Source organism: Limnothrix sp. CMB-01 (assembly GCF_055193175.1).
This window is the reverse complement of sequence record NZ_CM143720.1, coordinates 3,056,717-3,114,387: the sequence shown is the minus strand read 5'-3', so window position 1 is coordinate 3,114,387 and position 57,671 is coordinate 3,056,717. Positions and strand designations below refer to the sequence as shown.

Genomic DNA, 57,671 nt, shown 5'->3' with positions numbered 1-57,671 from the left:
TTGAGTTGAGATCGTCCCTTCCATGTTCGCCGACAGCCGTTGAGGGTTGCCAGCGTCGAGCCAACCTGAGGCTAAGGGCTAAAGGTTCTGTCCAATGTCACAGAACCCGGTACGGTCGTTCACCTGACTTAGAAAAGGACCATTAGAATCTCATGAGCGTTAAAGCAAGTGGTGGAAGCTCGGTTGCCCGTCCGCAGCTCTACAGCACTGTTCCCGTATCTAAAATTTCCCAAGCAGAACAACAAGATCGCTACCTAGCCCCAGCGGAACTCAGCGAACTTAAAACTTTCTTTAGCTCCGGTGCTCAACGACTGGCCATTGCTCAAGTCCTGACGGTTAACGCCGAAATCATCGTCTCGCGAGCAGCCAACAAGATCTTTACCGGTGGTTCGCCCCTGGCTTTCTTGGAAAAGCCGCCAACGGATGAACCGGTAATGGCCACCACCACCAACCCCGTAGCCAAGACGGTGCAGGAAGGCATGACCTTCGGCACCGTTACCTACGTGGAAGCCAAGAGCAGCGGCGGTGGCCTGTTCAGTGGTCTGCGCGACTTTTTCTTGACCCCCTCCGCGCCCATTCCCGCTGGCTTCCGGCCCATTAGCGTTGCCCGCTATGGCCCCCGGAACATGCAAAAGTCCTTGCGGGACATGAGCTGGTTTCTGCGCTATGTGACCTACGCGATCGTGGCCGGTGACCCGACGATCATCGCCGTCAACACCCGTGGTCTGCGCGAAATCATCGAAAACGCCTGTTCCACGGCCGCCACGATCGTGGCGATCGAGGGCATGAAGCAAGCGGCCCTCACCTACTTCCGCGATGATGCCAACGCCACGGAAATCGTCAAGCAATACTTTGATGTATTGCTAACGGAGTTCAAGGCCCCCACACCGTCCAACAAGGTGCGTCAGCGACCTTCGGCAGATCAACAGGGTCTGGCCCTGCCGCAAATCTACGCCAACGCCGCTGAAAAGCGCGTGAAGTACGCGATGAAGCCCGGCCTGTCGGCCACCGAAAAGAACGATGCGGTGAAAGCGGCCTATCGCCAAGTGTTTGAGCGCGACATCACCCGCGCTTACTCCTTGGGAATTTCTGACCTGGAATCCAAGGTCAAAAACGGCGAAATTTCCATGAAGGAATTCATCCGCCGTTTGGCTAAGTCGCCCCTGTACCGCAAGCAGTTCTTTGAGCCGTTCATCAACAGCCGTGCTCTAGAACTCGCTTTCCGTCACATTCTGGGTCGTGGCCCTTCGTCCCGCGAAGAAGTGCAAAAGTACTTCTCGATCGTCTCGAGTAGCGGCTTGGCGGCCCTGGTCGATGCCCTGGTCGATTCGCAAGAATACGCGGATTACTTTGGCGAAGAAACCGTGCCTTACCTGCGTGGTCTGGGTCAAGAAGCCCAAGAGTGCCGCAACTGGGGCCCGCAGATCGACCTGTTCAACTACAGCGCCCCCTTCCGCAAGGTTCCCCAATTCATCACCACCTTTGGGGACTATGTGCAACCCCTGCGCGATCAGCATCCCTACGGGGTTGGTAATGATCCGCTGGAAATTCAGTTTGGGGCAATCTTCCCGAAAGAAACCCGCAATCCCAAGAACCGGCCTGCGCCCTTTGGCAAGGATACCCGCCGGATTCTAATCAAGCGTGGTGCCGGGATTGAGAACCAACTGAGCAACCCGGGTGCAGTGGGCAAGGCTCCTGGCTCGATGGGGCCCAAGGTGTTCAAGCTGGATCAGTTGCCCGGGATTGGCAAGTCAGTGAAGACCGCCAGCATTCGCTTCTCGGAAAGCACCACCCAAGCCGTCATCCGCGCTGCCTACCTGCAAGTGTTTGGCCGCGATGTGTATGAAGGCCAGCGCCTGACGGTGGCGGAAATCAAGCTGGAAAACGGCAACATCACGGTCAAGGAATTCATTCGTCAGTTGGCCAAGTCGGATTTGTTCCGCAAGACCTACTGGAGTTCGTTGTACGTGATGAAGGCGGTGGAGTATATTCACCGTCGCCTGTTGGGTCGCCCCACCTACGGTCGCAATGAAACCAACAAGTACTTCGACATTTGTGCCAAGCAAGGGTTCTATGCCTTGATTGATGCAATTCTCGATACGGCGGAATATGCGGAAGCCTTTGGGGAAGACACGGTTCCCTACGAGCGCTATCTGACGGCGGGTGGCCAAGCCCTGCGCACGACTCGTCCGGGTAACTTGGGCTTCAAGGGCGTGCTGACCAAGCCGGAACCGGAAGCACCGCGCTTTGTGGAGCTGGGACAACCGCTCTCGATCCGCACGGAAGGGGATGCGAGCAACCGCGCTGGCCAAGGGGTGAGCCGTCGTCGCGAGCAAACCAAGACCTTCAAGCTGACGACCACGACCGACAAGGTGGCCCTGAAAACGGCGATCGCGGCGGCCTATCGTCAGGTCTTTGAGCGTGACTTGGATCCTTACATCGTGCGGGCTGAGTTCACGGCACTGGAAAGCAAGCTGGGCAATGGCGAAATCACGATGAAGGAATTCATCGAGTCATTGGGCGGCTCTCGCTTGTACACCAAGGAATTCTATGCCCCCTATCCGAACACGAAGGTGATCGAATTGGGTCTGAAGCATTTCTTGGGTCGGGCACCGCTGAACCAGGTGGAAATCCGCAAGTACAACCAAATTCTGGCGACGGAAGGTCTGAAGGGTTTTGTGTCGGCCATGCTGAACACGCCGGAATATGCGGAGTGCTTCGGTGAGGATACGGTTCCCTATCGCCGGTTCCCGACGCTGCCAGCGGCCAACTTCCCGAACACCAACCGGTTGTATGACCAACTGACCAAACAGAACAGCGATGTGGTGGTTCCGAGCTTTGTGCCGGCAACGCCCCTGAGCCGTGCCTAAAGCGCGGATTCTGTGGGTCTTTTCTGACAGGTGATTCTGTTGAATTTGAGGTTGTGAATGCTCCTACATTCGATCGCTCGCTGAGGCTGGGCGATCGGGTGTAGGCTTCTCAATTTCAAGCCTGATTGGATGGTTGCCGATCGACTCAGATCAATTAAACATACCTTTTAAGCCAGTTTTTCAAGACTGCTGAAAACAAGGGGCCTTCGCTCCTTGTTTTTGCGTTTTTGGCGCTGTTGATGATCGCTATGGTAATGACCGTTCATAGGACTGATAAGCGTAGCTCGCCTAGAGTCCGTTCTTTGTGATACCGATTACCATCCTATTCAAGATAAAATTACTACCGACTTCATAACTTAAACAACCCGTCATTCAAAAGATTTGAAGCCAGGGTGCATCAATGGCTATTTCATTTAGCGGTTCCTATAGTCAGAACTTCGACGCTCTCAATTCGAGTGGTTCTAACAGTGATCTAGCTTGGACTAATAACACTACGCTGCCCGGCTGGTATTTGTTTCGCCAGCCCGCTCCTGGCCAAGCTTTAACAATTTATCGATCGAGTCAAGGCAGCGACAACACAGGCAATTTCTATAGCTTTGGCATCAATAAAGAGAGCGATCGAGCCTTAGGCGGCATCGGCTCAGGCGGGGATTATTTCGATAATCCTGATAGTGGAAACATTGCCGGATGGATCGCGTTTGCGGCCAAAAACGCCACTGGCACGACGATTAATCATCTCACAATTTCCTTTGCGGGTGAACAGTGGCGAAATGGGGGAAACGCCACTGCGCAAACCATGGTGTTGGAATATGGCTTTGGTAGCAGTTTCACAACCGTTCCAACCTGGACAGCGCCGGGCAGTGGATTCAATTGGACTTCGCCTGTCGCAACTACGACGGTTGGCATAGTTGACGGGAATGTTGCGGGGCGGGTTGCGGGCGTTGGAGGCGCACTGTCCGGCTTGAGCTGGGCCCACAATGACACCCTCTGGCTTCGTTGGGTAGAGCGAAATGATACGGGGCATGATCATGGTTTAGCGATCGATGACTTCTCCCTCACCGGCACACCCAACCCCACCGTCAATCTCTCGGTCAGCCACAACAAAGGAACCGAAACCGATCGAACCGTCATCACCGTTACGGCCACCGCTTCCCGGGCCGTTGTCAGTGACCAAACCATTGAATTCCAAGTCAGCGGGGCAAACATCACCCCGGAAGACTATCAGCTCAGCCAACCCCAAATCAGCATCACCAACGGCAACACAACCGGCTCCATCACCTTCACAGTGATGGATGACGCGATGGTGGAAGGAACCGAAACCGCCACCATTACCCTGAAAGCAACGACCAGTGGCTTGACCCCCGGCAGCAGCCTGGTACAAACGATCGAGATCGAAGATAACGACGGGGCCATCAGCTCCCCCAGTCCCCTGAGTCCGGTCGGTGGCTTGGCTCCGGCTCCTGTTGCTCCAGTTTTTGTGGCTCCGGCCCCGATCGCCCCCAGCCCAGAACTTCTCCCCAGCAGCCCGATCGCCCCACCGCCGCCCCTGCCGCCTCGACTGATCGTGACTCTCGATCGGGGCGGGCCCATCATTCTCGACGACACCACCGCCCCCATACAACTCACCCAACCCTCAGCAACCACAGACAGCGCAGCCCGGCCCCAACAGGTGATCAGCATCACCAATATTGGCTCAGAACCCCTGAAGCTCTTGGATTTACAACTCCCCAAGGGCTTTTCCATTTTGGAAACCCTGCCGCCCGTTGTTCTGCCCAGCACCACCCTCCCAGTAACTTTGGCGCTCACGGAGCAACCAGGAACCTATGACGGGCGCGTTGTTCTGCTCACCAACGGCGAACCAGCAATCTATGATTTCCCGGTTGCTGGACAGGTTCCCCCCAGCCTCAGTTCTTTCCCGATCGGGGACAGCGGTTATGGGTGTCAACCGCCCTTGCTGATGCCCGATCGCACCCAAACCGGTTCCGATCGCGCAGATATCCTGTGGGGTAATGCCGAAAGCAACCAACTCTTGGGGCTAGGTGACTCTGACTGGCTATGGGGTGGCGCAGAAACCGATTGGCTGGCCGGCGGTGATGGAAACGATACGCTCTTTGGCAACCAACAGGCGGATACCCTCTGCGGCGGAATTGGTAACGATCTGCTCTTTGGCGGTCGGGGAGCGGATCTCCTGTTTGGCAGTGATGGCGATGACCTGCTCAGTGGCGATCGGGGCGAAGACACCCTAATCGGCGGCGCGGGGAGCGATCGCTTTGTGATTGGTGAAGGCACTGAGACGATTCTCGATTTTGAAGTCGGCATCGATCGGCTCGTTTTGCCCTTGGGTGTGGGTTTCGACTCTTTGAACCTGACGGTGAGCAATGGCTTTTTGAACCTCAGCAATGGCACAACACTGCTCGCCAAGATCGCCAACCTCGCGCCCAACCAACTGACCGCAGCAGATCTCGCTCCGGCTTAGGTTCGTTTTGAATCATCACAAGCGGACAATTTGAAATCATCTTCTCCGTAGAATTCCTGAAACCTACGGAGAAGACCTCTGATTGTTGAACAACCGAAACCAGGTGAAGATCAAATCCCAATCCTAGACAGGCACTTCGTCTGAGCTGGCTTTGTACAATCTTGCTTATCATCCATCCCCCAACAATCAAACTTTAATTGAATGATTTCATTTAAGTACCCTTTTGAGATCAACCCAATATCTACTTTATAAAACTAAATCTATTTATCTAGAAATCAAGCTTTTTTTCGACCAAATTGAGCTTTTCTTTAAACTTAACATCTAACCAATTAGAACTTGATCTTGTTTTTTGCCTGAAAATCGACTTTCTTCGAACTTTTTCAAGTTTTTTGATCCGTAAATCGATGCAAGTTGATTGTATATAAAAGAACTTTCTTAGACAACCCATCAAGCTTGAGATCTAGTCTTGACTCTTCCTAGGAGTTAATTTATACAAGACTGGGAAGGAATTATCTCTCTCGCTTGCTGGATATCTCGGCACTCTTGGTCAGAATTGTCACTAATACGATCTGTTCTGATGAAACTTGGGGTGATCTACGTTGACTGATGCCAAAGATTTAGTGATCTGCCTGGCTGATCACAACATCACCCAGTTTTTGCCAAACGTAGTCCAAATCATTTTCCAGCACTAAACAACTACAGACCATTTCTCTGGCATGTCACCAAATATTGTCAACGGCCCTAGCAATTCTCCTGATGCAATTGGGCCAACAAGTAACAGCGACGACTTTACCAATAAATCTTTCCAAGTTAGTGCAACTCTATCGCCGGGAAGCACCATCAACCCAGGAGCAGTTTCCTTCACTAACACGGTTAAGAATACAGGTACTTCTGCAGCCTATATTTCTTTACGACCTTCTGCACCAGCCAACTTGACTGACTTGCCCAGCAGTACGATCGTAACCATTTCCTATGGCTCTGCATCTGCTATCTACACATACAATGGCACAGTTTTTAACTATACAAGCGGCAGCGGCATTGTAAACGGTAACCCAGTAGGTTCATTTAACCCCGTTCAAATTGGGCCATTAGCCGTCAACGCAACTGCTGACTATACAGTCAGTATTGATCTGCCCGCCGATACACCTCTTTCAACGGATACCAACATTGAGCGGGGTTTTCCTGTGCCCATCACGGCATTCATTGATGCCAATGGTAACGGCGAAGCAGACGATTCGGTAAAAACGATACGATTAACCGTCTCTATACTGGATTTCTTCAGCAGCTAAAACAATCGCGGATCTTGCAGGGAACTGGGCCAACTGTTCAAGGAACTGATGGAACTCTCTCGACATCCCCCAAGCAACCTGCACCAGGCAATATCATTGAGTACGTTGTGCAGTACAAAAACATTTCTGACAGCCAAGTCGGAAGCGGGAATGTGATTTTGACTGCCAGTAATGTAGTCATTACTGAAGATGGGATTCAAAATAATTGGGCAAAAGATAACGATGGCGATGCTGTAATTGATACTAAGCATGTGCTTGGTTCGGTACAGACAACAAGCGGAACAATTCAATATTTTAGTGGCAGTCTTGCTAATAATCTTTTGGGTGGTGAACAAAGTGGCAATACGGCCACTGGCGATGTCACTAAGTATGCAAACACTTTAACTGGAACGGTCTCGCCAGGAAGTTCGGGAACATTTACGTTCCAGCGGCAAGTTAATCAGACAACAGTTGGTCAGGGGATTAATAACATTGCCAGTGCAACTTATGAAGATGTAAACAATCCCAGTGTACCGATCAAGAACACTTCTAACCAAGTAAGTGCAACCATTAGTTCTGTTGTACCTACAGTCAATCTCTCCGTCAGCCCCGCCTCTGGTTCTGAAGCCGCCGCCACCGCCATCACCGTCACCGCCACCGCCAGTGCGGCGGTCAGTGGCGCACAGACCGTCACCCTCGGCGTGACCGGTACAGGCATCACCACCGGGGACTACAACCTCAGCAACACCACAATCACCATCCCCAACGGGGCAACCACTGGCTCCGTCACCTTCACCGTCTTCGATGATGCCTTGGTCGAGGGCACTGAAACCGCCACCCTCACCATTTCTGGCCCCAGCAGCGGCATTCAGCTTGGTTCTACCACCACCGCGAACGTCACCATCACCGACAACGACGCGCCACCCGCAACTCCCACTCCTGCGCCGGGGCCCGCTCCTACCCCCGCTCCTGCGCCCGCGCCCAGCAGCCCGATCGTGGCGGCTCCCCCGGCTCCGGCTTACTTCTCCATCAACCTCGGCAACAACGGCCCCACCCTGCTCAACGCCACGGATGTTCCCATCCGCTTCGGGGCCAACCAAGATAGCAGCAGCACTCTCCAAACCCTGACGATCACCAGCCTCAGCCCCAATTCCCTCAAAATTCTGGGTCTCGAACTGCCCAACGGCTTCAGCTTGGTTGACCCCCTGCCGGAAGTGGTGCTGCCGGGTCAGGCGGTTCCCATCACCCTCAAGCTCAGTGGCAAAGCAGGCGACTACTCAGGACAGTTTGTTCTCAAAACCAACGGCGACCCCCAATCCTATCGCCTCCCGCTCGTTGGCAAACTGCTCGTCGATTCCACGCCGCTTTCGGATCGGACACTGCCCGTTTGTCCTTGCGATACGTTGACGGATCCCACCATTCCCCAGTCCATCTCTCCCAAAACTGGCTCTGAGGGCAATGATTCCTTGGCCGGAACTCCCAACAGTGACCATCTCTTGGGGCTGGCGGGCAATGACTTGATCAGCGGCCGACAGGGCACGGATTATCTCTTTGGTGGCGAAGGGGATGATTTCCTGTTTGGCGGTCGGGACTCCGATTGGCTCAATGGCGAGGCGGGTAATGATTTCCTTTCGGGCGACCTGGGCGCAGATACAGTGTTGGGCGGTGCGGGTAATGACGTGCTCTTTGGCGATCGCAGTACGCCCGGGGAAACGGCAGAGTCAGGCGCGGATCTGCTCTGTGGCGGTGACGGGAACGACACGCTCTTTGGCAACCAACAGGCGGATACCCTCTGCGGTGGAACTGGTAACGATCTGCTCTTTGGCGGTCGGGGAGCGGATCTCCTGTTTGGCAGCGATGGCGATGATCTGCTCAGCGGCGATCGGGGCGAAGACACCCTGATCGGCGGCGCGGGGAGCGATCGCTTTGTGATTGGTGAAGGCACTGAGACGATTCTCGATTTTGAAGATGGAATCGATCGGCTCGTTTTGCCTACCGGACTCAGTTTTGAATCCCTCAGCCTGACCGTGAGCGATGGCTTTTTGAACCTCAGCAATGGCACAACACTGCTCGCCAAGATCGCCAACCTCGCACCCAACCAACTGACCGCAGGAGACTTCACTCCGGCTTTGGTCTAGGTTTGCTTGGTGATTGGGCGTTCCGTGGTTGGCTGATTTCTATAGACTTGCCCGATCGAGAATGGTTGCCAAGGCCTGAGGATCGATTTCCAAGTCATCTCGATAGGCTTGGGCCTGGGCCATCCAATCCCCGATCGGCAAAGGTGGCAACGTTTCGCGCCCCAACAGGGCCCAATAGTTCAAATGGCTACAGTTGGCCACTAACCAAAAGAAATTCGCCACATAACGCGGTGGAAATAGCTCAATCACCGTTGTGCCCGGTTCGGCGTAGGCCAAATTGGTCAAACCTGCGCCATGGGGAGCCACAATGGCACGGGCCCGCTGGAACAGGGCGGCTTGGTGACCCAGACTGAGACCATCAAGATCCACCGCCTGAAACCCCCGCTGGGTCAACAGAGGTAAAATTTCTGCTTCGTTTAAAAACCGGCGATGCTGCACATTGTTACGCCTGGTGATGTAGAGCCGATCGGGACAGTGGGCCGGGTCGATCGCCGTGGCCAGCGGTAAAAATTCCCGTCGCAAAAAGTCGCGGGTCTGGGGAGTGAAGGTGTTGTCGGAAATGGGAGTACAGCGGCCCAAGGGCGGCAAGGCCAAGAGCCGATCGGCTTGCAGGTGGGGATGACGATCGCTCGAAACGACACGATCGGGGTTAATGCCCAAGCGCTCCAGAGTGGCGAATTGAAAGGGATAGTCGAGGCGATCAAACACCCACCAATCGATCGCCGATCGCTCAAACCCCGCCTCCGCCAACCAAGCCAACCGGGGCAAACAGTCCACCATCCAATGCCAATAGTTAGGCCGAAACCGCACAGACAAAAAGGCCGCCGTGCCCGACAGTTTCCGAACAGGCGGTGGCTGGCTCACCGCCTGCAAAGGCGCAATCCCCGAGGATAGTTCCTGAATGACTTGATGGTCGGCCGTGGTGATGCAGATCCCCAACTGGGAAATTTGGGCCCGCCCTTGGGGAATAGCCAACACTCCGGGGCGAGGCCAGGGCGGCAGTTGGGGGGCCGTGTCTGGAGCCAAGTGCGGATGCACAGGCCCCAACATCCGGGCAGCTTTGAGGGGTGGGTAGGGGTCGATCGGCTCCAGCCAGCGGGTTTGCTCTGCGGGTAAATCGGCGGCGGAACACAAATGCAAGGGATAGTCCAACCGCGCAAATTCCTGGACGATCGCGGGGGGCAGTTGCCAGCGCTCACAGTCGGCCGCTTCCCGATCGCGCCCCAATTCCCGCAGCAGCCGCGCCACCCGAAAACAGCAGGTGGCCCCGTTGCCATTGGCTTGGAGCGATCGCAAGTAGGCCCGAATCGCCATCGGGCGATCGCCCAGCCCTTCCGCCACTTGGGCCCCTTGCAGCCACAACCGCCAGTTAGCAGGAGCCAACTCCGCCGCCCGCCACAGGGCCGTGGCTGCCGCCGGCCACCGTTGCAGTTGGGCCAGCACTTGGGCGAACTGCACGTATAAATCCGAGTCCTGGGGCCGATCGCAAATGGCCGATCGGAGCCGTTGCCGCATCAGTTCAGGGGCGATCGGCTCCGGGTTTTCGGCCACCGGGTTTTCGGCATCAGGCAACTCTGCCACCACTAGCAATCAATCCACCACTAGCCATGCATCAATCACTAGCAACCGATCCACCCCTGGCAACCCCTAATCGTCATCCTTCAACACCGCTTCTTGTTCCGCCAACTGCATCAACACCACCTGAGAAGCCTGGGGATCTGCTTTTCCAAGGGGTTGCCGTTGGGTATAGATTCCATCCGCTTGCAGTTCCCAAGCGTTGCGTGTGTCAGCCAGCATCACACCCAAAATGGCTTGCAATTCTTGCACCAAATCGGGATCCTCGATCGGGGTGACGGCCTCCACCCGCCGCGTCAAGTTGCGGGGCATCCAATCGGCACTGCCAATATACAGCTCATCTTGGCCGCCATTGTGGAAATAGAAAATGCGGGAATGTTCCAAAAAGCGGCCCACAATGCTGACCACGCGGATGTGGTCGCTCAGGCCCGGCAAACCCGGCCGCAAACAACAAATTCCCCGCACAATCAAATCCACCTGCACCCCCGCTTGGGAGGCCTCATACAGCGCCCGAATTACCACCGGATCAACCAGGGCATTCATTTTGACCACAACCCGCCCCTGGTGACCTTGGCGGGCCCAATCGCGCTCCCGTTGAATCAAGGCCACCATTCGATCACGCATGTTCACCGGGGCCACCAACAGCTTGCGATAGGCGCGTTGGCGAGAATAACCCGTTAGGTAATTGAACAAATCGGTCAAGTCAGCTCCCAGCTCCGGCCGGCAACTGAGCAGCCCCACATCGGTGTAGAGCTTGGCGGTTTTGGGGTTGTAGTTTCCGGTTCCAATGTGGACATAGCGGCGCAGGCCCTCCGGCTCCTTGCGCACCACCAGCACAATTTTGGTGTGGGTTTTCAGTCCCACCAAGCCATAAACCACATGCACCCCGGCGCTTTCCAGCTTGCGGGCCCAGTTGATGTTGTTTTCTTCATCAAACCGCGCCTTGAGTTCCACCAACACCACCACCTGTTTGCCGTTTTCCGCCGCATCAATCAGGGCATGGACGATCGGGGAGTCGCCAGAGGTGCGATACAGGGTCATCTTGATCGTCAGCACGTTCGGATCGCGGGCTGCTTCCGTGATGAACCGCTGCACTGTGGCCGAAAAGGAGTGATAGGGATGGTGTAGCAGCAAGTCTTGGCGGCGAATTTCTGTGAAAAAGTCGCTGACTTCCTCTTCCTCTGGGGATTGCACATTTTCCGAAGGTTCCGGCAGGCGCTGCACCCGCTTAGGAATCACTGGGTTCCAGGACGGATCTTTCAAGTGAGGCAGGGGCAAGCCCAAAAAGGCCATGAAGTCCCGTAGCCCCAACAGACCGGTGACGGGATAGACGCTCTCGGCGGTAATTTCCAACTCTTCGAGCAGTCGATCGCTAATTTCCGTGGGCATGGTGTCCAGCACCTCTAGCCGCACCACGGAACCACCCAAGCGCCGCTTTCGCAATTCCTGTTCGATCGCCAGCAGCAGATCATCGGCCTCATCTTCCGCCACGGCGATGTCCGCGTTGCGGGTGACCCGAAAGGGCTGATATTCCAGGATATTCATGCCCGGAAACAGGCTTTCCAGGTTGTGAGCAATCACCTGCTCGATCGCCACGCAAACCCAAACCGGCTTACCGGGATTGGCCCCCACCCAGTCAGCACTGAGGGTGGCCGGATCCAGGCTATCGGCCGCCAGGGGCAAAAACCGGGGCAAGCTTTCGGGAACCTTCACCCGCCCAAAGTGATCTTCCTGGGTTTCCGGATCCTGCACCACCACCGCCAGATTCAGGCTGAGGTTGGAAATATGAGGAAAGGGATGACCCGGATCCACCGCCAGGGGCGTGAGCACCGGGAAAATTTCCGCCTCAAAGAGCTGATGGAGATAGGCCCGCTGCTCTTGGTTCAGGTCAACGTAATCCAGCAGGTAAATGCCCTGTTCGGCCAACAGGGGGCGCAACACCTTGGCGTAGTGTTGATGTTGCTCGGCCACGATCGGGCGCAGGTGCTCGGCAATTTCAACCAGTTGCTGTTGGGGCGATCGCCCGTCGGGGGGCCGCTTGGCCACGCCCGCTTCCACCTGCTTTTTGAGGGCGGCCACGCGCACCATGAAAAATTCATCCAAGTTGGAGCTGAAGATCGCAGAGAACTTCAACCGCTCCAACAGGGGGTTGCGATCGTCCATAGACTCGTGCAGCACTCGCCGGTTGAACTGAATCCAACTCAGTTCCCGGTTGAAGTAGTACTGCGGATCATGCAGATCGATCGATTGCGATTCCGGTCGATCGGGATTTTCCGTGGTAGCTCGTTGCGCCCTAGTCATTACTCGTTGCCGCCTGGCCCATGAGGTCGAAACATTTCCTGTTCGCGACCGACCCACCATTCACCCAAATTCATCAAGTCTTGGTGAATGTCCGCTAGGGCTTGGGAATATTCCGCTGGCGAAAGGCGATCGCGCTGCTCTTCCAATTTGGCAAGGCGAAGCTGTACCAGCAACCAGGGTTTGTGGGAACTGTCGGTACCTTCGATGTAGCGGGCAATGGCTTGGCTAATCATGGGGATTGGGGGCGGACGCGCTCTCGACCGTAGCAAAAATGGCAGTTGCCTCAGCTTAACCTATCTTTAAAATTTGGTTAAAGCGCAATTTCCCAAAGCCGGAGCAAGGCGCTCCAGCCCCCAGCCTGCTGGCGTTCGGTGGAGTTTGATGGGGTTTGATGGAGCTGAGAGACCCAATTTAACAGACCCAATTTAACAAATTAAATTGGGCCCCCGTTTGGCTCTCTTTTAGCTTTCTATTTAGGTTTAAGGCGCGGTTTGAGGCGAGCTGGCCAACATTAGCAATCGCTCAGCCACGGGGCGATCGACCGGCGTAACGGAAAGGCGGTTTCCCCGTCGCAAAATCAGCAACTCATCAGCCGTGAATTGCGATCGCAACAATTCCAGAGGTAAGAACCGATCGAAGGTTTGCAAATAGGCCACTTCCACCGTGAACCAACGGGGGCGATCGGGACTGGCCTTCGGGTCAAAATACGGGCTGTTGGGGTCAAACTGGGTTGGATCCACCACCTTGGCCACGGCCACCTGCGCCAGACCCGCAATTCCCGGCGGCTCCGTGTTGGAGTGATAAAAAAACGCCCAATCTCCCGGCTGCATCGCTTGCAGAAAGTTACGCGCTTGATAGTTCCGCACGCCATCCCAAATGGTCTGTCGATCGCGCTCTAGGTGGGCGATCGAGTAAGTTATGGGTTCAGATTTAATCAGCCAGCAAGCGGCCGGCACAGGGGGCAAAGCCATAGGAAAACGAGCACAAGCAAAGCTCTGTGATTAAAACACAACTTAAAATCCCTAGCGACATCAACCTAAACATGCCCTAGAGCCGATCGAGCCATTCGGGATGCTCCTGCACCGCCTTCACCGCCGCCTTAATATCTTGGGTGCGATCCTTCGCCACAATCAGGGTCACATTCCCATCGCGCACCACCACCACATCCTCTAGGCCAATGGTGACCACCAACTCTTCGGGATCGCTGCTGTAGACGATCGCCCCGGTTGTCTCCAAAGCCAAATGTTGAGCCAAATCCACATTAGCCCGATCGCCCTTTAACAGCCGCTCGATCGCATTCCAATCGCCCAGGTCATCCCAAGCAAAGGCCGCCGGAACAATGCAGGCGCGATCGGTCTTTTCCATCAGCGCATAGTCCACACTCAGCTTGGGAACCTTGCCATAGGCCGCCACCCCTTCCGCCCGCAGCGGTTCAATAATTTCCGGGGCGTGCCGTTCTAATTCCGCAATCACCGTCTTGGCCTGAAACACAAACATGCCGCTATTCCAGCTATAGCGACCACTGGCGAGGAACTGTTCAGCCCGGGCGCGATCGGGCTTTTCCGTGAACCGACTGACGCGATAGCCCGGCAGGCCCGCAAAGTCCCCCAAGGCCTCGCCCTGTTCGATGTAGCCATAGCCCGTGGCCGGCTGGGTTGGCGTAATGCCCAAGGTGACGATCGCCCCCTCCGTGCGGGCCAAGGTCGCTGCCGCTGCCAGGGTTTGGGCAAACGCTTCCCCGTCCCCAATCCAGTGATCCGCCGGGAAAAAGCCCAACACCGCCTCATCACCATATTGCTTGGCCGCCTCCAGGGTTGCCCAAGCCAGGGCCGGGGCCGTGTCGCGCCCTTCCGGTTCGATCGCAAAATTTGCCGCCGGTAATTCTGGCAACTGTTCGCGGGCCGTGGCTTCCAGGTGCTGACCCGTCACAACCCAAACATGCTCCGCCGCCCCCGCCAACGGAATCAGGCGATCGATCGTGGCTTGCAACAAACTGCGGCCGCTGCCATCCAAGCAGAGAAACTGCTTGGGAAACTGACGGCGACTGAGGGGCCAAAACCGCTCACCCTTGCCACCGGCCAAGACGATCGGGATTAACTGGGGAGTTGAGGAAGCAACCATTTGTTCAAAGACCATCAGACTTAACTGGAAAACCAATGCGGAGACGGCGGGCCCCCAACCGGACACAAATTCAGGTGCAGACTCGCGATGAAAGCTCTAGACGCAAACTCTAGGGGCAAAACTTTAGGGGCAAAGCTCAACACAAACTTAACGATGGATGCGACCAATTCCCAGAATTGATAGAAATTTCGCAAGTTCCGCAAATTGCGCCAATTCAACAAATTCCGCACATTCCGTACGTTTCACGGATACCTGCAAACTGGATTTCCCCAATTCTGGCTTGGCCCAAGGCGATCGGCACGGTTTTTACCGTTTCCACAGTTGCAACCGACAAGTGATCGACGCGCTCTCCACTCGCAACGGGGCCACAAAACTGAGCCGCCAAAGGGCCCAATTCTGCACAAGGGCGCGATCGACCCCTTTGCTCCATCAGTTGGGAGTAGGCGACAATGATTGGGGAATCGGGCCCAACGCTTCCTCTCCCTGCCAGCTCTCCTCAACCAACCCCGCCGCTCCATTTTTTCCCTACTCCTGGCGGGCGATCGCCCTCAAGGTCTCCCGCCGCCAATCGCATTGTTCATCAACTTTTTGCTTTAATTTTGGTTGGTTTGCTTACCCTAGCCTTCTAGACAGGTCTTCGGGAGCGGCTCCTGATGGCTCTGATCAGGTCAGATATGGCTATTGGAGCAGTTAAATCAGTTAGATCTGTTGCATCCGTTCCATTCAGCATCTGCTCACTCGGGCATCTGCTCGCTCGGGTGTTCGATCGAGTTCCTTTGGCAAGGATCATGACGAGGAAATAGACCAGTTAGTCTGGGTGCAACCGAATTCGCAGAATTTCAACGCTTGATCTCACGGTCTGGCCCCGCCGACTGAGTACCTGAGTACCCAAGACTGCATACCCAAGATTGACGATCGCCACCTGGGCATCACCACCTGGGCATCGGGGATACTGATAGGATTCACCGGATTTGTTGCATTCTTGGTTTGATTTGACGATTTCTAATTTTTGCGATCAGCCCAGCAGAAGAGCGCAGACGCTATGAGCGACCCGAATCTTGGCCGAGTGCTAGCCGACCGATATCGACTCGATGAGTTGATCGGGCGCGGTGCTATGGGTCGCGTTTACCGAGCCAAGCACATCCTGCTGGATGCGCCCGTGGCCGTGAAGTTTTTGTCTCAAACCTTGCTGAACCAGAAAATGCGCGATCGCTTCAAACGGGAAGCCCGCTCCTGTTTTCTGTTAGGGCAAAAAAGCAAGCACATTGTCCAGGTGTTGGACTACGGGGTCAGCGAAGATGAGGTTCCGTTCTATGTGATGGAATATCTCGAAGGTCGAGACCTGGGGGCGATCTTCAAGCGGGAAACCATGCCCCTGCCGCGTTTTCTCAATCTGGCCCATCAAATTTGCCTGGGACTTCAGGCGGCTCACCAGGGCATTTTGCTTGAGGATCGCCTCTGCCCGATCGTCCACCGAGACATCAAGCCCAGCAACCTGCTGGTGGTGCAAGATCCGGACATGGGTGAGTCGGTCAAGATTTTGGATTTTGGGATCGCCAAGCTCATGCAGGGGGATGCGGCCCAAACCAGCCACTTCATGGGAACCCTGGCCTACTCTTCACCGGAGCAGATGGAAGGCAAGGAGTTGGACGGCCGGGCTGATATCTATAGCCTGGGCGTGGTGATGTTTGAAATGCTCTCGGGGAAGATGCCCCTGCGGGCGGAAACCCATTCCTTTGGCAGTTGGTATAAGGTACACCGGGACAGCCCGCCCATGACCTTTGCGGAGGCGCGGCCGGGGCTGAAAGTGCCCAAGCCGCTGGAGTCACTGATTTTGCAATGCTTGGCGAAAAAGCCAGACGATCGCCCCGCGTCCGTGAGCGATATTTTGCAAGCCTTGGAGCCGATGGAACACCGCTACAGTCCCGGCCGGCTGATTAGTCGTCGCATTGAAAGCACACTCCAGCGGGCGACCTTGCCCGGAGCTTCCCTCGGCGGTGAGGGCGGGTCTGAATCGCGGGGTCGATCGAGCAATGCGGATCCTGATGTGCTCTGTCGGTTGCAGTCTTGGCCCAAGGGCAAACCGGTGGCGGAAATTGTGTTTCCTCACCTGCTGCCCACCAGTGGCGACCCGTTGGCAACGGTTTGGATTATGTTGCCGCGCCAAATGATTCGCGCCATCCAATCCAGCGAAGAGGGCAGCAGTTGCTACAGTCGGTTTATGGGCATGATGTCTCCCCATCCGATGGTGCTGTGGCTGACGGTGCTCTATATGTCGATCGGGGATGGCACGCGGCGGGCCAAATGGCTACCGTCCTATTTGGATTTGAAACAGCCCCGCAATTTGGAGTTGGCTCGGCAGTTGGCCAAGCAGAGCTGTTATCGGTTGCTGTTTTTTGCCCTTGAGGATCCCCACAGTTGCCAATACGTGGCCAAGATTCACCTAACGGCGGCCAATTGCCAAATGCTGCGTCAGTGGGCTGACCAAAGCTCACAGATGCCCGCAGCGGATCCGCAGGTGGGCAAGGCCTATCTGCGTAAGGAGTTGGATCGCGCCAAGCCCCAAATTTTGCAGCAAATTGAGCAGCGATTGCGTCGGACTTGAAGAGCCAATCCACCCAAGACCGCCGCGATCGGCTAGGGAGTTTGCAGACTGGCGATCGCCCGTTCCCAAGCACCAGTCACTTGCTGGATAGATTGGGGCAGTCGATCGCGCATCAGATCGGCATATTGCACCGAAACTCCCCGATCGGTCAGGGTCACCGTTTGGTAGTCTGCGGCTCCCGGTGTGGGCAAGTAGCTGAGACCCGAGAGATTGGACAACATGCTGTTATCCAGAGCCTGTTCCAATTCCGTTCGCTGATTGGCAGACAGTTGGCCCACCAACTCCGGCGCTTGATTGTTGATGCGCCGCACCAATCGCCCATCTTCCATCAAAGTCCAACGTTCCTGGCGACTGGCAATCCCGCCAGTGATGTGCATCTGGAATCGCTCCCCATTGCCGAGGGTGGGGAGGTCGCTGGTCATGGGAGCAATGGCGGTTGTGCCGTTGCTGGCGGCTTGGTTGTAGCGCACGAGGTTGGCCGCGCGATCGAGGTGAAACACAAAGGCCCGATCGCCCTGATTCAAAATGGCTTGCCAACCATCGATCGCAATCATGGTGCAGGCCGTGAGCGGCGCGTCATAAACCCCCATGCAGCCATCCCAGGTTCTGCGTTTCAGGGCTGTGACCGTGAGCGATCGAGACGGCAACTTCAGCGATCGTTCCGCCTGTCGCAGCAACCGCTGTTCCACTTCTGGCGTGAGCGATCGGGAACCCACCGCTTGGCGAATGATCTGACCCGCTTGATCGGCGCGATAAAACCAACTGGGCGGCCCCCAGGATTGACGCTCGCTCACTTCAACGGCCCAGCCCGGGACTTGCATTTGGGCACAGAGTTCCGCTGGCCCACCCAAACCCAAGCAACTGTCTGACCAAGTAGCGCGGGTGGCTTCGCGAATGGTCAAGTTTGCAGGCGCTTGACCCAAATCCCGGGCCGCCACTGCCAAGATGCGCGATCGCACCGATGGGGGTAACTGATTGCTGGTGTTGAGCACGGGGGTCGATCGGGGATTGGCCTGGGCGATCGACGGCTGCCCCAGTTCCCCAACAACCCCCATTAACAGACCCAATCCCAAGGGCAGAACCAAACCCAAACGCCAACGCAAAGCAACAGGAGACATAGACAAACTCGATCGGTCATTAGCTGTGAGAAATCAAAAAGCAGCGGTCTTGAAGCCTTCAATTGCTGTCTTCAATCACCGTTTTCGATTACTACTCATTCAGCATCGGCCAGACCTTGCTCAGGAAAAGTCACCATGAGCCGGTCTGTCGGATGTCACCTGCTAGGCGAGTTTTTCCCCAATAGTGCTTCCCATGGATCGTCGCGCCAATCCAGTAATTGCAATTGATTGAAACTTGAATTGCTGTTTGCTGATTGGCTTTCCCGATCGGGCCAGTTAAGCAACCTCAACAGGCCCTGCCCCTGGAAAACCCAGCCAGCCTTGAGGGCAAACAGCACAACCCAGAGGCCCAAAAGTTCTAATATCCAGTTAAATCAATCTGGTAAATTTGGCAAATTTGAAAATACAGCCTTTGTCTAGAACGATTGGTACGCCATATCACAGATATCATGAAGTAATTATGAGGTGGGCAATGCCCACCCTACTAGTGCTTGAAAATAGTGCCTGTGAGATGACGATTTATGATAAACGACTTAGGATAAGAATCGTGATTGATGCAAGAGAGCTAATAGATAAAGCAAAATCGTAAAACGAGAAATTGATGCAAGACATCTAATAGATAAAACACAATCGCAAAACAAGCAATTGATACAAGCGATCTAATAGATGAAGCAAAATCGTAAAACAAGAAATAGAAATAAAATAAAAAACAAGGAGCATTAACCCCTTGTTTTCGTAATCTTCAGTGCGCTTTCAGTGAAAAAGCTTTGGGGGAGCAAATTTCAGGCAGTCTTTATTCCTCGTCCCAAAGGGCCTGGGTATAGCCAAGCTTCGTCAAAGCCGCTTGCTGACCAGCACTCAAATCTTCCCAATATTCATCATCACTGGCTGGGGGATCCGTATCTTCTTCCCAGCTCGACTCATCCCATCCCAACTCACCCCAGAGGGACTGCTCTTCGCTGCTGAGATCAGACCAGCTCAAGTCTGCCCAAGTGCCACTGGGGTCGCCGTCAACGTCGCGAATTCCAGACATATTTTTTCTCAGTGGAGAATAATTTGATCAAGGGTAATCACAAGGCATCAACAATTTGCGAGCAACCAGTTTGCAAATTGTGACTGATCGTAGGTTGACTTTACATCAACCAAGATGAAGGTTCCATCAAGCTGTTGTCACTCCATCAAAACTCAGAGTAGCTCGTTGTTTTCATTCAGAAGAATAGCCCAGAGATTTTGCTTCATGAATGACCCAATTCGCAGGATCCATTTTTTGAAGAGTAAGCAACAATTCGATGGTTAACTTAGATCATCCGCTTAATTGATCAAGAAATTAACCCAGCCGAATTTGGTATAACACCACGATTCGGCAGCGTCAAGAATAGATTAAGCAGAGTCTTTTAAAGATTTATTGAATTCTAGAACAAATCGAAATTTAACCACCATACAGCCCTAGGGGGGTCACAATTTAGCTCATGATCAGTGCGTTAAGTTCATTGATTGCGAAGTTCATTGATTACATTGCTGCATTTGTTGCATGAGCTGAGCACAGAAATCTTGGTGTGGCAATTCAGGTTAAACATGATTGGCGATGGTCGATCGAACCGTTCACCGGTTTGAGGCGCTGAGCAACAGGCACGCAGGAGGAAGACAACAGCCCCAGGCAAAACGACGCAAACCCAGCCGCAGGCCCCAACCTGGGGTTGCTCCCGTCGTTGATCGGCCCACCAGGCGGCAACCGGACGGGGCCACGGGGCGATCGGGGCAATCCGTTGGATCCAGGAAATTGTTAAGGAATTTCTAAAGTCAGCAATGGGTGAGGGGCGTTTACGGTCAGCAGTCGATCGCTCAAAAAGCTCTGGGGGTTAGGCTTCTGGTTTCAAAGCGGCAAAATTCCTCTACCATTGCCCTAAAACTTGCGGTTAAAACTAACCGGTAGGTCGATCGCCGACGTGGGTGATTTGGAATGTTTGAGACCCTGACCTTTATCTTAATTTGGCTGTTTATCGGCTGGCTGCTCTGGTACTTCCTGTTTCAGGTCAAGTTCATCCCGGTGGCCTACTACACCGGTTTTGGCATTGTCACGATCGCGGCACTGCTGACGATCGCGTTTATGAACCCCGGTGGCCGCACCTCAGAATCGGTGGGCAGCCTTCTGTCCCTGCTTCTGACTCCTCTGGGTCTGTCGCTGCTGTTGCTCTCGCGCTGGGTGCTGCGCGAAGGGCCGGGCAAGTTCACGGCCAATGGGGTGGCGGCTTGGGCCTTTTCGGTGTTGCTGCTGTTTAGCACCCCGGCAATCGGGTTTTTGCTGGCGGGGCAACTGGAGCGCGAAGCCGTGTCCATGCAGGGCTATGGCGATCGGGGATCCGTTGAGGCGATCGTGCTGCTGGGGAATGGCACAACCCGTGTGGCGGGGATTGGCCAACAGCGCATTGAGCTGACCGAAAGCGGCGATCGAATCACATTGGCGGCACAACTGTATCGCGCTGGCCGGGCTAATCGAATTATTGTGAGCGCGGGGTTCCGGCCGGAGCTGAACGCTTACTGGCGACCGGTGAGCAGCGACTGTCGGAACCCAGACGGCACGGCCACACGCTGCCGGGCGGCGGAATCGTCTGACATCAGCGTGTTGTTACAGGAAATGGGCGTGCCAGCCAGCGCGATCGTGATTCCCCGCAGCGAAATTGCCCAAAAACGGGAAGTGGTGAACGTGCGCAACAGCGCCCTGGATGTGCGCGATGAGTTTGGTTCCAACCCCCAGGGGGCCCGCATTGCCTTGGTCACCTCCGCGATCGAAATGCGGCGATCGACCCTGTCGTTCGAGTCCGTTGGTTTCCGGGTTGTGCCGCAACCGGCAGACTTTTACACCCTGCCCTACGATGCCCCGGACATCACCCCCATCCCCTGGCGCTATTTCTCCATTCCGGATCTGGTTCCCAACTCCGAAGGCCTCACCATCAGCACCAAGGTGGTGACGGAATACCTGCAAAGCGTGTTCTACTTCCTGCGGGGTTGGATTTCACCGTTTAGGCTCTAATTTCCGGCTCTCATTTCAAGCTCCAATTTCAGGCTTTTAAACAAGCCGCAGGAAACAGAATCTCAAGGGCTTGATCGGCGATCGGGCTACCGTTTGGCGACCTAAACCAACCCATTGCTCATCAATCCCCACGCTGGGCCAGCCGGTGTGGGGATTGATCGTCTGGAAATTGATCGTTGGAATTGATCGTGGGAATTGATCGCACGGCAATTGATCGCATGAGCAACTCGCAAGGCTCAGCTCAATCGGGACGCTTAGCCCGCAGCACGCTTAGCCCGCAGCACTTGCACCGAGCCACCCGCATAAAACGCTTGAGACACATCACAAAACCCGATCGACTCCAGTAAGCCCGGCACATCTGTTTGCACAAATTCCCAAGCCGTTTCCGTCTCAAACAGCCAGAAGAACGCGGCCACCCCCGGCCAAAACAGCGGGTTGGAGGGGGCATGGAAATCGGAAAACAGAAACCAGCCCCCCGGAACCAGCACCCGATGGACTTCCTGAAAAATTTGGCGGAGCTGTTCAGCCTCCATTTCATGCATGGCGGCGCTGCTGTGAACCACCTCAAAGCTACCGTCCGGAAAGGGCATGGCTTCCGCAAAAGCTTCCACATAGGTAGCTTGGGGCACGGCTGATCGGGCCCGGGCCAGGGCCTTGGGCGAAGCATCCAACCCGGTCACACAGTTCGATCGCTCCACCAACAGCGCCGTTGTTTGCCCCCAACCGCAACAGAGATCCAGCACCCGGGTTTCCGGTTGCCAATCGAAGTTTTGTAACGCTAGTTGACGAAAGCGCCCCTCACCGCCCACCGCCAGGGCCGCCACCCGCGAAATGTTGTCGTATAGCCACTGGTAGCGATAACTCAAATCCCGTAGAATCGTAGCCACAAAGCATCCTTAAAACATTATTGACAATAGCAATCGTCCGTCAGACGGCCCTTCATCAAATTAGGGTCGATGACCGAACGCCTTGAGGATTCTGTGTTTCAGACAGTTGCGAAGTCCCTTGCCGGGTTCCCTTGCCAGGTTCAGATGATGGGGCGATCGCCCGTCAGCGCAAACCTCAAGATATTGTTAATATCAGTTAAGAATCTGAAAAGAAACACCAACAGCGGAACGGGAAGCAAAAGGTTATGGGTCGAGATGGGGTCTTATTGCTCAACCTAGGGGGGCCGGAAAAGCTGGAAGACGTGCGGCCCTTCCTGTTTAACCTATTTTCCGATCCCGAAATTATCCGGTTGCCCAGCCCAATTCTGCAAAAGCCCCTGGCCTGGCTGATCTCCACCCTGCGGGCTTCCAAATCCCAAGAGGGCTACAAGCAAATTGGTGGCGGCTCACCCCTGCGGCAAATCACCGAAGACCAGGCCCGCGCCCTGGAAGGCAAGCTGCGGGAACGGGGCCGCGATGCCAAGATCTACATTGGAATGCGCTATTGGTATCCCTTCACCGAAGAAGCACTGGATCAGATCAAGCGGGATGGCGTAGATAACTTGGCAATTTTGCCGCTTTATCCGCAATTTTCAATTAGCACCAGCGGCTCCAGCTTCCGCCTGATTGAGCGGCTGATGGAAAAGGATCAAACCCTGCAAACGATCGACCATCGCGTGGTGCAGTCTTGGTACGATCGCCCTGGCTATCTGCGGGCCATGGCGGATTTGATTGCCACGGAACTCGATCGCTGTGAAGATCCCAACAGCGCCCACATTTTCTTCAGTGCCCACGGTGTGCCCGTCAGCTACGTGACCGAGGCGGGCGACCCCTACCAGCAAGAAATTGAAGACTGCGTAGCGCGGATTATTCGCACCCTGAATCGGCCCAACCAACATACCCTGGCCTATCAAAGCCGGGTGGGCCCGATCGAGTGGTTGCAGCCCTACACGGACGATGCGATCAAGGAACTGGCCGCCCAAGGGGTGAAAACCCTGGTGGTAGTGCCGATTAGCTTCGTGTCTGAGCACATCGAAACCCTTGAAGAAATTGACATGGAATATCGGGAAGTGGCCGAAGAAGCGGGAATTCATAATTTCCACCGCGTGCCCGCCCTGAATGTCCATCCGGGTTTCATTGAGGATTTGGCCAACCTGGCGATCGAAACCCTAGATGGCAAGGGCATGACCCTGGCCCAAACCTTGCACCCGCCCGACAAGGCCAAGATCTATCCCCAAGAGCGTTGGGAATGGGGTCTGACCACGGCGGCGGAAGTGTGGAATGGTCGCTTGGCCATGCTGGGCTTCCTGGCGCTGGCGTTGGAGTTGATTAGCGGCCGCGGGCCGCTGCACTTGGCTGGGTTACTCTAGCGGAGCGATCGGCCCAAGACCCGGTGTACCTGGGGCGGGTGTGCTAATCCCCGCCCCAGGCTTGTTCAATCTCAGGAAGGCAAGAAGCCGCTGTGAATGGGTGGATCGAGAATCAACCCGTGGCCCGCATCCACCCGGAAAGATTGCAGCGTCTTCAGGTATTGGGCCCGTTCGTAGGCGCTGGGGTCAGGGCAATGGACTTGGCTCATCACTCCTCGCAATTCCTCAACGGAGTTATATTCCTGAGCCTCTAGCCAGGCCACCAGTTCTCGCTCCAGAACGCGCAGATGCTCCAGACCATGGCGCAACAGTACGGAACAAACCTGGGTAATCTTGGCCCCAGCCATCAGCAATTTCACCACATCGGCCCCATGTTGCACCCCACCTGTGGCTGCCAGATCCGTCTCTAACCGGCCATAGAGCAGTGCAATCCAGCGCAGGGGCAACCGCAAATCATTGGCGGAGCTGAGATAGGGAACGGGGCGCACCTCCAGCTCGATCGGGTCGATGTCGGGCTGCATAAACCGATTGAACAGCACCAAGGCATCGGCTCCGGCTTCGTCAAAGCGCTGGGCCATGTTGGCCAGGCTGCTGAAGTAGGGGCTGATTTTGACCGCAACCGGAATGCTCACTTCGGCTTTGACGGCCCGCAGGGTGGTGAGGAACGATTGCTCAATATCCAGGCCGGAAATGTCCGGGTCGCTGGGGACAAAGTAAAGGTTTAGCTCGATCGCGTCGGCCCCGGCTTCCTGGATCGATCGGGCATATTCCACCCAACCACCGGGGGAATAGCCATTGAGGCTGGCAATGATCGGAATGCTGAGGGCGGCTTTGGCGGTGCGAATGTGGTCGAGATAATGCTCGGGGCCGAGACGGAAGGCTTCCGGCTCAGGAAAGTAGGTGAGGGCTTCGGGATAGCTGTCGCGCCCATGGCTGAGATGGTGGTGCAGCTCAAAGCTGTCTTGCACCAGTTGTTCTTCAAACAGGGAGGGCAAGACGATCGCCCCCGCTCCGGCATCTTCTAAGCGACGCAGGTGATCGAGGGAACTGGTGAGCGGAGCAGCGGCCGAAGGTACCAGGGGCGATCGAAGGGTGAGACCCAGATAGGTGGTGTGCAGATCCATAGATTAGGGCGCTAGATTAGGGCGCTAGGTGGGGAGGCTAGGGGCGAAGAGAACTGGGACGGGGTGAGCCGATCGGGCGATCGGCCCATCCAAGGCTTCATTCAGGGGATTTCAGTCAGGAGATTTCAGGAACGGGGCCTAGGACACCGGCTTGGGTTCTGAGGAAGATGCAGCATCCCCTGGCGGCGTTGGGCTGGGGCGATCGGCTGCTGGGGGCTGCCCGATCGACTGGGCCGCCAGGTATTGATAGAACCGCCAGCGGTGGTTAATGTCCGCCTGCGCCTGTTGGGCCAACTGTTGCGCGGCGGCCAGGTTGGTCTTGCTCAACATCTTGAAGCGGGTTTCCATATCCATGGCCGCCGCCACAGGCATCTTCGGCGCAGGGGAATCCAAATGCAGCGGATTTTTGCCCTGGGCCACCAGATCCGGGTTATAGCGATAGAGGAACCAACGACCGCTATCCACCGCAGCTTTCTGGTGAGTCGTTCCCTTGCTCATGTCAATGCCGTGGGCGATGCAGTGGCTATAGGCCAAAATCAGCGAGGGGCCGTCGTAGGCTTCTGCCTCCAGAAAAGCCCGCAGGGTATGTTCGTCACGGGCCCCCATGGCCACGCTGGCCACGTAGATGTTGCCGTAGGTCATGGCGATCGCCCCGAGATCTTTCTTGGCGGCGGGTTTACCACCAGCGGCAAACTTAGCCACCGCGCCTCGGGGCGTTGATTTTGAAGCTTGCCCCCCCGTGTTGGAATAGACCTCCGTATCCAAAACCAACACATTGACGTTTTGGCCGCTGGCCAGGACATGATCCAAACCACCAAAGCCAATGTCATAGGCCCAACCGTCGCCCCCCACAATCCAGACGGATTTCTTGACGAGGTAGTCTGCCACGGCCAGCAACCGCCGAGCATCGGGGTGATTGATCTCGGGGAGGCGCATTTTCAGGCTGGCCACCCGATCGCGCTGTTCCCAAATTTCCGCTTCGGTGCGCTGTTCCGCCTGCAACAGGTCTTGAACCGTGCTGTCACCCAGCTCCCCAGCCAACCGCTTCAGCAGCTCGCTGGCAAAGGTGGCTTGCTGATTCACGGACAGGCGGAACCCAAGGCCAAATTCCGCGTTGTCCTCAAACAGGCTGTTCGCCCAGGCGGGGCCGCGGCCATCGGCATTTTTAGTCCAAGGGGTGGTGGGCAGGTTGCCGCCATAGATCGAGGAGCAACCGGTGGCGTTGGCAATCAATGCCCGATCGCCAAACAATTGGGACACCAACTTCAGGTAGGGCGTTTCGCCGCAACCGGCACAGGCCCCTGAGAATTCAAAGAGTGGCTCTTGCCATTGCTGTTGACGCAGCCGATCGGGATGTAATTTGGCGCGATCGGGATTTGGCAGCCCCAAGAAAAAGTCCCAATTCGTCCGCTCCGCGTCGCGTACCTCATTGGGGTTCACCCAATTCAGCGCCTTGCGCGAGGGGCGCTTGCGATCCTTCGCGGGGCAAATTTCCACACAAAGACCGCAGCCGGTGCAGTCTTCCGGAGCCACCTGAATGGTGAATTTTTCGCCCTTGAAGTCCGGGTCGCGCGTGTCGGCCACCCGGAACCCGGCCGGCGCATCTCCCAAAGCGGACGGATCGTAGGATTTGCCGCGAATGGTGGCATGGGGACAAATGGCGATGCACTTACCACACTGCACGCAAACCTCTGGATCCCATTCAGGCAGTTGCTGGGCAATGTTGCGTTTTTCCCATTGGGACGTGCCCGTGGGATAAGTGCCATCGCAGGGCAAGGCGCTCACCGGCAGTCGATCGCCCTCCCGAGCCATCATCGCCGCCTGCACATTGCGCACAAAATCCGGCGCGCGATCGGACACCATGGGCAACCGATGCAAGGTGGATTGGGCCGATCGAATCGGCACCTCTTGCAAATTCGACAGGGTATTATCCACCGCCCGCAGGTTCATATTCACCACGGCGCTCCCTTTTTTGCCGTAGGTTTTTTGAATCGCCGCCCGAATTTGATTGAGGGCTTCTTCCTGGGGCAACACCCCCGTCAAGGTGAAGAAACAAACCTGCATTGGAATATTAATGTGACCGCCCGTGCCACTCTCGCGAGCCACTTTATAGGCATCAATCGCCCAAAGTTTCAGTTGCTTCCGAATGATAATTTCTTGGGCTTCTAGCGGCAAATGATCCCAAATTTCCTCCGCCGGATAGGCCGCGTTGATCAGCACCGTTGCGCCATCAAGGGCCTTGTCTAAAATTTCGTAGCGTTCCAGGAACATCCACTGGTGACAGCCAATGAAATTCGCACCTTCAATTAGGTAAGGGGCCCGAATGGGGGCAGCCCCAAAGCGCAGGTGGGAAACGGTCATCGCCCCCGACTTCTTGGAGTCATAGACGAAATAGCCTTGGGCATATTGATCGGTGCTGTCGCCAATAATTTCGATCGTGTTTTTGTTGGCTCCCACGGTTCCATCAGCCCCCAAGCCATAGAAAATGGCCGCAAAGGTGCGATCGCCCGGCAAAGCAAAGTTGGGGTCGAAGTCCAGAGACGTGAAGCTCACATCATCCACAATTCCCACCGTGAATCCATTCTTGGGTTCCGGCGATTGCAGATTTTTAAACACCGCCTTCACCATGGCCGGTGTGAATTCCTTGGAAGACAATCCATAGCGCCCGCCGATCATGGTTTTGACCGCCTGGTGTTGCGCCGATTGTTGAACCGTTGCCACCACGTCCAAATAAAGCGGTTCGCCCAATGCGCCGGGTTCTTTGGTGCGATCGAGCACGGCAATGCGTTTGGTGCTGGTGGGCAATACGGTGAGGAAATCTGCCGCGCTCCAAGGACGATATAAACGAACTTTCAAGACTCCCAATTTCTGTCCCTGTTGATTCAGGGCTTGCACCGTTTCTTCAACGGTTTCGCAACCGGAACCCATCAGAATCGCCACGGATTCCGCTTCCGGATCACCCACATATTCAAAGGGCTGATAAACCCGTCCCGTCAGGTTGCCAAATTCCGCCATTACGGATTTCACAATTTCCGAGCAGGCAAGATAAAACGGGTTAACGGTTTCCCGACCTTGGAAATAAACATCGGGATTTTGGGCCGTGCCACGCATCACCGGGCGATCGGGAGTGAGGGCGCGATCGCGGTGCTCCAAAATCGCCGCTTCGGGGATCATGGCTCGCAGATGATCTTCATCCACGGGAACAATTTTTTGAATTTCGTGGGAAGTCCGAAAGCCATCAAAAAAGTGTAGAAATGGCACTCGAGATTTCAAGGCCGCAATGTGGGAAATTGCAGCAAAATCATGGGCTTCTTGCACCGAAGCCGAACACAATAGCGCCCAACCCGTGCCCCGCGTGGCCATCACATCGCTGTGATCCCCAAAAATTGACAACCCTTGGGCCGCGAGCGATCGGGCAGCCACATGCAAGGTCGCACCGGTCAATTCCCCAGCAATTTTGTACATGTTGGGAATCATCAACAGCAACCCTTGGGAAGCCGTGAATGTTGTGGCCAGGGATCCCGCCTGGAGCGCCCCATGTAGCGTGCCCGCCGCTCCGGCTTCGCTCTGCATTTCCACCACGCTCGGCACAGATCCCCAAAGATTGGGCTTGTTTTGGGCTGCCCAAGCATCAGACCATTCCCCCATGGGCGAAGCGGGCGTAATGGGGTAAATAACAATTAGTTCACTGAGACTGTAGGCAATTTTGGCAACGGCTTCGTTACCATCAAGGGTCATGGTTTGGTGGCGTTTCATGGTCATCACTCCAGCAAAAGGCACAGAGAAAAACAGCGGGTAATTGATTTAGATTCGGACGGGTAATTTCAGCGATTCACTAGGCAGATGAAGCGAGGGAAAATGAGTCGTCATGCCTTGTACCTCGTCAATCAGGGTTTGAATGACAACCAACGCCCGCTGCATTCCTTGAATGGCAATTTCAGAAAATTCGCAGCCCAACTCAAAGGACACCGCAGGCACGGCAATTAACCAAGCCGGGGGCACATGGCCATAGAGCCATTTCGTCATGTGCAACAGACTTTCCGGTTGATAGAAATGGCCCAAAAGACTTGGAGTTTCTAGATTTTCAGCGGTGACCGTGGCGGAAGCCGGGGTGGGTGGGCGAATTCCCAAATCTAGCGATCGCAGTTGGGTTTTGGGTGCAGACATTTTCAGGGCATTGCAGTCTAAGGCATCAACAAAAATTACCAAGCCAGCTCCCGCGATCGTATCGGCTAACTCCGGGGTTAATTGATGACAAATGAGGGTTTGAAGTTGTGAATTTTGCCATTGGGAAATGGCTTGGGCGACCGCTGGCCCCACACCGTCATCACTGCGGAGAGTATTGCCATAACCAATCACCAAGATCGGGGATGGAAGATGGGTAACCATAGGGCGATCGCACCTCAAAAACTAGCGAAATTCTGGTCAATGCCATTGAACTGTTTCAACTGAGTCATTTGGTCATTGAGTTCAAGGGGTTGCTCACCCACCGATCAGGAGTTGATCCTGTCCGGTAGTTAATACCATCAGTCAAAACTCAATTTTTCACCTGCAACTCCTAGTAGCATGACAGGCTTAATACATTGAGTCGAAGTTGCGGAGCCAGTCGTGGTAACAAGGGGCTTAAGCCCCTTGCTGCCTAACGATTTGGTGACGGTAATAGCCATGTAATTTAATCCAGCGAATTAAGGCAGCCACGCTACTAGGAAGACCGCTCCAGGGTCTGAATCAGTACCCGATCGGCATTGAACACATCTAGTTTCAGCGGCATTTGCCCCACCGCGTGGGTTGAACAACTCAAGCAAGGATCAAAGGCTCGAATTCCCGCTTCAACCCGATTCAAAATTCCCTCTGGAATCGATCCATCGCTACTGCCTTCAACATAATGTTGAGCAATTTGTTTGATGGTGCGATTCATCGCCAAGTTATTTTGACCCGTGGCAATGATCAGATTCACCGATTGAATTAAGCCGTTTTCATCCACTTGGTAATGATGAAATAACGTGCCCCGAGGTGCTTCGCTCACACCAACGCCATTCAGCTCATTAATACCAGCTTCCGCCCGCACCCGAGGCGACTGCACATCAGGATCATTCACTAACTGTTCGATCGCCTCAACGCAGGCCAAAATTTCAATCAATCGAGCGTAGTGATAGAAAAACGAAGAAGTGGCCACTCGCCCACCGGCCCGCTGTCTAAATCGCTCCAGGGCCCGATCGGCTTCTGGCGTGCCAATGAAGTCACAAATATTCAACCGAGCCAGGGGCCCCACGCGATACACACCATCGGGATAGCCCAAGGGTTTGTAGTAGGGAAACTTCAGATAAGACCAGGGTTCAACGGCTTCGCCAATGAAGGATTGATAGTCATCTTCCGAGAGGCGATCGGCGACAATTTGCCCTTCACTGTCAATGATGCGCAGATGACCGCCGTAATGCTCCCAGCGTCCATCATCACCCACCAAACTCATGAAGAGCGATGGAAATTTACCAAACACATCGATTTCCACCGGATGGGCATCAAGCCACGATTCAAATAGTTCGATCGCGCTTAAAATTGTGGCTCGTGATTCTGGCAATCGGTCTTGAATCCAAGCTTTTCCTTCATCGGACAAGGGATAGCGAACCCCGCCAGGAACCGGCCAAGCCGCATGGATTTTGCGCGCTCCCAGCAGCTCGATCACCGTTTGGCCAAACTGCCGCAACCGAATCCCCGCCCGTGCCAAGTCCGGATTCGCCGCCATTAATCCAAAAACATTGCGTTGGCCTGGGTCACTGTCCCAACCCAGCAGAAAATCGGGGCTGCTGAGATGGAAAAAGCTGAGGGCATGGGATTGCAAAATTTGCCCCAGGTTCATCATTCGCCGCAACTTTTCGCCCGCGATAGGGACACGCACGGCCAAAATTTTGTCGCCGGTTTTTGCAGAGGCCAACAAGTGGCTCACGGGGCAAATGCCACAGATGCGGGAGGTAATTCCCGCCATTTCCCACATGGGTCGTCCTTCGCAAAATTTTTCAAATCCGCGAAATTCAACCACATGAAAGTGGGCATCTTCAACCTTTCCCGCATCATCCAAAAACAGGGAGATTTTGGCATGACCTTCAATGCGGGTGACCGGATCAATAACCAGTTTGGAACTCATAATGCTCGCATGATTTCAGAGGATTACCGCAGTCCAATTTGCCCATTTTCAATGGCTAATTTCTACCGACGCTAGCCCTACTTCACTGGGGTTACGCTTAAGTTAAGCCAGGGAAGCTGGTGACAAACTGAATTTTGAGGTCAGGAAATGCCGTCACAAATTTGATTTTGAAGTCGGGGAAAGCATTGACAAATTGCCACTCACCACACCGATCAGGAAATGCGTTGACGATTTGCACTTTCAAATCGGGGAATGCTTCAACAACCTGCACCGTAAAGTCAGGGAAGGATTCAACAATTTGCACCTTGCCAAATAGGGAGTGCTCTTTGTATTGACAGGTGCTGGAGGAATTGGCCCTGGCTCCTAAGCTCCAAAGGGATAAGATCAGCCCGATCGCCCCGATCAAGAGTCCCCTCGAAAGCCAAAGTCGCCATGGTTGCCGCCGTCGATCGCCTGCCATTGCTGCCCCCTGTTTCTAACCAAATTTCAGATTGGCTGCTTGGGCTTCACCGGTAAAAAGTGACTCCAGGGCGCTTTGAATTTGAGCAGCCGAGGGCGGACAACCGGGCAAAAACACATCCACAGGAACCACTTGATGGACAGGCAAGGCCTGTTTAATCAAGGGCGGCACAATACCCGGTTCTCGAGGATATTGCGGTGATAAATCCGCCAATTCCAGATAGCAACGATCGAGAATTTCTTCAACGGTGGCGCTCGGATTGCGCATAGCAGTTACGTTGCCATTCACCGCACAATCGCCAAAGGAAATTAACAGCTTGCTGCGCGATCGCACCTTTTGGATAAATTCCAAGTTTTCTTCATTGGCAACGGCTCCTTCTGCCAGGCAAATATCCACCTGATCGGGAAAAATCTTGGCATCGCTGCCCACGGGGCTAAACACCACCTCCGCGTATTTCGCCAGCTCAAACAGCCATTCATCTAAGTCCAAAAAGGACATGTGACAACCGGAACAGCCCCCTAACCAAACGGTTGCAAAGCGTAATTTGGGGCGATCGGCTCCTTCCGTTGCCACCGCAGCCCCTTGAGCGGGATTGGTTAGCGTGTCCATTGGTGTTCCTCCCTGGCGGATTGCAAAAATTGCAGGCGATCGCGATCGCGCGTCATTTCCGCAACCGTTGATCCTTTCTTAAACAAAGCACCCGTGGGGCAAGCATCCACGCATTTACCGCAGGATGTGCAAGCATCCACATCACCCCAGGGCTGATCCAAACCGGCAATTAATTTGACCCGTTCGCCCCGGAACGCAATATCCCAAACCCTGGCTCCTTCAATTTCGTCGCACACTCGAATGCAGCGGGTGCAGTAGATACAACGGTTGCGATCGAGTCCGAATTTTTCATGGGAAACATCCACATCCCGCTTGGGAAATTGGTAGGCAAAATGGCTATGATCCATTCCCACCGTGGTGGCCATATCCTGCAATTCACAGTGATTATTGGCCACGCAAACGGAACAAACATGGTTGCCTTCTGCAAAGAGCAATTCCACCAAGGTTCGGCGGTAGGACTGCAACGTGGGCGTGTTGGTTTGCACCGCCATGCCCTCGGCCACTTGGGTCACACAGGCGGGCAATAGTTTGTTAATTCCCGCCACTTCCACCACACAAAGACGACAGCCTCCCACATCCGAAACCCCTTCCAAATGGCACAGGGTGGGAATGGCAATGCCAGCCGATCGCGCCGCCTGCAAAATACTGGCTTTTGCTTCAGCGGCGACCGCCACCCCATCAATTGTCAGCGTTACGACAGCCATACGTTAAATCCCTTCAGTCCCATGAAATTGCTTGCTTCGATCAGCCCAAGAAGATCAGCAAAAAATCAGCAAAAGATCAGTAATTAGGTTCAATCATTAGGTTCAACCACTGGGTTTAATGATTAGGTTCAACCTGATGCATCCCCCTCAAGAAACCGTCGCCGGAATTCGCCAGCGATCGGGCTGCAACAGGGCTTGATATTCCTCCGGGAAATAGCGCAACGTGCTCACGATCGGATTCGGAGCCGACATGCCCAACCCGCAAAGGCTGGTGTGGCGCACCACCTGACAAAGGCTTTCCATTTGCGCCAGATCAAAGGCCGTGCCCCGACCTTCCACCAGCTTGGTCAGCAAATCATGGAGTTGTACCGTGCCCGTCCGGCAAGGCACACAGCGCCCACAAGACTCACTGCGGCAAAATTCCATATAGAACCGCGCCACCTCCACCATGCTGGTTTTGTCATCCATCACCACCATGCCGCCGGATCCCATCATTGACCCCAATGCCGCCAAGGACTCGTAATCCACAGGCGTGTCCAAATAGCTGCTGGGGATGCAGCCGCCCGAGGGGCCGCCCGTTTGGACTGCTTTCACCTGCCCTTCGGAAACACCGCCGCCCATTTCTTCCACGATCGTTCGCAGGCTAATGCCCATCGGCACTTCAATGAGGCCGGTGTTGCAAACCTTGCCGGTCAAGGAAAAGATCTTGGTGCCCTTGCTGGTTTCCGTGCCAATGCCCGCAAACCAATCCGCACCCTTGCGAATGATCGGGGCAATGTTGGCGAAGGTTTCCACGTTGTTGATCAGGGTGGGCGCTTGCCAGAGGCCCGAAATGGCCGGGTAGGGCGGCCGGGGACGGGGAGTGCCGCGCTTGCCTTCCACGGAAGCAATCAGGGCCGTTTCTTCGCCACAAACAAAGGCCCCAGCCCCCACCCGAATATCCACCTTGAAATCAAAACCCGAACCAAAAATTTGGCTCCCTAAAAATCCCTTTTGCTTGGCCTGTTGAATGGCCTTTTGCAGGCGATGAATCGCTAGGGGATATTCCGCTCGCACATAGATAAACCCTTGGTCAGCTCCCACGGCATAGCCCGCGATCGCCATGCCTTCTAGGATCCGGTGGGGATCGCTCTCCAGAACGCTGCGATCCATAAATGCGCCTGGATCCCCTTCATCTCCATTACAGATCACATATTTTTGGCCGGGGGGCATTTTGGCCACCGTGGCCCACTTCAACCCTGTGGGATAGCCCGCACCACCTCGGCCCCGCAGGCCCGATTTCGAGATTTCTTGAACCACCGCTTCTGGGGTGAGTTCAAACAGGGCATGGTGGAGGGCTTGATAAGCACCAAGGGCGATCGATTCTTCAATGCGTTCCGGGTCAACTTTGCCGCTGTGGTTCCGCACAATCAGCAACTGCTTCGCAAAAAATGGGTGTTGCGAATTGCCCTGTAGGGCATCGGTTTGGCCCCCTTGAATGGTGTCAATAATTGAGGGGGCCTGTGCCGGGGTCACCTTTTCGTAATGGGTGGTTGTTACCTGGGGATCGGTGGAGTCCAATTCCACCATCGGCCCCTGACCACAAAACCCCATGCAACCCACGCCAACCACTTCCACGCGATCGGCTAGTTGGCAATCCTGAACCCGTTGTTCAAGGGCTTTTTTAACTTCGAGCGATCGAGCCGCTTGGCAGCCCGTGGAAGTGCAGCAATGTACACGAATGGGCTTTTTCGCCTGGGCACATTGTTCCGCGAGATCGAGCAGTTCATGACCATCCATGGATTCGGACTCCTCAGGCAGCTTGGTCAGCAGATTGGGGGCAAACGGGGCGACAAACGGGACGGCGAATTAACGGATAATGCACGTCATTTCGAGTAGGTCATTCAGGGCGAATCATGGGCAGGCCACAGGTAACCACGATTCGCAACCCAACGATTCATGCATCACCACGCCACTGATCAATGCGGGCGATCGCCTGTTCTGTGGTCACCTGCGCCGCCACTTGCCCGTCAAACACCACCGCTGGCGCAATGCCGCAGGCTCCAATGCAACGGGCCGTCACCAACGAGACTTTGCCGTCGCTGGTGGTGGCTCCCGACTGGATACCGGTGTGTTTTTCCAAAGCATTCAGCACATCGCCGCTCCCCTTGACATAGCAAGCGGTTCCCAAGCAAACCACACAGGTATGTTCACCGCTGGGCTTGAGGGAAAAGAGGTGATAAAACGTGGCGACACCCAACACATGGCTCGCAGGTAATTGGAGCGATCGAGCCACATGCAACAGCGTTTTTTCCTCTAAATAACCAAAGATTTCTTGGGCCCGGTGCAGAACTTCAATCAAAGCATCTTGGCGATATTGTTGGCGTTTCATCACCAAATCCAACGCCTTGAACCGTTTATCAACCGCCGAAGAATCAGTTGCCTTTGCAGTTTTAGAACCCTTCGATCCAGAAGCCTTTGATCCAGCCGACCCAGCCGATCCAGATTGACTCATTGGGGCATTCGCAGAGACAGCACCAGAGGGTTGACTGACCGGGTGATCTTGATCAGGCTTAGTTGCAATAGCCATAGTTCCACTCACTTTCATGACTCTCAACCAATGTTGTGCCGTTGTGCAAAGGCAGCACAAAGCAACCCCTGACAGCGCTGCCATGGCAACAACCTTGCAGCGATCAAGCGGGTGATTGGTTATCTCAAATGTTCAAAAATGTTCAGAAAACTGGATCAGGCGAGCTTCCTTTGGCAAAGACTGAACCTCAGAAGCATTGAGCTGATGCGGGTAGATTCAGGACAGCCAATTCCAAGGAATTAATTCAGGGCAGCCAATTCAAAACAGCCAACTTCATTGGGCGCGGTTGAATTTGATTAGGCTAGCTTGATGCGGCTAATGGGTTGGTTAAGGCAAAGGAAAGCAATTAAGTCGTGAGCTGGTAGCGCTAGATCCGGTGCAGAAGCCACGGAAGGGTTAGCCAAAAGCACCAATCCTTCGGGGAATTCATGCCAAAAGAGAAGGGAAAATCATGACCCGATCGCCATTCCGTGATTTCCATCCCCGATCGCCCGTGGGGGTCGAGCATGGGTGGCCACAGCGGGGGCAAGATCGAATCACAAATCTAGCCTAGCGTCAGTTCCCAGATGAATTGAGGGAGCGATCGGTTTTCTTAAGGAATGCCGAGCAAAATAGTGCGATTTTTGTAAAATTTGTAAATACTTGCTTGGGCGGTGGAAGTCTAAACAAATTCTCTTGGGTTGTTTAGCGGCCGAATTTTCCTAAATTAGCAAGATTTTCCGATGAAAAGTGTCGATTGATGCATTTTTGAGGAAATTATTAAAACAACAAAAAGTGATCAAAAATTACTTAATTTCTTGCATCGATCGATTCTTAACCGGTTCCTTTCCATTTTTACCGTGGCTTCTTGGGGCAACCAGCACACCCTTCGGCTAATTACCGACCAATTACCGGCTAATTGAGAAATTATCCATGAAACGGAGCAACCAGCCGATTAGGCTCGATCGAGATCTGAAGTTTAACCCAAGTTTAAATCACGGTTTCTTACAGAAGTGTTGAATCTAAACACAAAACTTCATATTCTAGGCAACAAGAGTTTCTGGCAGTAAATCATAGCTCCAATGACTGATTGAGCCATAGCGACCGAGTACAACTTGCAAATATCGCAATTTATCTAGTAGCGTCTGACTATAGAATTGCGGCAATTCTATTAACTGCAAGATGGCATAAGCAATTAAGACCATGTAGATCTGTATTGCTACGCCATTTTGATTTTTCGTAATGAGCTGATCTAATTTTAAATGCATCTTTAAGAACTTCCATAGCAACTCAATCTGCCAGCGCTTTCGATACAGTTCTCCAATCTCTTCATTTGAAAAGTCTACTAAATTCGTTGCTAAACGAAATTCACATCGACTTTCTAGATCGCAAAAGGTGACTACTCGATAGCGGTCATGATTCAGATTGACTTTCATATTGTTCTTGATTCGCACCACAAAATAAGTCCCTATTTCACTCAACTCATCAATGAAATGCCAATCAGCAAAACCCCGATCCATAATCCCAATCCCGTTTTCAGGAATCATACTCGGCAGGTAGCCAGAAAATTTGGCATCATGCCCTTGACCAAAATGGATCAGGCATTCGCTTGACCACCCTTGTTGCTGATTGAAGCCTGCTAAGAGTTTGACTCGATGATAACTCTGTTGCCAAAACAGTCGGCTAGTGAGAGTCACAACGGTGGAATCAATGGGCATTAGCATCATGGCATCGGGATGATGACGCTGTTTCAGTGTTCTGATTAGCTGAGTGTAGATGCGGCAGAATCGGTGATTATCCCGGTTTTTACAAGCCTTGGAAAACGTTGATATGTCTACTGAGATACCGGTGTGATTGAGCTTGAAAAATAGGTCTCTCATGCTCATCAAACCTTGATCAAGAATGAAGGTCAACCAGATCTCAAAAAATCTCCGACTGCTGAGCACTGGGTAATCATGCTCAGGTAAGCTTTTGAGAATAGGTTTGACGATTTGAGAGAATGAGCGTAACATTGGTGTATTACTTTTTGATTGTTTGGGGTAAGAATTACATCTTCTTACCCCTTTTTTATAACCTGAATCTGTCATTCAACACTTCTGGGTTTCTTAACCTATCTTGATGAAATATCTGAACAGAATTCGCCAGGAAATTCGCTAACAAGTCGCATCATTCCCATCAAGGCGAATGGAAATCTCACTCAATCAAAACATTCTCGTTTAATAGAGCTTCTGATCTCAGTTCAGCCGCCTCATGCAGTCACCCCATTGGGTCGATCGATTGAACCGCTGAACCGCATGATTGGGCTGTTGGTGAAATTGCTTTGGAAATTTGATAGGAAGTTTGATAGAAAGTTTGATAGGAAATCTAATAACAAGAGGCGGGCATGGGCAACCTAATTGCCACACCCGCCATCCACAGGTCACTGAAAATCGCGCAGCTAAAGACTTAACCCGAGTGGCTGCAAACATCCGCTAGGAGAAAACCCATCTCACACTCATAGCAAGCGGGTTGGTTGTCGGCGGCAGGCCGCACCGCATGGGCACAGGAGAGATGACCATTCTGCCAACGCGGGTTACCCGTGCGATCGGCCCACAGGCAACCTTGGCAAACATCTTTAGGGGTCAACAAGCCACTGTTCAGGAGCATGACCAACATCAAGACACCCCCAGGCTTAGGTTCGCCGGTTCTGATCTGATTGTATGCCGTTCTTAGGGGGCGTTCCTGTGGCGGAGATCACGACTCCAGAACTTTGCGAATGGTTGATCGACGGCGGCGACGCGGCTCAATCCCCACCAGTTGCTTGAACCAATGCTGGATATTGTCCACATAGGTAAACAACACAGGCACCACCAGCAGCGTCAGCAGGGTTGAAGTGGTGAACCCGCCAATCACGGCGACGGCCATGGGGCTGCGCTCTTCGGCTCCGGCTCCCAAACCCAAAGCCAGAGGAAACAGCCCCACCACCGTTGACACGGAGGTCATCAAAATGGGGCGCAGGCGGGCCACACCGGATTCAATCACGGCTTTCGATTGGGGGAGTCCGTGGCGTTCCGCTTCGAGGGCAAAGTCCACCAGCAGGATCGCGTTTTTGGTGACCAGCCCCATCAACAGCACAATCCCAATCAGGGCAAAGAGACCCAGTTCCTTTTGCATCACCAACAGGCCCAGGAAAGTGCCTCCCGTGGCCAACGGCAGGGCCGCCAAAATCCCGATCGGGTAAAGGAAGCTGTTATAGAGCAGCACCAACACCCCGTAGATCGAGAGCACGCCCAACCCCAATGCGGACAAAAACCGGCTGAAAATATCGCGCATGATTTTGGCATCGCCGGCCGGTTCTTCTTCAATGCCGGGGGGCAAGGGGTTCATGGCCGGCAGGGCGCGAATCTGTTCCAGAGCCGTGCCCAGGGAGATGCCTTGCAGATTGGCATCTAGGGTGACTTGACGCGATCGGTTGTAGCGATTAATTTGGGCGGGCCCGCTGATGAGCTGAATATCCGCCACGCTGGTGAGGGGAATCATGGCTCCGTTGCGACCGGGAACCCGCAAATTTTCGAGGGTTTCGATGTTGCTGCGGAATTGAGGGGCAATTTTTACCCAAATCGGGATTTGCCGATCGCTCAGGTTGAATTTAGCCAAGCTCGATTCGTTATCCCCGATCGTGGCCAGGGTGGCGGTGCGGGAAATGGCCTGAACCGAAACGCCCAAGTCCGTTGCCCGTTGCACATCGGGAATGATGGCCACTTCTGGCTTCACCAGGCTGGCGCTGGAGGTGACTTCCACCAAACCGGACAGTCCGCGCATTTGTCGCTCCAAGTCAGCGGCGGTTTTGGTCAGCAATTCCGGGTTTTCACTCTTGAGCACAATCCGCAGATCTTTGCTGGTGCCACCTCGGCTTTGCAAGCTTTGGAAGGTGACCCGGGCCCCAGCGATCGACTTGAACTGTTCCCGCATCTGTTGCTCAAACTGCCGCTGGGTGACGCTGCGTTGGTCTTCGGGTTTCAGGTTCACATACCCCGTGGCCAGGTTGTTTTGGCGAGCGGCAAACAACACCCGATCGACCGCTGGATTTACTTTCAGCAGGCCGTAGGTACGGCTCATGACTTCCACGGTTTCTTCGAGGGGTGTGCCCGGTGGCAGTTCAATTTCCACGGTGCTGAGGCCCGTGTCACCGCTGCTAAACAAACCTTTGGGAATGAAGGGCACTAACTGCAAACTGGCAATGAAAAAGGCGATCGCGATCATCAGGGTGGCAACCCGATGCCGCAGGGCCCAAACCAGCACCCGGCGATAGGGGCCCGGTTGGGTTTCGGTCGATTGCGCCTCTGCCACCAGCTCCAAGTTGGCCTTGGGTTTCAGCAAGTAGGCGCTCATCATGGGGGTGACGGTACAGGCAACGGTGGTGGAAAAGACCGTGGACACGGCCACCGTGACCCCAAAGGGCTGGAAAAATTGCCCCGGAATGCCACCCATGAAGGCCACCGGCAAGAACACGCCGATCAGCGTTCCGGCGGTGGCCAGCAGGGAAAAGCCCAATTCTGACGACGCATCCAAGGCCGCCTGTCGGGGCGATTTGCCCATGTTCAAGTGCCGATCGACATCCTCCACCACGCACACCGCATCATCGATCAAGTTCCCGATCGCCAGGGCCAAGGCCAACAGGGTCATGCTGTTGAGCGTGTAGCCCAGCATTTGCATCACCGCAAAGGTTGGGATGATCGACAACGGCAGGGCCGCCCCCGCAATCAGCGTGTAACGAACGTTGCGCAGAAAGATGCCTACAACGATCGTGGTGAGGATGCAGGAAGAAATTAGCTCCTCAACGGTCGATCGATAGGTCATCCGAATCGGATCCGCGTCGCTAAAAATCAAATCAAATTTGAGATTAGGCAAGCGCTTTTGCAGTTCCGCCACCGCTTTGGTGACATTCTCTTCCACGGTCACCAGAGTGCTGCCGGTGCTGCGGAGCACGGAAAAGGCCACGGCCGGCTCCCCGTTCAAAAAGGCCGCTTCCTTGGGTTCCGTGAAACTGTCGCTGACACGGCCCAGGCTCGCGAGGGGAATCGTGCCGCCATTGGGCAGGGTAACTCGGTAGTTTTGCAGTTGGCTGAGGGTGCGGGCGCTGCCCAAGGTACGGATCGTTTGCTGGCTGCCGCCCACGTCCACCTGGCCGCCAGGGAAGTTGGCATTGAGCGATCGCACCTGGTCATTCACCTGGGTAGCCGTAATCCCATAGGCCGACAATCGCCCCGGATCCAAATCAATCCGAATTGCCCGACTCACGCCCCCCAATCGCTCCACCTGGGCCACACCGGACACGGACAGCAATTCCCGGGCAATGGTGCGATCGACCAAATCGCTCAATTCTTCAACGGATTTTCCCTCACCCGACAAGGCGTAGGTCATGATCGCCCCGCCGCTGAATTCCACCCGATCGACCAACGGCTCATCCACCGAAGCGGGCAGGCTCGATCGAATCTGGGAGATGGCATTGCGCACATCATTGGTGGCCTGGTTGGCATCGGTTCCCAGCACAAAGTTGACCAGCGTGAACGATCGCCCATCGGTCACCGTGGAGGTCATCTGGTCAATGTTGCCCAAGGCGGCGATCGCGTCCTCCACCTTTTTGGTCACCTCGGTTTCCAGCTCCACGGGCCCCGCGCCGGGTTGAATCACCGTGACGGATACCGCCGGTACATCGATATTTGGGCTTTGGTCGATGCCCAAATTCAAAAAGGAGGCAACCCCCAAGATGGCCGCCACCAAACAGGCCAAAATCGTGGGGATCGGTTTCCGAATCGAACCAGCGGACAGGTTGAAGTTACTCATCGGTCAAAAATCCGTTCGTCCGAAGTGACGGCATTAGGCATCTGGAAACATCGATACAACGGGCATTTGATCAACGGGCAATTGATCGACAGGCATCTAATCAATTGATTCAGCTAATCAACGGGCATTTGATCAACTAATCAACAAGCATCAACGGGCATTAACGGGCATTTAATTGGGCATCACACGCACTCGATCGCCATCTTTCAGGTAGGGCCCACCCTTGACCACGACTCCTTGGCCCGCTTGCAAACCGCTGCGCACTTCCACCCGCCCATCGGGGAGCACCTTGCCCACTTCAACGCGCTGGGCACTGACCGTGTTGTCGGGGTTCAAGCGATAGGCGATCGCCGTGCCATCCGGCTGTGGCAACACCGCTTTGGCCGGAATCGCCAAGCCGCGCCCCATAGAAACCCCCACGGCGGCCCGCAAAAACATCCCCGTGCGCAGTCCCGGCGAGGGTTGCAGTTCCACCTTGACCGTGGCCAGGCGGGATTGGGGGTCGATCGTGGGGTCAATTTCGCGCACCCGACCGTTAATCACCTGCCGGGTGGCATCCACGATCGCCTGCACCGGTTGCCCCGGCTGAATACCCCGGAGTTGGGTTTCGGGAACTTTCAAATGCAGTTCCAGCTTGCCCACCGCTGCAATTTGGAAGAGCGGCGTATTGGCCGTCACATTGCCCACGGTGGTTTCCCGCTTCACAATTACCCCCGGCGCGGGAGCCAAGACTCGCGAATTTTTGAGCTGCTCCATGATTTGGCGCACCCGGCCACGCGCCTGCAAAAAGCGGGCTTCCGCTTGGGTAATGTCTTCTCGGCGGTTACCGGTGGCTAACTGGCGGTAGCGCTGCTGGGTTTCCGCAAAGCGGGCTTGGGCCTGTTCGAGGGCCGCCTCGTCGCCCCGGGCCCGGGTAATCACTTCATCCAGGCGATCGCGCGAGATTGCCCCCTCATTGGCCAAGGACTGGTTGCGATCGACTCGCAATTTTGAAAGGGCCAGGTCAGCTCTGGCGCGATCGACCCCCGCCGCAGCCTGGCGGGCCGCCTCGCGGGCCTGGGCAATTTCCTCCGGCCGGAACCCACTGCGCAACTTTGCCAGGGCCGCTTCCTCTTCCAAGGCCTGGGCGCGGGCTTGACCCAACTGGGTGCGCAACAAGGAATCATCCACGATGGCCAGGGTTTGCCCCTGCTGCACCACTTGCCCCTCATCGGCCAAAATTTGCAGCACCTTTAGCCCAGTACCCGGCGGTTGCACGGGCACTAGCTCGCGGGCCTCGATCGTGCCGCTGGCTTCGATCGTCCGGCTCACTTGGGCCAATTCTGCGGTGGCAATGGTCACCGGCTGTTCGCTGCCGGTCGCCGGGGGCGCGGTGGCCGTCGCGGGCTGTTGGGCCACGGCGGGTTGCGCTTGGGGATTGCGGCCTCCCAGGGCAAAGCTCACCCCCAAACTGACCAACACCCCCGCCCCCAGGCCCACCAACAACCCCCGGGGGCCGCTCAGCCAAGCAGTTCCCGGGAGCCACAGGTCATCTCCAGGGTCAAGGGCTTCGTCATCCAGATCAAGGATTTCGTCATCGATCGGGGTCGGTGGCATGGGTGCGGGTGAAGCGTCCGTTGTGGTGCGATCGGGCAAGTCGAGGGCCATGGTTTAACCCCAGGCGGGTGGCAAGTGAGAGGCAATTGGCGGCGATGGCGTTAGGCGGTCTGTTCACCCAACGGCACAGGGGCAATTCCAGCGGGTCAATTCCACAGGGTAAGGAATTCAGACCTGAATCGTGATCCCTGGAAGCTAAAGAAACATGAAATTTTTTTGCATCCTCTTTAAAGATTACCCCAACCATGCCCTGAGCTTGGGATCGATTGGCAGTTCCGATGACAGTTCCGATCACCCTTCCTTGCCCCCAATCGCTGCCAATCAACAGCCGACGCGGATTGGGCATCCAAATCCTCTCCATCCTTCCCGATCGCGCCGCACCGATCGCGCCGTCAACCTTTGCGGGCGCGATCGATAATGGAGCCTGCCCAATCCCACAGCAGTCCAGCAATCAGGAGCCAGTTCGTGGCACAAAAGCAGCACAAGTCGGGGTGGATCAGGCAAGGGGGGTGGCGGGCTAGCCGGTCTGACCTTTGGCAATGGGGCAAGGCCGCCCGTCAGCGGCTGATTCAGTGGCAGCGCTTGTCACCGGAGCGATCGGTCCAGCTCAATCACATGCTCTGGGAAGATGCGCGGATCGATCGCCCTTACCTCACCCAAGTCCTCGCAGCCTGTCTGATTGCCTCCTTTGGACTGTTGGCCAACAGCGTCGCCGTCATCATTGGGGCCATGATCATCGCTCCCCTGATGTTGCCCATTCGGGCGATCGCCTGGAGCGTTGTGGCGGGCGATTGGTCTCTGTTTCGGCGGGGTTTTGGGTCGCTCAGTTGTGGTGTGTTTCTGGCGATCGGGCTGTCTGCCTTGGTTGGCTGGTTGGCAGGCATTCCCGCCTTTGGCAGTGAAGTGCTGGCCCGGGGAAATCCCAACCTGTTGGATTTAGGCGTGGCCCTCGTGGCCGGAGCGGTCAGCGCCTATGCCATGGTGCAGCCCAAGGTTTCGGGAACCGTGGCAGGAACCGCGATCGCCGTGGCCCTGATGCCGCCCGCCTGTACCGTTGGCCTCGCCATTTCCCAGGGCTATGGTCTGTTGGCCCAAGGGGCCGCTCTACTGCTGTTGACAAACCTCTGTGGCATTGCCTTGGCGGCGGCACTAACCTTCTGGATTCTGGGGGAACTGCCCCTGAAAACCGGCCGCCACGGCATGACCGCGATCGTCGGCATGACCCTACTGTTAGCCGTGCCGTTGACCTACAGCTTTTCCGAACTGGTGCGCCAGGCCCGGCTAGAAGCCAGCTTGCGCCAAGCCCTGCTCGATCGCACCCTCACTTTCCGGCGCGTGCAGCTCATTGACAGCAGCGTTAACTGGCTGGCCAGCCCACCAGAAGTTCGCCTCACCGTTCAATCGGCCGAGAGCATTTCGCCCTTTCAAGCCCAATTGCTCGAAGAATTTCTTGAAAAAGCCATGGGTCAGCCATTCCGGCTCGTATTCCTGGTCAGTAAAGTTTCGGAAATTCACTCAGATTCGCGCACTGAGCCGGAGCCACCCCCGCCAGCCGCCCAATAGTTTCAACCGATCAGCCCAATTCCTTGGCCAAATTCACCAGCCAGATTCAGTTGTTAAAACAGTTGTGATCCGTTGTTCAAAGATCAGTTGTTAAGAGAAGTGGGTACTGCGGGCCAGGGCGCGATCGCCCCTCTTAGGATATTGATCAAGACACAAAGGGATTGAGACACAAAGTTGCGATTAGGTGTCAGTTTTTATGACTCTTGTGGCAGAACCATCCGATCGCGTTCGTACCCTGCTGTGGTTGCGAGGCCTGACCACCGTTGCTTGGGCCGATGGTCACCTTGATGATGAAGAACGGGAAATCATCACCTCCCTCACCCACGAAACCCTCGACCCTGAAGCCATCCTCGAACCCCTCACCCCCGAAGAACTGGCCGCCGAACTCGGAGACGACCCCCACCACGCGGACAACTTCCTGCGCACCGCCGTGATGGTGGCGATCGCAGACGGCATTTACTCCGACTCTGAAGATCAGCTCATTCGGCAGTTCAGCACCGCCCTTGGCCGCAAAATTCCCGCCTTTGAAGCCCTACAACAAACCCTCAATTGCGCCGAGCCGATTCAGACCCACACCGACCCACACCGGGGCGATGTGCTCAACCCCGTGCGCCATTGGCTCGATGGTTTGGAAATTCACAATCCCAAAGTTGCGCACTTTCTCTGTAAAATGATCCCCGCCCAATGCCCCTTCGAGCGGGATGTGGTCGTTTTTGGGCGCAAGCTGGCCCACATTCCCCCCATGTGCAAGCTCAACCCACTCTACGACCAGCTCATGGGGTTGCGATTCCGTGCTCTCTCCTACTTGGCAGACGACTGTGGTGAAGACATCACCCCCTACTGCTAGGTGGGTTCTGGGGGCGATCGGGGATCTCCGCCCAACCCAAAGCCACCGCTAGCTCGATCGCGAGCCTTCATCTCCCGGATCATCTGCGATCCCCGGCTAGGGTTGCTGGACTTCCCCAATGCTGCTTTCCCATCATTTCGCGCCACTATTTCATGCAATTTATTGATCATTCAGAAATCGTCGTCCAAGCTGGCAACGGGGGCGACGGCATCGTTGCCTTTCGTCGGGAAAAATATGTGCCCGCCGGGGGCCCCGCTGGCGGTAACGGGGGTCGGGGCGGCTCCGTTTACTTTGTCGCCACCGATCGCCTACAAACCCTATTGGACTTTCGCTACAACGCTCGCTTCAAGGCCCAAGATGGAATGCGCGGCGGCCCCAACAATTGCACCGGCCGCAGCGGCGAAGATTTGGTGGTGGAAGTGCCCTGCGGAACAGCGGTTTATGATGCCAACACCCGGGTACTGGTGGCCGATTTGGTGCAACCCAGCCAGCGGATTTGCATCGCCAAAGGGGGCAAGGGCGGCCTCGGGAATGCCCATTTTTTGAGCAACCGGAACCGCGCACCGGAACTGGCCCTGCCTGGGTTACCCGGCGAAGAATTTCGGCTGTATTTGGAGCTGAAGCTGTTGGCGGAGGTGGGGATCGTGGGGCTGCCGAATGCGGGCAAGTCCACCATGATTTCCGCGCTCTCGGCGGCCAAGCCGAAAATTGCCGACTACCCCTTCACCACCCTCGTGCCGAACTTGGGCGTGGTGCGCCGGCCCACGGGCGATGGCACGGTATTTGCGGACATTCCCGGTTTGATTGAAGGGGCCCACGAGGGCTTGGGTCTGGGTCATGAGTTTCTGCGGCACATTGAACGGACGCGGCTGCTGTTGCACTTGGTGGATGCGACCGGAGAAGACCCGATCGCGGCCTATCACACGATTCAAAACGAGCTGCAGGCCTATGGGCGCGGCCTGACCGATCGCCCGCAAATCCTGGCCATTAACAAAGTGGACGCGGTGGATGCCGATTGGGTCAACACCCTGATTGAAGAGCTGCAACCCCACCACCCGGAACCAATTCTGAAGGTGTCCGCCGCCACCCGCCATAACTTGGATGGCTTGTTGCAGCGGGTTTGGGATTGGCTGGATGAGTTGGGCCCTGTCGTTTTGGAGGTGCCCACCATGATCGATCGCCCTCTGCGCGGTGATGAGGAAGACTTTGATGAGGACGAAGACTGGGAAGACGACGAAGACGGCCCCGAAGTGATTTGGGTTGGCCATTAAGCGCCGGAATCTCCCAAGGTCAACCCAGGTCGGTTAGTCGGCTAATTCTGTCCAGCCGGTCGCATCCTTAGCCGGGCCCCGAGCGGGGGCGGCTGGTTTATTGTCGGCGGCGGGAGCGGTGCTGGCGGGATTGGGACTGGTTCCGGGGGCGATCGCCTGGGCTGGTAGATTGCTGGGCCGCTGGGCCGTCAAGGCCGGCGGGGGCGTTTGCCAGGTGATTTGACCCTGATCGCGCACATCCACCGTGATCGATCGCACCTGTCCTGCCCCAATCACTTGGCATTCAAAGCGATCGCCCGGTGAAACCACTCGATAGGGTTGTCCACAGTCAATTTTTAGGCTGTTGCTGGGGCCGCTGGTTGATTCTTGAACCGCTAAGGCTGTCTGTAAATCAGTCTGCAAAGAACCTAAATCCAACAGCCGCCAAGAGTTAATCACTTCCCAACGAATGATGGCGCGATCGTCCACTTGGGTCACAGCCACAAAGAAATTGCCCTCCGGTTCCAGCTTGCCCACACATTCAAAAGTTTGCCCCGTCCGAGGGGTTAAGTTTGCTGGACAACGCAACTGGTTGACCGGCACTTTGGCGTTGAGTAATTCCTGCTGAATTTGAGCGGAAATTTTTTCCGTGTCGAGTTTGGAGCAGCCTCCTAGAAGCAGCCCCAAGCCAGCCAGGGCGATCGCCGATCGAGCACTAATTAGCATGATCAATAAATAGTGAAATAGATCAAGATTCCAGTCAAATTAAAGTTTTTTCAAATAATCCTCTAGGGTGACTCGATCGACAACGACACGCGATCGCCCCCGGCTTGCTGCAACTTACCCAAGAGTTTGGCGAGTTGCTCATAGGCAACTTTGTTATCGGCTTTTAATAAAACAGCACCTTCGGGACTTTTGCTCAAATAGGTTTGCACCTGCGAGATCAAATCTGCTTCGGAAACCAGTTGGCTACCCACCGAAATTTGCCCAGTACTGGACAGGCTCACCATCAGCGGGTCGGGCGTTTTTTCTTTGCTGGCTGGGGGAGCGTCTGCCTTGGGCAGGTTAATTTTCAGGGCGCTATTATTCCCCGTCAAGGTCATGGAGACAATGATAAAAAAGGTCAAAATGGTCATGATCACATCCATCATGGGCACCAAGTTAACCTCGGGCATTTGCGAAGAAGACTGATTACGGCGATTGCGGGAATACATATCACGTTCTCCTGAAAAATTAGCTTGTGGTTGTCATCAATCCAGATTCACTCATGCCCGATTCATTCATGAATTGAGCTGGTATGAGCTAGTTGGTCGTTGCGGTCTTTTCATCAGATCTCGACTTGATGCCATTTAGGCTGGAGCTGGCTTCCGATTCCGATGAATTTGAATCTGGTTCGGTTTGATTTGCCTCATACCAAACCTGTCGATAAATCAGTTCGAGGGCAGCGCCTACCTGGGAGAAGTACTGCATTTGCTTAGTTTGGAAAGTTACTAAAATTCTGAGGATACTTAAGGCTAAAATCGCCGCGATCATTCCTCCAGCTGTTGTGGTCAGGGCTTCCCCAATCCCGGCTGCTGCTTTACTAGCTTCTTCTCCACCTCCGGATCCACCGATGTTCAGGTTGGCAAAGGTGGCAATCAAGCCGGTCACCGTTCCCAATAGACCCAGGAGTGGGGCGATGCCCACAACACTTTCGAGGAGTTTGTCCCCACGATGCATTTCAATAAACTCGCGATCGGCTGCCGTTTCCAGGGCTAGGCGAAAGGTTTCTGGGGTGGGATCTTGTAGCCGCAAAGGAGCTAATAAAAACCGCCCGATCGGCAATTCCTTGGCTTGGCGGGCGATCGCTGCTGCATCTGCCAAATCGTAGTGGGCGGCTTCTAAGACTTCCCGCACAATGCGATCTTCACGGCTCAGGAGTTGATACCAAAACCACGATCGCTCTAGTCCACAACCCACGGTAGCGATCGACATCCCCACAATGGGAATCATCACCGGCCCACCAACAGCAATCAACTGAAACAAATTCGACATCGATTCCTAGCTCCTATTTGGGTTCCTGAACAATGGCTACGATAGGGCGATTAAGAGAAAACCAATTAGTTCATATTCTTGGGGAATTGATCATTGGAAATTGAACAAGCGATCGCCCAGGTAATTCTGGTTTTGTGCGGCTGGGTTAATGCCTCATTGAGGTGCAACCCGCCAAACAACCACGATCGTGCCGCTATTGTCAGCCGTGGGTACTAGGTTGAGGTAAAGCACCAAGCTGGCTTTTTTCACGCGATAAACAAAACCGCCGCCATATTGTTGATTGGTTTCTTGGGGATCAAAGCCGTTGTTGACCAGGTTGGTGCGGAAATAGGCATCAAAGAACGTCGTCGGATCTTCGCCGGCCACAAACTTCATGGCAGCAATTTCCGATCGAGCCGTGCCAGCCGGGAAGAAATCATTGGGTTGAGCAAACTGAGCGGCGGTTGCATCCTCTGCCGCCAAACCACTCAGCACGCTGTAGATTTCATTCGGCACTTCGATCGCCTTGGTCAAATCTCCCAAGCCAACAGGCTGCTCTGACAAAACATAAATTGCCCCCAATTCCTCCGCATTCAAAATGCTCAAAAATTGCGTTAACCCATCACGGGAAACCTGCAAAACAATCCCGCCGTTGGCACTGCCATTAGCCGGTTGAACTGAATACTTGCGAGCCGCCAATTCCTTTTGGAAAAACTGCGACACTTCCGCCAGGGATTTGCCCGTACTGAGGCAAGACTGCAAATTAAAGCAGCCTGGTTTCGCCCCTGGATATTGTGGAAAGTCTTGCCAGGGGTTGGCTCCGGTGGCGGGTGGGGCGGTGGTCGCGGGTGCAGTGGTCGCGGGTGCGGTGGTGGCAGGCGGGGTCGTCGCGGGTGGCGGGGTTTGGCGAGGCCGCTGCACGATCGGTCGCTGGGCTGGACGTGAAATAGGGCGGCTAATGGCCGGTCGTTGAATGGGCGATCGCGCGGGCGGTGTGGGTCGTGCCGGTGTCAGGGGGGCTGCCTTCGCGATCGGTTGGCCCGGCATCGGCAACTGTACGATGCGCACCTTTTTCTCTTGAGGATTGGTGGGCGGTGCTTTTGCCTCATCTCCAGTGGAAATGAAGCCGAGCACAAGATGTAGGCCCAGTGCCAAAGCCATCGTGCCCCAAAACAATTTCTTCGATTGTGGAACCGGACTTTCTAGAACATGCAGCCAAGCGATCGCCTCGGGGGAATCGTCATCAGGATTCGCCGCCAAATCGACCTCGATCGAGGGCTGAAACTCTCCGGTCTTTCGTTCAAAAGCCAGAGAGTCCAAATTCGGTAATGAAGGAAACAGTTTAGGTAAAGCCACGATTAGGGAGCGAGGAAGGAAGCGTCACGTCAATTGACGAGATAATTCACTAGAGGCAAGCAATGAAGGCAAACAAGACCACACAACATCATCAGAGAAGTCATTCGAGGTTAACGTCTTTGCTTACAAGGAAAGGCTGCCTTCGCAAATTCACTCATTTTCGTGAACTTGCAAAAACTGCCTTTGAGTTAACCTCGACATTCTTCAACAAACTAGTCAAGCCACTCCAGAAAGTTAATTACTTTTGATGTTGCTCAAAAGCATCTTTCACTAGCGGTTGGTATAGATTTGGTCGAAGATTGCACCCTCATCAAAGAACTTTTTATTGACGGCATCCCACCCACCAAAATCATTGACCGTGTAGAGTTTGTTCACCTTGGGGAATTTGTTTTCAAACTCGCGAGCAATGCCGGGATCCACAGGACGGAAACCAACTTTGGCAAATTCACGTTGGGCTTCTGGGGTAAACAGGAATTTCACGAAGGCTTCTGACACCGCCCGAGTGCCACGACGGTCAACAATTTTGTCAACCACTGCTACAGGCGTGTCGATCGAAATATTGGTTTGCGGAACCACATAGAACAGGGATTGTTGGCCTTGCAGTCCGGCCAAAATCACTTCGTTTTCATAGTTCAGCAACACATCGCCTTGATTCGCTCGGAAAAACACATCCGACGATTCACGAGCATCCTTAGGCAGCACCGGCACCTTGCGATAAACCTGCCGCACATAGTCCAAGGCTTGTTCTTCGCTGCCACCGGTATGGGAGATCGATCCCCAAAGACCCAGGAAATTCCAGCGAGCCACCCCAGAAGTTTTGGGATTGGCGGTAATGATGCTGACTTCGGGCTTCAGCAAATCTGCCCAATTTCGCACGCCTTTGGGATTGCCCTGACGGGTGACGAACGCAATCACCGATCGCGTCACGATCGCATTATTGGGCGCTTCACTTTCCCAACCGGGGTTAATTAAACCGCCCTTTTCTAGGCGCTTGGTATCTGCGGCCAAGGCCAACGCTACCACGTCCGCTTCTAGACCATCCAAAACCGCGCGCGTTTGGGATCCGGAGCCACCATAGCTGGCGTTAACAACAACATCTTGTCCCTGTTCGCGTTTCCATTTCTCCACGAACAACGGAATGATTTTGTCGTAGGCAGCTCTGGTAACGGCATAGGTCACCAAGGTAATTTCTACAGGCTTGTTCTGGCTAATTTGTAACGGCTGATTTTGGGGAGACGGATTGCCTAGGCGTGCGCTCGCCGCATTGGTGCTGGTGGGCGACAGTGCCAAAACACTGAGTCCGCTGGCCACGGCCAGGGCGATCGATCGCAGGGCTGTGCGGCGGCCAAGGCGCTGGGCCTTTGAGTTCAGGGGGTCGAGCTGTGAGCGGAGAGCTTGCAGGGATTGGAGGAGAGACAATCGCATGGTGCTTGGCTGAAGGGGGGCAGGCTGTTTTTTATAAACCCCGGTATTCCGATCGGCTTTTAGGATTTATTGAGCAAGATGATACTCATGCCCCCAGGGAAAGTCAATCGAATTTGCTCAAAAACGGTCTAAAAATCAGGGAATTCTCAATTAGCTCTGCAAAACGAAAGCCGCTTATCAGTTTGCTAAGCTCAAGACAAGATCTTTAGAATACAAAAACGGAATACAACAACCAAAATAGGCAATTCGGTACTTGAGCTTAAGCCAGCAATAAAAAGATGAAACTAAACAGAAAGCCCAAACCAAGCAAAAATTCAATCAAGAATCCAATCAAGAACCCAATCAAAACGGGGCGATCGAACTGAATCGATCGCCCCGTTTGATATCAATGGCAACTGATAGCAACTAATCGCCGCAATCAGTTTCAGCAGTTGTCCAGCAAACCCGCTGCCTTAGAACAGGCCCAAGGTCAGGGACTTGTCGATCGGCATGATTGCGCCGATACCCAACCAGATGGCAAAGGCAGTTCCAAACAGGAACGAAGCCATGGCCACCGGACGACGGAAGGGGTTTTGGAACTTGTTCACGTTCTCAATGAACGGAACCAGCATCAAGCCCAGAGGAATGCCGCCCATGCAGGCGATACCCAACAGCTTGTTCGGCAGAATCCGCAGGATTTGGAACACCGGATACAGGTACCACTCCGGCAGAATTTCCAGCGGCGTGGCAAACGGATCCGCCGGTTCACCCACGATCGCCGGATCCAGCACAGCCAGACCCACCATCAGGGCGAAGGTTCCCAGGATCACCACCGGGAACACATAGAGCAAATCGTTCGGCCAAGCGGGTTCACCGTAGTAGTTGTGACCCATGCCCTTGGCCAGCTTCAGGCGCAAGTTCGGATCGCTCAGATCCGGCTTTTTGAGGATGGACATCGCTAAACGCTTCTCCGTGAAGGGAATTTAAAACGGCAGGTGGGACAAGGGTGGAGCCGGTTGCTCCCTGTGTTCTTTAGTCCGATCCTGAACGATCCTTAAGACCAATCCTGAAGACCAATCCTAAAAAAGCTCCCGAGGGAGTTCAAGACGGTGATACACAATTCAACAACCGGCGAATGAGCACCAAGCCAGCCACACCCGGTAGCGCATCTTTAGAGGGGGCCCGAGATCCCTTGCTTGCGGATCATCAGGAAGTGCATCAGCATGAACACGGCGATCATCCAGGGCAGGACGAAGGTGTGCAGGCTGTAGTAGCGAGTGAGGGTGCCTTGGCCAACGCTTTCGCCACCACGCAGCAGTTCAACAATGGTCGAACCGACGACCGGGATTGCCTCAGGCACGCCGGACACGATCTTCACAGCCCAGTAGCCCACTTGGTCCCAGGGCAGCGAGTAGCCGGTCACACCGAAGGAAACGGTCAACACGGCCAACACCACACCCGTTACCCAGGTCAGTTCGCGGGGCTTTTTGAAACCACCGGTCAGGTACACGCGGAAGACGTGCAGGATCATCATCAGCACCATCATGCTGGCAGACCAGCGGTGGATGGAGCGGATCAGCCAGCCAAAGCTCACGTCGGTCATGAGGTATTGCACCGACGAGAACGCTTCTGCCACGGTGGGCTTGTAGTAGAAGGTCATGGCAAAGCCGGTGGCAAACTGGATCAGGAAACAGACCAGCGTGACACCGCCCAGGCAGTAGAAGATGTTGACGTGGGGCGGAACGTACTTGTCCGTCACGTCGTCGGCGAGTGCTTGGATTTCCAAACGCTCGTCGAACCATTCGTACAGTTTCGACATAGCTGCGGAGTCCCTTGCTGGAAACGGATGAGGCTGAAACTTAAAAATGCATGGCGCTTTTTAAAAAATTTAACACACTGGAAATCCTCCCAACCTGATACGGAGACCCGATCAGTGGTGCGATCGCGCGGAGGGGGGGATTTACTTTGCCTTCGGGAGTGCCTGGCTATGGCGCTGACCCATCCGGGGAGTCCGTAAGCCATTCTCAGGAAGGGGATGGCTCAGGGGGCGATCGCGCCGGGCCGGGTTGTCACTCGACCTCGCAAGTTAAACAATTTTGGGTAGGGTTTGAGGAAGCCCCTTTCAGCAGTTAGGATCGGTTTCATGCTTAAGAATCTGATTCAAAAACCATTTAGGGTTGGACTCCTCCTAGGGTTGTGGGTGCTGCTGCTGTGGCTGGGTGGGCCCACCGATCGCGCTTGGGCCATGACCCAGGAGCAAAAGCTGCTGAGTGAAGCATGGCGAATTGTTAACCGCGCTTATATAGACGACACGTTTAATCATCAAAACTGGTGGTGGATTCGTGAAAAGGCGCTGAAAAAGCCCTTGCGCGATCGAACGGAAACCTATGGAGCGATTCAAGAAATGCTGGCGGTCTTGGGGGATCCCTTCACCCGATTCCTGTCGCCGGAGCAATATCGCAGTTTGCAAACCAACACCTCCGGGGAACTGACCGGGGTGGGGTTACAAATCGCGCTCGATCCCGAAACGGGCGCTTTGACGGTGGTGGCTCCCTTGGCGGGTTCACCGGCCGATCGCGCGGGAATTTTGCCCCAGGATCAAATTCTGAGCATTAACGGCATCCCCACCAAGGCCATGAGCTTGGATGAGGCGGCGGAGCGGATGCGTGGCCCCTCGGGCAGTCAGGTGCGATTGCAAATTCAGCGATCGGGGGAACCGGAACCTAAGGACTACGACTTGGTGCGCGATCGCATTGCGATTAATCCGGTAGTGGCGGAGTTGCGGCGCGATCAGGGGCGCAATATTGGCTACCTGCGCCTCAGCCAGTTCAATGGCAACGCAGCGGCGGAAATGGCCACCGCCATCAAGCAACTGTCGCGACAAGGGGCTGAGGGGTTTGTGCTCGATCTGCGCAATAATCCCGGCGGACTGCTACAGGCGGGCATTGCGATCGCCCGACAATGGATTGATAGCGGGCCGATCGTTTATACGGTGAATCGCCAAGGGGTGTTCGACTCCTTCGAGGCCAGCGGCAATGCCCTCACCGACGCGCCGTTGGTGGTGTTGGTGAATCGGGGAACCGCCAGCGCCAGCGAGATTTTGGCCGGGGCGTTGCAAGATAGCGGCCGGGCCCAATTGGTGGGCGAACGCACCTTTGGCAAGGGGTTAATTCAATCCCTGTTTGATTTGGCCGACGGCTCCGGACTGGCGGTGACCATCGCTAAATATGAAACCCCATCCCACCGGGATATCAACCAAGCCGGCATTGAGCCGAATCGTCCCATTGATGGCCCACCCCCGCTGCCGATTGGGGATCGATCCGCCCCCGATCGGGTCGATCCCCAATATGATGCGGCGGTGGAAACCCTACTGGCCAACTTGACGGGCACGGTAACGGCCCGTCGCTAAAATCAGCCGCAAAATTAGCCCCTGGCGCAATCATCATGCTCAGGGGCGATTAACTCGGCTATTCAATTTGCAGGTTTTGGCTGGTTGCAGCTTGGCCGGATGCAGATTGGCTTCAGTCAGGCAACCATCACGAAAGCCAAGCGCGTCCTAGAGGCGCTCCTCAAAACGTTCCAACTGCTGAGGCTCACGCATCGGCAGCTCCACCGGTTCTAAGCGTTGCAGCTCCGGCAGGGCCACCGGTTGCATCACCCGCCGCTCCACTTGATGCAGCTCGATCGGGATCGCCCGGCGAGTTTCCACTGTCGCTTGCCAATGTTCCGCCAAGGGCAAGGCCCGTTCCAAGTCTTCCAAGGCTCGGGGAATCACCATCACCGCGTGGAGTTGGCCAATCCGTTCTGCTTCAGCCATGCCAATTTGAATCGCCATGCCCACGTCAGCCACGGAGCCGCGAATGATGGCGGTGCAAAGGCCATCCCCGATCGTCTCGTAGGCGGCCAACCGCACATCGGCTCCCTTGAGCATGGCATCGGCGGCTCCCACCATGGCCGGAAAGCCGACGGTTTCTAATAAGCCCACCGCTTGATTAGCAAACGGGCTGCGGGGCATTTCCGCCAAAGCGTCCCAACTGGGTGGCCGAATCGGCAACACCGCATCCAAGTTAGGCAGCGGCCGCGGAATCACGGTTTTGCCCACCAGTTGCCCAAATTGTCCGGCAGTTTCTGCGCCAGCTTCCACGGCAATTCGCACATCAGCAACGTTGCCCCGCACGATCGCGGTGCAATGGCCGCTACCGGTTTTCTCGAAACCCACCAGGGTCACCCCCGAAGATTTCAGCATCATGTCCGCAGTGCCGACAATTGCCGGAAAACTGCGGGTTGAGACCATGCCGAGGGCAGATTGATTTGCGGGAGTGGCAGCGGTCATCGGAGAAAAGGGAGGGACGCAAGGGGAACGATCGGGGCAATTCAGAACATTGCTGCCTCTATCTTAGGCCTGCCACAGGTTCGGCCCGCCACAGAGATTGGCGCGATCGGGTGAACAGGGACTTAGGGTTCATCCCGATCATCCGCGCCTGGCGAGTGGGCAGAGGGCAGTTGACCGGCTCCATGGGTTCCGTTCAGGGATTGCTGATAGGGAAACATCATGGACAGCAACCGATTCACGTGGCTGCGTCCATAGACTTCCACCTTTTGCTCCACGATTTGATGCTCAGTGGTTTGGGTGACGATCGCGCTTGGGGTGGGCGGCGGCTCGGCCACAGTCGGTGTCGAGGTCAGCGGCTCTGAAGTGGTTGAGGTTGCTGAAGTGCCGGGAAGAATGGCTGGCGTGGCGATCGGGCGCGGCTGGATGGGGCTGACACCGGGAGCCAAACCCGGCGGTGCTTGGTAGGGCACGGGTTCCGGCAAGGGCGGCGCGGCGGGCGGTGCAGGCGGAAAAGGACTCCCGGAAAATCCCGGGCGGTAGAAACGGCCGCTCCGATCCTGGCGTTCTTCATCGTCCTCATCCCAGGGAGAGGGCAACGGATCGGGCGGGTCGTCGGTCACCGGGGCGGTTGGTTGCGGGCTGGGGGCGATCAGGCTCTGGTTGAACTGAGCGGCGGCCGGTAAATCTTCAGCCCTCAAATCTCCCGTATTTAGATTCTTAGCCCCTGGATTTTCAGCCCCTGAATTTCCCGGATTTGAATTTTGAGTTCCTGAATCTCCTAGGTCTGAATCTCCTAGGTCTGAATCTCCTAAGTATTGACCCGGCGCAATTCGCTGACCAGGGGCGATCGACTGGTTCAAAACAGTTGTGCTGGGGCCAATGCAAGCCGATCGGCCCACCCGTACCGCACCAATCAGCAGCACAGCGGCCCCCAGATGGGCCGAGGCTTCCAGGACAATCTGCCCCCCTTGACAGGCATGGACAACAGCACCCATCCCGATCGTCACGTGGGGGCCGATCGTAATTCGGCTGCCCGGATCCGCCTGTAACAGCACCCCGGGGGCGATCGTCGCCGTTGGATCAAGCGTCACTTCGCCGGAAATCCAGGACTGGCGATCGTCCACCGGATGTAGCGGTTGCAGGGTCATCATGCGGCAGCCGAATAGGGGGATGGGGGCCTCCGGGTCTTAGCGACCGGGACGCTGAACCACTTCTTCGTAAACGCGCTTCTTGGCCGTCGGGTCGATGCCAATCACACGCACGTAGCTTGTGGGATTATTTGCCAAGCAAGCCGTCAGGGCCGCCAGCACTTGGTTAGCCGAGGAGCCTTCCAGACCGCCGCAGCTCGTCCAAGCATTAGCCCGGAACCGACGCGCATCGGCATATTCAGCGCCAATTCGGTAGCCTTGGCTCAGGAGCTTTTGAATTTGCTGGGCCACGGCAGCGGGCACGTTTCCGGCACTCACCGGAGCAGAGCCATTGGTGCTGGCCGCCGCAGGAGCGCTGAAGCTCACCGCATTGTTGGCCGCTTGCACACCGGGACGCTGAACAATGATTTCAGCGGCGCGGCGCTTGCTGCCGGGTTCCACAGCCACCAAACGCACATAGGCGGTGGCGTGCTCGGCCATGCAGGCGCTCAAGGACGCGATCGCCTCCCGTTCCGAAGTGGCTTGCACCGAACCGCAAGTCGTCCAAGCGTTGGCTCGGAAGCGACGCACATCGGCAAATTCCGCCGTGATTTTGCAACCCCGGGCCACCAGTTGCCGAATTTGGGCTGCTGCTTCCGCCGAAATGCCACCCGTAGCCACCGCTGCACCATTGCTGGCAGCGGCTGCCGAAGCACCGGCCACCGCCTTGGCTCCGGAACCGTCGGGCCGTTGAATCACCGATTCAAAAACGCGCTTCTTAGCCCGTTTATCAATCCCAATCAGGCGCACATATTCGCCCGCGTGGTCGGTCAAGCAGCCTTGGAGCTGGCTCAACACCTGGGACTCGCTGGTGGAGTCGATCGGCTTGCAGCTCGTCCAAGCATTGGCCCGGAAGCGGCGCGGATCCGCATGTTCCGTACCAATTTGGTAGCCCTGGGCTAGCAGTTGG

Annotated in this window: 45 protein-coding genes (1 of these 45 cut by a window edge); 12 read left to right on the top strand and 33 right to left on the bottom strand. The window is 55.3% G+C overall.

Annotated elements, in window-relative coordinates; translation table 11 throughout:
* Positions 1-152: 152 nt before the first annotated feature.
* From ACZA91_RS12960 to ACZA91_RS12945, 4 genes are all read left to right on the top strand, one after another.
* Positions 153-2,870: a phycobilisome rod-core linker polypeptide gene (locus ACZA91_RS12960; RefSeq protein ID WP_463182548.1), complete on the top strand. Its 2,718-nt coding sequence runs from the start codon at positions 153-155 to the stop codon at positions 2,868-2,870.
* A gap of 400 nt (positions 2,871-3,270) precedes the next feature.
* A complete protein-coding gene (locus tag ACZA91_RS12955; RefSeq protein ID WP_463182546.1) occupies positions 3,271-5,346 on the top strand; it encodes a calcium-binding protein in 2,076 nt (691 codons plus the stop codon).
* Between the two features lie 716 nt (positions 5,347-6,062).
* On the top strand, positions 6,063-6,635 hold the full coding sequence (locus ACZA91_RS12950) for a hypothetical protein (protein WP_463182544.1): 573 nt from the start codon (positions 6,063-6,065) through the stop codon (positions 6,633-6,635).
* 320 nt (positions 6,636-6,955) lie between these two features.
* Positions 6,956-8,752, top strand: a complete 1,797-nt coding sequence (locus ACZA91_RS12945; protein WP_463182542.1) for a Calx-beta domain-containing protein — start codon at positions 6,956-6,958, stop codon at positions 8,750-8,752.
* Positions 8,753-8,791: 39 nt separating this feature from the next.
* Here ACZA91_RS12945 and ACZA91_RS12940 read toward each other — a convergent pair whose 3' ends face one another.
* The 5 genes from ACZA91_RS12940 to ACZA91_RS12920 all read right to left on the bottom strand — a co-directional run bounded on the left by ACZA91_RS12940 (position 8,792) and on the right by ACZA91_RS12920 (position 14,749).
* Positions 8,792-10,333, bottom strand: coding sequence for a glycosyltransferase 61 family protein (locus ACZA91_RS12940; RefSeq protein ID WP_463182540.1), 1,542 nt, complete (start codon positions 10,331-10,333; stop codon positions 8,792-8,794).
* A 66-nt stretch (positions 10,334-10,399) separates the two neighbouring features.
* Positions 10,400-12,628, bottom strand: coding sequence for a polyphosphate kinase 1 (gene ppk1 / locus ACZA91_RS12935; RefSeq protein ID WP_463182537.1), 2,229 nt, complete (start codon positions 12,626-12,628; stop codon positions 10,400-10,402).
* Positions 12,628-12,861 (bottom strand): hypothetical protein, encoded by a 234-nt coding sequence (locus ACZA91_RS12930; RefSeq protein WP_099535054.1) that lies wholly within the window; start codon positions 12,859-12,861, stop codon positions 12,628-12,630. Before ACZA91_RS12930 ends, ppk1 begins: the two co-directional genes overlap by 1 nt.
* 246 nt (positions 12,862-13,107) lie before the next feature.
* Complete coding sequence (locus ACZA91_RS12925; RefSeq protein WP_463182535.1) at positions 13,108-13,599, bottom strand: EVE domain-containing protein; 492 nt, start codon at positions 13,597-13,599, stop codon at positions 13,108-13,110.
* A 76-nt stretch (positions 13,600-13,675) separates the two neighbouring features.
* On the bottom strand, positions 13,676-14,749 hold the full coding sequence (locus ACZA91_RS12920; RefSeq protein ID WP_463182533.1) for a mannose-1-phosphate guanylyltransferase: 1,074 nt from the start codon (positions 14,747-14,749) through the stop codon (positions 13,676-13,678).
* A 1,042-nt stretch (positions 14,750-15,791) separates the two neighbouring features.
* Between ACZA91_RS12920 and ACZA91_RS12915 the strand changes: the two genes are divergently transcribed.
* The gene (locus ACZA91_RS12915; protein ID WP_463182531.1) at positions 15,792-17,354 is read left to right on the top strand and encodes a serine/threonine-protein kinase; all 1,563 of its coding nucleotides are present in this window, start codon (positions 15,792-15,794) and stop codon (positions 17,352-17,354) included.
* A 32-nt stretch (positions 17,355-17,386) separates the two neighbouring features.
* Here ACZA91_RS12915 and ACZA91_RS12910 read toward each other — a convergent pair whose 3' ends face one another.
* Positions 17,387-18,472: a hypothetical protein gene (locus ACZA91_RS12910; protein ID WP_463182530.1), complete on the bottom strand. Its 1,086-nt coding sequence runs from the start codon at positions 18,470-18,472 to the stop codon at positions 17,387-17,389.
* 793 nt (positions 18,473-19,265) lie between these two features.
* Positions 19,266-19,505 (bottom strand): hypothetical protein, encoded by a 240-nt coding sequence (locus tag ACZA91_RS12905; RefSeq protein WP_099535049.1) that lies wholly within the window; start codon positions 19,503-19,505, stop codon positions 19,266-19,268.
* A 927-nt stretch (positions 19,506-20,432) separates the two neighbouring features.
* Between ACZA91_RS12905 and ACZA91_RS12900 the strand changes: the two genes are divergently transcribed.
* Positions 20,433-21,503 (top strand): YdcF family protein, encoded by a 1,071-nt coding sequence (locus ACZA91_RS12900; RefSeq protein WP_463182528.1) that lies wholly within the window; start codon positions 20,433-20,435, stop codon positions 21,501-21,503.
* A gap of 254 nt (positions 21,504-21,757) precedes the next feature.
* Here ACZA91_RS12900 and ACZA91_RS12895 read toward each other — a convergent pair whose 3' ends face one another.
* The gene (locus ACZA91_RS12895) at positions 21,758-22,390 is read right to left on the bottom strand and encodes a methyltransferase domain-containing protein (protein WP_190535278.1); all 633 of its coding nucleotides are present in this window, start codon (positions 22,388-22,390) and stop codon (positions 21,758-21,760) included.
* 245 nt (positions 22,391-22,635) lie between these two features.
* Between ACZA91_RS12895 and hemH the strand changes: the two genes are divergently transcribed.
* Complete coding sequence (gene hemH / locus ACZA91_RS12890) at positions 22,636-23,799, top strand: ferrochelatase (protein WP_190527009.1); 1,164 nt, start codon at positions 22,636-22,638, stop codon at positions 23,797-23,799.
* Positions 23,800-23,870: 71 nt separating this feature from the next.
* On the opposite strand, the gene ACZA91_RS12885 is transcribed toward hemH, so the two are convergent.
* The 14 genes from ACZA91_RS12885 to ACZA91_RS12820 form a co-directional block, all read right to left on the bottom strand.
* Positions 23,871-24,923: a dihydroorotate dehydrogenase-like protein gene (locus tag ACZA91_RS12885; RefSeq protein ID WP_099535044.1), complete on the bottom strand. Its 1,053-nt coding sequence runs from the start codon at positions 24,921-24,923 to the stop codon at positions 23,871-23,873.
* A gap of 138 nt (positions 24,924-25,061) precedes the next feature.
* Positions 25,062-28,679: a pyruvate:ferredoxin (flavodoxin) oxidoreductase gene (gene nifJ, locus ACZA91_RS12880; RefSeq protein WP_463182525.1), complete on the bottom strand. Its 3,618-nt coding sequence runs from the start codon at positions 28,677-28,679 to the stop codon at positions 25,062-25,064.
* 48 nt (positions 28,680-28,727) lie between these two features.
* Complete coding sequence (locus ACZA91_RS12875) at positions 28,728-29,312, bottom strand: hydrogenase maturation protease (RefSeq protein WP_463182523.1); 585 nt, start codon at positions 29,310-29,312, stop codon at positions 28,728-28,730.
* A 313-nt stretch (positions 29,313-29,625) separates the two neighbouring features.
* Positions 29,626-31,065 carry a Ni/Fe hydrogenase subunit alpha gene (locus ACZA91_RS12870; protein ID WP_463182521.1) on the bottom strand — a complete coding sequence of 480 codons (1,440 nt, stop codon included), beginning with the start codon at positions 31,063-31,065 and terminating at the stop codon, positions 29,626-29,628.
* Positions 31,066-31,162: 97 nt separating this feature from the next.
* A complete protein-coding gene (locus ACZA91_RS12865; RefSeq protein ID WP_463182520.1) occupies positions 31,163-31,525 on the bottom strand; it encodes a hypothetical protein in 363 nt (120 codons plus the stop codon).
* Between the two features lie 15 nt (positions 31,526-31,540).
* Positions 31,541-32,134 (bottom strand): NADH-quinone oxidoreductase subunit B family protein, encoded by a 594-nt coding sequence (locus tag ACZA91_RS12860; RefSeq protein WP_190526999.1) that lies wholly within the window; start codon positions 32,132-32,134, stop codon positions 31,541-31,543.
* A complete protein-coding gene (gene hoxU / locus ACZA91_RS12855) occupies positions 32,122-32,838 on the bottom strand; it encodes a bidirectional hydrogenase complex protein HoxU (protein ID WP_099535039.1) in 717 nt (238 codons plus the stop codon). The genes ACZA91_RS12860 and hoxU overlap by 13 nt, the downstream gene beginning before the upstream one ends.
* A gap of 147 nt (positions 32,839-32,985) precedes the next feature.
* Positions 32,986-34,617: a NuoF family protein gene (locus tag ACZA91_RS12850; protein WP_463182519.1), complete on the bottom strand. Its 1,632-nt coding sequence runs from the start codon at positions 34,615-34,617 to the stop codon at positions 32,986-32,988.
* Positions 34,618-34,774: 157 nt separating this feature from the next.
* Complete coding sequence (hoxE, locus tag ACZA91_RS12845; protein WP_099535037.1) at positions 34,775-35,332, bottom strand: bidirectional hydrogenase complex protein HoxE; 558 nt, start codon at positions 35,330-35,332, stop codon at positions 34,775-34,777.
* Positions 35,333-35,774: 442 nt separating this feature from the next.
* A complete protein-coding gene (locus ACZA91_RS12840) occupies positions 35,775-35,915 on the bottom strand; it encodes a hypothetical protein (RefSeq protein WP_463182518.1) in 141 nt (46 codons plus the stop codon).
* A 514-nt stretch (positions 35,916-36,429) separates the two neighbouring features.
* Positions 36,430-37,398: a transposase gene (locus ACZA91_RS12835; RefSeq protein WP_463186432.1), complete on the bottom strand. Its 969-nt coding sequence runs from the start codon at positions 37,396-37,398 to the stop codon at positions 36,430-36,432.
* 433 nt (positions 37,399-37,831) lie between these two features.
* A complete protein-coding gene (locus ACZA91_RS12830) occupies positions 37,832-38,041 on the bottom strand; it encodes a hypothetical protein (RefSeq protein WP_099535036.1) in 210 nt (69 codons plus the stop codon).
* A 78-nt stretch (positions 38,042-38,119) separates the two neighbouring features.
* A complete protein-coding gene (locus tag ACZA91_RS12825; RefSeq protein ID WP_463182517.1) occupies positions 38,120-41,212 on the bottom strand; it encodes an efflux RND transporter permease subunit in 3,093 nt (1,030 codons plus the stop codon).
* Between the two features lie 171 nt (positions 41,213-41,383).
* Complete coding sequence (locus ACZA91_RS12820) at positions 41,384-42,859, bottom strand: efflux RND transporter periplasmic adaptor subunit (RefSeq protein WP_463182516.1); 1,476 nt, start codon at positions 42,857-42,859, stop codon at positions 41,384-41,386.
* A 154-nt stretch (positions 42,860-43,013) separates the two neighbouring features.
* Between ACZA91_RS12820 and ACZA91_RS12815 the strand changes: the two genes are divergently transcribed.
* The 3 genes from ACZA91_RS12815 (at position 43,014) to ACZA91_RS12805 (ending at position 45,218) form a co-directional block, all read left to right on the top strand.
* Positions 43,014-43,226 (top strand): hypothetical protein, encoded by a 213-nt coding sequence (locus ACZA91_RS12815; RefSeq protein WP_463182515.1) that lies wholly within the window; start codon positions 43,014-43,016, stop codon positions 43,224-43,226.
* Between the two features lie 47 nt (positions 43,227-43,273).
* On the top strand, positions 43,274-44,371 hold the full coding sequence (locus tag ACZA91_RS12810; protein WP_463182514.1) for a DUF389 domain-containing protein: 1,098 nt from the start codon (positions 43,274-43,276) through the stop codon (positions 44,369-44,371).
* Positions 44,372-44,567: 196 nt separating this feature from the next.
* Positions 44,568-45,218: a Mo-dependent nitrogenase C-terminal domain-containing protein gene (locus tag ACZA91_RS12805; RefSeq protein WP_463182513.1), complete on the top strand. Its 651-nt coding sequence runs from the start codon at positions 44,568-44,570 to the stop codon at positions 45,216-45,218.
* Here ACZA91_RS12805 and ACZA91_RS12800 read toward each other — a convergent pair.
* Positions 45,215-45,364: a hypothetical protein gene (locus ACZA91_RS12800; protein ID WP_463182512.1), complete on the bottom strand. Its 150-nt coding sequence runs from the start codon at positions 45,362-45,364 to the stop codon at positions 45,215-45,217. The two genes, ACZA91_RS12805 and ACZA91_RS12800, sit on opposite strands and share 4 nt — an antisense overlap.
* A 6-nt stretch (positions 45,365-45,370) precedes the next feature.
* Here ACZA91_RS12800 and obgE point away from each other — a divergent pair, with 6 nt between their 5' ends.
* Positions 45,371-46,489, top strand: coding sequence for a GTPase ObgE (gene obgE, locus ACZA91_RS12795; protein WP_463182511.1), 1,119 nt, complete (start codon positions 45,371-45,373; stop codon positions 46,487-46,489).
* A 33-nt stretch (positions 46,490-46,522) separates the two neighbouring features.
* Here the strand turns inward: obgE and ACZA91_RS12790 are convergent, their stop codons facing one another.
* The 7 genes from ACZA91_RS12790 to petB form a co-directional block, all read right to left on the bottom strand.
* Positions 46,523-47,194: a DUF4333 domain-containing protein gene (locus tag ACZA91_RS12790; RefSeq protein WP_463182510.1), complete on the bottom strand. Its 672-nt coding sequence runs from the start codon at positions 47,192-47,194 to the stop codon at positions 46,523-46,525.
* A gap of 62 nt (positions 47,195-47,256) precedes the next feature.
* Entirely contained in the window at positions 47,257-47,682 is a 426-nt protein-coding gene (locus ACZA91_RS12785) for an ExbD/TolR family protein (RefSeq protein WP_463182509.1), read from the bottom strand.
* 88 nt (positions 47,683-47,770) lie between these two features.
* Positions 47,771-48,502 (bottom strand): MotA/TolQ/ExbB proton channel family protein, encoded by a 732-nt coding sequence (locus ACZA91_RS12780; RefSeq protein WP_463182508.1) that lies wholly within the window; start codon positions 48,500-48,502, stop codon positions 47,771-47,773.
* Positions 48,503-48,655: 153 nt separating this feature from the next.
* Complete coding sequence (locus tag ACZA91_RS12775; RefSeq protein ID WP_463182507.1) at positions 48,656-49,837, bottom strand: hypothetical protein; 1,182 nt, start codon at positions 49,835-49,837, stop codon at positions 48,656-48,658.
* 270 nt (positions 49,838-50,107) lie between these two features.
* On the bottom strand, positions 50,108-51,262 hold the full coding sequence (locus tag ACZA91_RS12770; protein WP_463182506.1) for a sulfate ABC transporter substrate-binding protein: 1,155 nt from the start codon (positions 51,260-51,262) through the stop codon (positions 50,108-50,110).
* 452 nt (positions 51,263-51,714) lie between these two features.
* On the bottom strand, positions 51,715-52,197 hold the full coding sequence (gene petD / locus ACZA91_RS12765; protein WP_099533292.1) for a cytochrome b6-f complex subunit IV: 483 nt from the start codon (positions 52,195-52,197) through the stop codon (positions 51,715-51,717).
* A gap of 215 nt (positions 52,198-52,412) precedes the next feature.
* A complete protein-coding gene (petB, locus tag ACZA91_RS12760; protein ID WP_099533293.1) occupies positions 52,413-53,060 on the bottom strand; it encodes a cytochrome b6 in 648 nt (215 codons plus the stop codon).
* A 324-nt stretch (positions 53,061-53,384) separates the two neighbouring features.
* On the opposite strand from petB, the gene ctpA reads away from it, so the two are divergent.
* A complete protein-coding gene (ctpA, locus tag ACZA91_RS12755; RefSeq protein ID WP_199309211.1) occupies positions 53,385-54,650 on the top strand; it encodes a carboxyl-terminal processing protease CtpA in 1,266 nt (421 codons plus the stop codon).
* Positions 54,651-54,797: 147 nt separating this feature from the next.
* Here ctpA and ACZA91_RS12750 read toward each other — a convergent pair whose 3' ends face one another.
* From ACZA91_RS12750 to ACZA91_RS12740, 3 genes are all read right to left on the bottom strand, one after another.
* The gene (locus ACZA91_RS12750) at positions 54,798-55,574 is read right to left on the bottom strand and encodes a BMC domain-containing protein (protein ID WP_099533294.1); all 777 of its coding nucleotides are present in this window, start codon (positions 55,572-55,574) and stop codon (positions 54,798-54,800) included.
* Positions 55,575-55,696: 122 nt separating this feature from the next.
* The gene (locus tag ACZA91_RS12745) at positions 55,697-56,725 is read right to left on the bottom strand and encodes an LbetaH domain-containing protein (RefSeq protein WP_190526986.1); all 1,029 of its coding nucleotides are present in this window, start codon (positions 56,723-56,725) and stop codon (positions 55,697-55,699) included.
* A gap of 36 nt (positions 56,726-56,761) precedes the next feature.
* Positions 56,762-57,671, bottom strand: partial view of a ribulose bisphosphate carboxylase small subunit gene (locus ACZA91_RS12740; RefSeq protein ID WP_463182505.1) — the 3' end only. Its footprint extends 995 nt past the window's final position; 910 of the gene's 1,905 nt are visible here — the last part of the coding sequence; its start codon lies beyond the right edge, outside the window; it ends in the stop codon at positions 56,762-56,764.

Coding starts and splice junctions, on each gene's coding strand:
- ACZA91_RS12840 (WP_463182518.1), bottom strand. CDS start 35,915: ATGCTCGACCCCCACGGGCGATCGGGGATGGAAATCACGGAATGGCGA.
- ACZA91_RS12790 (WP_463182510.1), bottom strand. CDS start 47,194: ATGCTAATTAGTGCTCGATCGGCGATCGCCCTGGCTGGCTTGGGGCTG.
- hemH (WP_190527009.1), top strand. CDS start 22,636: ATGGGTCGAGATGGGGTCTTATTGCTCAACCTAGGGGGGCCGGAAAAG.
- ACZA91_RS12885 (WP_099535044.1), bottom strand. CDS start 24,923: ATGGATCTGCACACCACCTATCTGGGTCTCACCCTTCGATCGCCCCTG.
- ACZA91_RS12930 (WP_099535054.1), bottom strand. CDS start 12,861: ATGATTAGCCAAGCCATTGCCCGCTACATCGAAGGTACCGACAGTTCC.
- hoxU (WP_099535039.1), bottom strand. CDS start 32,838: ATGGCTGTCGTAACGCTGACAATTGATGGGGTGGCGGTCGCCGCTGAA.
- ACZA91_RS12865 (WP_463182520.1), bottom strand. CDS start 31,525: ATGGCAGGCGATCGACGGCGGCAACCATGGCGACTTTGGCTTTCGAGG.
- ACZA91_RS12770 (WP_463182506.1), bottom strand. CDS start 51,262: ATGCGATTGTCTCTCCTCCAATCCCTGCAAGCTCTCCGCTCACAGCTC.
- nifJ (WP_463182525.1), bottom strand. CDS start 28,679: ATGAAACGCCACCAAACCATGACCCTTGATGGTAACGAAGCCGTTGCC.
- obgE (WP_463182511.1), top strand. CDS start 45,371: ATGCAATTTATTGATCATTCAGAAATCGTCGTCCAAGCTGGCAACGGG.
- ACZA91_RS12870 (WP_463182521.1), bottom strand. CDS start 31,065: ATGAGTTCCAAACTGGTTATTGATCCGGTCACCCGCATTGAAGGTCAT.
- ACZA91_RS12815 (WP_463182515.1), top strand. CDS start 43,014: ATGAAATTTTTTTGCATCCTCTTTAAAGATTACCCCAACCATGCCCTG.
- ACZA91_RS12835 (WP_463186432.1), bottom strand. CDS start 37,398: ATGTTACGCTCATTCTCTCAAATCGTCAAACCTATTCTCAAAAGCTTA.
- hoxE (WP_099535037.1), bottom strand. CDS start 35,332: ATGAGTCAATCTGGATCGGCTGGGTCGGCTGGATCAAAGGCTTCTGGA.
- ppk1 (WP_463182537.1), bottom strand. CDS start 12,628: ATGACTAGGGCGCAACGAGCTACCACGGAAAATCCCGATCGACCGGAA.
- ACZA91_RS12750 (WP_099533294.1), bottom strand. CDS start 55,574: ATGACCGCTGCCACTCCCGCAAATCAATCTGCCCTCGGCATGGTCTCA.
- ACZA91_RS12785 (WP_463182509.1), bottom strand. CDS start 47,682: ATGTATTCCCGCAATCGCCGTAATCAGTCTTCTTCGCAAATGCCCGAG.
- ACZA91_RS12915 (WP_463182531.1), top strand. CDS start 15,792: ATGAGCGACCCGAATCTTGGCCGAGTGCTAGCCGACCGATATCGACTC.
- ctpA (WP_199309211.1), top strand. CDS start 53,385: ATGCTTAAGAATCTGATTCAAAAACCATTTAGGGTTGGACTCCTCCTA.
- ACZA91_RS12925 (WP_463182535.1), bottom strand. CDS start 13,599: ATGGCTTTGCCCCCTGTGCCGGCCGCTTGCTGGCTGATTAAATCTGAA.
- ACZA91_RS12875 (WP_463182523.1), bottom strand. CDS start 29,312: ATGGTTACCCATCTTCCATCCCCGATCTTGGTGATTGGTTATGGCAAT.
- ACZA91_RS12905 (WP_099535049.1), bottom strand. CDS start 19,505: ATGTCTGGAATTCGCGACGTTGACGGCGACCCCAGTGGCACTTGGGCA.
- ACZA91_RS12920 (WP_463182533.1), bottom strand. CDS start 14,749: ATGGTTGCTTCCTCAACTCCCCAGTTAATCCCGATCGTCTTGGCCGGT.
- ACZA91_RS12825 (WP_463182517.1), bottom strand. CDS start 41,212: ATGAGTAACTTCAACCTGTCCGCTGGTTCGATTCGGAAACCGATCCCC.
- ACZA91_RS12805 (WP_463182513.1), top strand. CDS start 44,568: ATGACTCTTGTGGCAGAACCATCCGATCGCGTTCGTACCCTGCTGTGG.
- ACZA91_RS12830 (WP_099535036.1), bottom strand. CDS start 38,041: ATGTTGGTCATGCTCCTGAACAGTGGCTTGTTGACCCCTAAAGATGTT.
- ACZA91_RS12780 (WP_463182508.1), bottom strand. CDS start 48,502: ATGTCGAATTTGTTTCAGTTGATTGCTGTTGGTGGGCCGGTGATGATT.
- ACZA91_RS12950 (WP_463182544.1), top strand. CDS start 6,063: ATGTCACCAAATATTGTCAACGGCCCTAGCAATTCTCCTGATGCAATT.
- ACZA91_RS12910 (WP_463182530.1), bottom strand. CDS start 18,472: ATGTCTCCTGTTGCTTTGCGTTGGCGTTTGGGTTTGGTTCTGCCCTTG.
- ACZA91_RS12960 (WP_463182548.1), top strand. CDS start 153: ATGAGCGTTAAAGCAAGTGGTGGAAGCTCGGTTGCCCGTCCGCAGCTC.
- ACZA91_RS12955 (WP_463182546.1), top strand. CDS start 3,271: ATGGCTATTTCATTTAGCGGTTCCTATAGTCAGAACTTCGACGCTCTC.
- ACZA91_RS12820 (WP_463182516.1), bottom strand. CDS start 42,859: ATGGCCCTCGACTTGCCCGATCGCACCACAACGGACGCTTCACCCGCA.
- petD (WP_099533292.1), bottom strand. CDS start 52,197: ATGTCCATCCTCAAAAAGCCGGATCTGAGCGATCCGAACTTGCGCCTG.
- ACZA91_RS12745 (WP_190526986.1), bottom strand. CDS start 56,725: ATGATGACCCTGCAACCGCTACATCCGGTGGACGATCGCCAGTCCTGG.
- ACZA91_RS12850 (WP_463182519.1), bottom strand. CDS start 34,617: ATGGATGGTCATGAACTGCTCGATCTCGCGGAACAATGTGCCCAGGCG.
- ACZA91_RS12900 (WP_463182528.1), top strand. CDS start 20,433: ATGTTTGAGACCCTGACCTTTATCTTAATTTGGCTGTTTATCGGCTGG.
- petB (WP_099533293.1), bottom strand. CDS start 53,060: ATGTCGAAACTGTACGAATGGTTCGACGAGCGTTTGGAAATCCAAGCA.
- ACZA91_RS12860 (WP_190526999.1), bottom strand. CDS start 32,134: ATGGACACGCTAACCAATCCCGCTCAAGGGGCTGCGGTGGCAACGGAA.